The following is a 57671-nucleotide window of genomic DNA, read 5'->3' as shown; positions in this document are numbered from 1 at the left end:
GCCTTGCGGTGGTGGCCCTTGGCGGCGGGCGGCGGCGCGAGGGCGACCGGATCAACCCGGCGGTCGGGCTGGCCGAGATGGCGGCGCTGGGCGACCGGATCGCGCCGGGCGAGCCGCTGGCCATTGTCCACGCGGCCAGCGACAGCGATGCCGACGCGGTCGCGGCGCGGGTGCGGGGGGCCTTCCGCCTGGGCGACACCGCGCCCGAGATCCCGCCGCTGGTGCAGCGGAGGGTTCTGCGATGAGCCGGGCCTTCCTCGTGGTGATGGATTCCGTCGGCTGCGGCGGTGCGCCCGATGCCGACGGGTTCTTCAACGAGGACCGGCCCGATACCGGCGCGAACACACTTGTCCATATCGCACAGGCCTGTGCCGAAGGTCGGGCGGATTCGGGGCGGTGCGGGCCATTGAAATTGCACAATCTCGACAATCTGGGTCTGGGGGCCGCCAGTCGTCTGGCCTCGGGCCAGACCGCGCCCGGGCTTGGGGCCGCGCCGCAGGGGCTGTGGGGCGCCGCGACCGAGGTGTCGCGCGGCAAGGACACGCCCTCTGGGCATTGGGAACTGGCGGGCGTCCCGGTGCCCTGGGACTGGACCTATTTCCCGCGCGAGCTTCCCGCCTTCCCCGAGGATCTTCTTGCCGAGATCCGCCGGATCGCGGGCACCGACGGCACGCTGGGCAATTGCCATGCCTCGGGCACCGAGATCGTCGAGCGGCTCGGCGCCGAACATCTGCGGACCGGCTGGCCGATCCTTTATACCTCGGCCGACAGCGTCTTTCAGATCGCGGCGCATGAAGAGGCCTTTGGGCTCGACCGGCTTTATGCGCTCTGCGCGGGCATCGCGCCGCGGCTTCATGCGATGCGCATCGGGCGGGTCATCGCGCGACCCTTCACCGGCACGGCCGAAACTGGCTTCGTCCGGACGCCGCGCCGGCACGACTATGCCATGACGCCGCCCGCGCCGACGCTGTGCGACTGGGTTCAGGGGGCCGGGCGGCGGGTGCAGGCCATCGGCAAGATCGGCGACATCTTCTCGATGCGCGGCATCGACGAGGTCCGCACCGGCCCCGATGCCGAGCTGATGGCCCATTGGGCCGACCTGATGGACGAGGCGCCCGACGGCAGCCTGACCTTCGCCAATTTCGTCGAGTTCGACAGCCTTTACGGCCATCGCCGCGACGTTGCGGGCTATGCCCGGGCGCTCGAATGGTTCGATGCCGCGTTGCCGCCCGTTCTGTCGCGGATGCGGCCCGGCGATCTGGTGCTGATCACCGCCGATCATGGCAACGATCCGACCTGGACCGGCACCGACCATACCCGCGAACGGGTGCCGGTCATCGGCGCCGGGGTCGGCGCGCGGGCACCCGGTCTTCGCGCCTTTGCCGATATCGGCGCCAGCGTGGCGGCGCATCTCGGCGTTCCCTCCCAAGGCCCCGGACGGAGTTTCCTGTGACCGACCTGCCCAAGATCGAATTGCATCACCATCTGGAAGGCGCCGCGCCTCCGGCCTTGATCCGCGATATGGCCCGGGCACGAAACTTGGACATTTCCCGCATTTTCGATGCCGAAGGCGCTTATTATTACGCGGATTTCTTGCAGTTTCTCGACATATACGAAGCCGCCTGTTCGGCCCTGAAAACGCCCGAGGATTACGCCCGCCTGACCGCGGCCGTGCTGGAAGAGACGGCGGCCGAAGGCGTGATCTACCTAGAAACCTTCCTGTCTCCCGACTTTTGCGGCGGCTGCGATCTGTCGGCCTGGGTCGAGCATCTCGAGGCGATCCGCGAGGCGGCGGAGCGCGCCGAAGGCGATGGCATCCTGCTGCGCGCCACCGTCACCTGCATCCGCCATCTGGGCCCCGACCGGGCGCGCGAGGCCGCGCGCTGTGCGGCCGAGACGGCGGGCGATTTCGTCGTGGGCTTCGGCATGGCGGGGGACGAGCGCCGCGGGCGGCTGCGCGATTTTGCCTATGCCTTCGACATGGCGCGCGAGGCCGGTCTTGGGCTGACGGTCCATGCCGGCGAATGGAGCGGCCCGGCCTCGGTGCGCGAGGCGCTGTCGGATCTTCGGGTCGACCGCATCGGCCATGGCGTGCGCGCCATCGAGGACCCGGGGCTGGTCGAGCATCTGGCCGAGACGGGGACCGTGCTGGAGGTCTGTCCCGGCTCCAACGTCGCGCTGGGTCTTTACCCGTCGCTCGCGGCCCATCCGATCGACCGGCTGAGGCGCGCTGGCGTCAAGCTGACGGTCTCGACCGACGACCCGCCCTTCTTTCATACCACGATGCGGCGCGAATATGCCCGGCTGGCCGAAACCTTCGGCTGGGAGGACAGCGATTTTGCCGCGATGAACTGGGTGGCCCTTGACGCCGCCTTCTGCGATGCGGAAACCCGCGCAAAGCTCAAGACCCGCCTGGAGGCCGCCGATGTATGACCATCTGACCGTCGTCACCCACCCGCTGGTGCAGCACAAGCTGACGCTGATGCGGGACAAGGACACCTCGACCGCCGGGTTCCGGCAGCTGCTGCGCGAGATCAGCCAGCTTTTGGCCTACGAGATCACCCGCGAGCTGGAAATGACCACCCGCCGGATCGAAACCCCGCTCTGCACGATGGACGCGCCGGTGCTGGAGGGCAAGAAGCTGGTGCTGGTTTCGATCCTGCGCGCGGGTAACGGCTTGCTGGACGGCGTGCTGGAGCTGGTGCCCTCGGCCCGGGTCGGCTTTGTCGGGCTTTATCGCGACGAGACCACGCTGGAGCCGGTGCAGTATTATTTCAAGGTGCCGCAGGATCTGAAGGACCGGCTGGTGATCGTGGTCGACCCGATGCTGGCCACCGGAAATTCCTCGGCCGCCGCGGTCGAGCTTTTGAAAAAGGCGGGCGCCAACGACATCCGCTTCATGTGCCTTCTGGCCGCGCCCGAGGGCGTTGCCCGGATGAAGGCGGCGCATCCCGATGTGCCGATCGTTACCGCCTCGATCGACGAGCGGCTGAACGAGCAGGGCTATATCGTGCCCGGGCTGGGTGACGCGGGCGACCGGATGTTCGGCACGCGGTAGCGGTTTTCGTCTTTACACCCTCCGGGTGCGGTGTCACGCTTTTTGCGAAAAGGTGAGGGTGCCATGCCGTATCAGCGATATCGTCTGGCCGTGGCCGCGGTTCTGGCGCTGGGACTCGGGTGTCCCGGTGCCGCGCCGGTCCGGGCCGAGTCCGCCCCCGTTGGCGCGGTGCCGCTTCAGGTGCTGCCGGGCTATCGCGCGGTCTGGGAAGACGACCGGCTCAATCCGCTGCGGGGCCGCAGGACTGACTGGGGCGATGCCCAGATGCGGACGGTCTGGACCGAGCGCGTACCGCAACGCCTGATCGATCCGGCGCTTCGGCCGCCCCAAGCGGTTGCGCCCGTCGCGGTGCCGCCCTCGGCGGGCAGCCGGTACATTCAGGTCGGCGCCTTCACCGAGGCCGATGCGGCGGGCGACGCGGTGGCCGATCTGCGCCGTCTGGGTCTGCCGGCACGGCAAGGCCGGGTGATGGCGGACGGAGACCTGGTCACGGTGATCTTCGCAGGTCCCTTCGCCGACCGCGAAAGCCATGGCCGCGCGCAAAGCGTCTTGAGGCGGGCGGGCTATACGCCCGTGTCCTCCAAGCGCTGAGAGCGCCTTTCGGGGGCGCCCCCTGTCAGCCGCCGCAGATTGCCTGCAGCCTCAGCCAGTCGCCATCGGAGATTGGCGCATCGGTCTCGCGTCCCTGCAACGGGTCATTCTGGATCAGCCCGCGCACGCTCTCGCCGGTCACGTCCCGGGCCAGCGCGTAAGGCGTCGAGGGCAGACCGGCGGCCGCGAAGCGCGCCAGCAGGTCGGCCTCTGGCAGCGGGGCTTCGGGCGCCACCAGCACGTCATGGGCATAGGCCGACAGCGCCCTGTCTGGCAGAGTGCCGGTGGTCAGAAGGCGGAAGGTGGCCAGGGGCCCGGCGGCGCGCAGCAGATCGGCCAGCGGGTCCGAGCGGGCGGCGCGCGCATCCTCGGCCAGGATGAAGCCCGCCACCGCAGCGACGTCCTCGTAATCCTCGACCAGCGCGCGGTTCAGGAGGATCACCCCGCCGGGCAGATGCAGCGCACGCGGCAGGCCGCCGGGCAGGACCCGCACCGTCCGCGCCGTGCCGGGCAGCAGCCGCGCGGCCAGCCGGTCCAGCGCGCGCTGCCCGCCGGGCCGGTCGCAGGGGGTTCCGGCCGCGTCGGCCATCCGGGCCAGCAACGCCTGGCCGATCTCGGCGCGCACCTCGGGCGGCGCGACCGCCACGGTCTGGCGCACCAGTGCCCCGGGCAGCCAGAACACCGCCAGCGCCGCAAGGCCCGCCAGCGTCCCCGCGACGATCCAGATCCGCAGCCGCCCCGGACGCGGCCGCGCCCGGCCGATGGCCCGGCGCACGGTCTCGAGCGCCTCGACCATCAGGTCGTCGTCGATCTCGAGCGTTTCGCCGCTATCGGCGCCCGGCGAGTACAGCGCGGGCGACTGGCCGGGGTTCAGCCGCTCGAGCGCGGCCAGCGACCAGTGCGTCAGCACCCGTTCGGCGCTGTCCGACACCACCAGCGAGGCGTCGCCGAAGGACAGGATCACGTCGCGCCGCTGGGCAGTGGGGCTTTCGCGCCAGAGGCCAGGGCTTTCGAGGCGTTGGAATTTCTTGAGCGCCGTCATGGGCGGCCGGTCTTGCCTGCACGTTCTCTGGGTTTGCGGGCGGACGATAGCCGACCCGGCCGCCGCCCACAATGAGACAACGCCCGCTTGCGGCCTGTGGCCGCCGCGGACCGAATGCGGCGTCACAGCGCCTTGGCGATCTTCCTCAGCTCGAATTTCTGGATCTTGCCGGTCGAGGTCTTGGGCAGGTCCTGAAACACCACCCGCTTGGGCGTCTTGAAGCCCGCGAGCCGTTCGCGGGCGAAGGCGATCAGCGCGTCGCCATCGACCGAATGGCCGTCCTTCAATTCGACGAAGGCACAGGGCACCTCGCCCCATTTTTCATCGGGCTTGGCCACCACCGCGCACAACAGCACGTCGGGATGGTGCATCAGGACACCCTCGACCTCGACCGAACTGACATTCTCGCCGCCCGAGATGATGATGTCCTTGGCGCGGTCGGCGATCTCGAAATAGCCGTCGTCGTATTGATGGGCCAGATCGCCCGAATGGAACCAGCCGCCCTGAAAGCTTTCGCGGGTGGCGCGGGGGTTCTTGAGATAGCCCTTCATCACCCCGTTGCCGCGGAACATGATCTCGCCCTGGTGCTGGCCGTCCATCGGCACCTGCTCCATCGATTTCGGGTCCAGAACGGTCACGTCTTCCATGAAGGGCATCGCCACGCCCTGACGGGCCTTCATCCGGGCACGTTCCTCGGTCGGCAGGTCGTCCCAGGCTTCGGCATTCCAGGTGCATTCGGTGGCGGGGCCGTAGGTTTCGGTCAGCCCGTAGACATGGGTGATGTTGAAGCCCAGCGGCTCGATCGCGGCCAGCGTCGCGGCGGCGGGCGGGGCGCCGGCGGTAAAGACCTCGACGGTGTGCTCGAAGGCGCGCCGGTCCTCGTCCTTCGCGTTGACGATCATGTTCATCACGATGGGGGCGCCGCCGAAATGGGTCACGCCCTCGTCGGCGATGGCGTCGTAGATGGCTTTGGGGGTGATGTCGCGGCAGCAGACGACAGTGCCGCCCAGCGCCGGAACCATCCAGGTGTGGCACCAGCCGTTGCAGTGAAACAGCGGCACGATGGTCAGATAGACCGGATGCATCACCAGACGCCAGCTCACGATCTGGCCCATCGCGTTCAGATATGCGCCGCGATGGTGATAGACCACGCCCTTGGGGCGCCCGGTGGTGCCCGAGGTATAGTTCAGCGCGAGGCTTTCCCATTCGTCTTCGGGCAGGATCCACTCGAAATCGGGATCGGCCTCGGCCAGGATGTCCTCGTATTCCGGGAAGTCGCCGAAGTCGTGCACCCCTTCGGGGTCGTCGCCGACCTCGATGATCAGGGGACGCTCGCCCTCCATATCCTCCAGCGCGTCGGCCGCGAGCGGCAGGAATTGCGGATCGACCAGCAGCACCTTGGCGCCGCCATGGTCGAGAATGTAGCTGACCGTATTGGCGTCGAGCCGGATGTTGATGGTGTTCAGCACCGCCCCGCAGGCGGGCACGGCCCAGGTCGCTTCGGCCTGCGCGGGCACGTTGGGCAGCAGCGTCGCCACCACGTCGCCGGGTTTGACCCCCATCGCCGCCAGCGCCGAGGCCAGCCGGGTCACCCGGTCATGGTACTGCCGGTAGGTGTAGCGGCGCTGGCCGTAAACCAGCGCCACCCGGTCGGGAAAGACCCGCACCGCGCGTTTCAGAAAGGACAGCGGCGTCAGCGGCACGTAGTTCGCCGCGCATTTCTCCAGACCGGTTTCATCGGACAGCCATCCCATGGCCCACCTCCCTCGCTCGATACGATTTCCCGGCCCGATCTTGGCCAGAGCCGCCGCCGGAGGGAAGGGGGCAGCGTCTCGACGGGCGAGTCGATGCGCGTTTTTCTGCGCGCGGACCGGGATCTTCCCGTTCGGCCTTCGTTCGTGTCCGGTCACAAGTCTTGGGCGGAGCAGGAAATTCGCCGCCGGCCCGATGGGATGTGCCGCATTGCCGTCGGGATCGAGCCCAATTGGGGTCGGCATTGCACTTTAGAATAAATCAAATGGCGCTCGCGGATTGGCGCCGCATCGGCGGCGTGACGACGCTGCCCGAACCGTTGGCAACATGGCCGCCCAGAAAGGGGGAGTAACCGCAATGGGATTCAGAATCAACTTTCATGGCAGCCAGCCGGTCCCCGAAGAGGGCGGGCTTGCGGACCCGTCCTCGCAGCCCCTGGCCGGGCTTGCCTGCGGGTTCAGCGCGGGCACGCGGCTTGCGACCCGCGACGGCTGGCGCCCGGTCGAGGCGCTTGTGCCCGGAGACATGGTGCTGACCTTCGACCGCGGCTCGCAGCCGATCCGGTCGGTCGAGCGCGGCTTCCTGTGGCGCGGTCCCACGGCCTGCCCTCTGCCGCTCTGGCCGCTCGAAGTGCCGCAGGGCGTGCTCGACAACACGCAGCCGCTGATGCTTTTGCCCGAACAGACCCTGCTGATCGAGTCCGATCTCGCCGAAGAGATTTACGGCGATCCGTTCGTTCTTCTTCCGGCCAGCATCCTCGACGGCGTGCTGGGCATCCGGCGGACGGCGCCGCTTCTGGGATCGTCGGTGCCGGTCGTCTCGATCGCGTTCGAGTCGCCCGAGATCGTCTATGCCAATGGCGCGGCCCTGGTGCATTGCCCGTCGCGCAAGGTGGGCGAGACGGTGTCCATCGACCGCCTGCACGAACTTCACCTCGAGTCGCTGACCTGCGGCGTCATCCCCACGCTGGACGATGCCCGCCGCATCGTCGCGGCGCTGGAAAGCGCGCATGCCGGGGCGGCCACTCCGCCCCGGCTGCCGATGGTGCAGACCGTTCCTCTGCTCGACGCGCTTCTGATTCACGCCGCCTGAGCGTCGGGCGCGAAGCGCGCATAGAAGCTTTCGCCCGCCTCTGCCATCTCGCGCAGCAGGGCGGGCGGGGCAAAGCGGTCGCCGTGGCGCTGGGCCAGGTCCTCGCAGAGCGTGACCGCTTTTGCGGCCCCGATCATGTCGAGCCAGGACAACGGCCCGCCCGACCAGGGCGCAAAGCCCCAGCCAAGGATCGCGCCGACATCGCCTTCGCGAATGTCCATCAGTACGCCGTCCTGAAGCGCTCGCACCGCCTCCAGCACCTGCGCGAAGAGAAGACGGTGCTGCACCTCGTGCACATCCGGCTGATCCTCCGCGGGCGGGAATTTCGACGATAGCCCGTCCCAAAGCCCGGTCCGCTTGCCCGCCTCGTCATAGGCATAAAAGCCCGCCTTGGCCTTCCGGCCCAGGCGTCCCTCGTCGGCCAGCCAGAAGATCACCTCGTCCACCGCCCCGTCGGGATAGGCCTCGCCCATCGCGGCCTTCGTGGCCTTCGCGATCTTCACGCCCAGATCGATCGAGGTCTCGTCGACCAGTTGCAGCGGCCCCAGCGGCATGCCCACGAGCTTGGCCGCGTTCTCGATCAGCGCGGGCGAGACGCCTTCGGCCACCATGCGGATCCCTTCGTTGAGATAGGGGATGATGCAGCGGTTGGCGTAGAAGAAGCGCGCATCGTTGACCACGATGGGGGTCTTGCGGATCTGCCGCACGAAATCGAGCGCCTTGGCCACGGCCCGGTCGCCCGTGGCCTTGCCCTTGATGATCTCGACCAGCAGCATCTTTTCGACCGGGCTGAAGAAGTGGATGCCGATGAAATCCTCGGGCCGGTCCGCGGCCTTTGCCAGATCGGTGATCGGCAGGGTCGAGGTGTTGGTTGCAATGATGCAATTCTCGCCCACCACGGCCTGCACCTTCTTCGTGACCTCGGCTTTGATGCCCGGGTCCTCGAACACCGCCTCGACGATCAGATCGGCGCCTTTCAGCGCGTCATAATCGGTGGTTGCGGTGATGCGACCGAGGATCTCGGCCTTCTTCTCGGGGGTTGCCTTGCCGCGCTTGATGCCCTTGTCCATGTAGGATTCGGTATAGGCGCGGCCCTTGTCGGCGGCCCCCTGGCTCTGATCGACCAGCACCACCTCGATCCCGGCCTGGGCCGAGACCAGCGCGATGCCTGCGCCCATCATGCCCGCGCCGAGGATGCCGAGCTTCTTCACCGACTGATCGGGCACGCCCGCTGGGCGCACCGCGCCCTTTTCCAGCGCCTCCTTGTTGATGAAGAGCGACCGGATCATCGCCGATGAGGACGGGTTCATCAGCACATGGGTGAACCAGCGCGCCTCGATCTTCAGCGCGGTGTCGAAGGGCACAAGCGCGCCTTCATAGACCGCCGACAACAGGGCCTTGGCGGCCGGATAGACCCCCTTGGTCTTGCCATGCACCATGGCAGAGGCGCCGACGAAGGTCATGAAGCCCGCCGGGTGATAGGGCGCGCCGCCCGGCATCTTGTAGCCCTTCTCGTCCCAGGGCTTGACGATGTTCGGTTCGGAGAAGACCCAGGCGCGGGCAGCCGCGACCGGGTCCTCGCAGACCTCGTCGATCAGGCCTGCGGCTTTCGCCTTTTTCGGGTCCGACAGCTTGCCTTCCAGCAGGAAGGACGAGGCGCCCATCGCGCCCAGCTTGCGCACCAGCCGCGTGGTGCCGCCGCCGCCCGGGAAGATGCCGACCATGATCTCGGGCAGGCCGATCTTGGCCTTGGGATTGTCGGCGGCAAAGATCCGGTGACAGGCCAGCGGCAGTTCCAGCCCGATCCCCAGCGCGGTGCCGGGCAGGGCGGCGGCAATCGGCTTGCCGCCCTTGTTGCGATCATCCATGCCCGCCCGCTCGATCTTTCGAAGCAGGCCGTGCAGCCGCATGGTGCCCTCGAAAAGCCCGCGCGCCGGGTCGTCGCCTGCCTCCTCTTTCATCCGGGCGATGACATTCAGGTCCATCCCGCCCGCGAAATCCTTCTTGGCCGAGGTGATGACCACGCCCGTCACGGCATCGTCCGCAAGCGCGCTGTCGATATGGGCGTTCAGCTCCTCGATCCCGGTCAGGCTGAGGACATTCATGCTTTTGTCTGGCACGTCCCAGGTGATGGTCGCGATGCCATCGGCATCGGTCTTGTAATGAAATTCGGCCATTCTCGCCTCCCTCAGACCCGTTCGATGATGGTTGCAGCACCCATGCCGGAGGCCACGCAAAGCGTCGCCAGCCCGGTGCCCTTGCCGGTCCGCTCGAGCTCGTCGAGCAGCGTGCCGAGGATGATCGACCCGGTCGCGCCCAGCGGGTGACCCAGCGCGATGGCCCCGCCGCAGGGGTTCACCACGCTCGGGTCCACATCGAAGGCCTGCATGAAACGCAGCACGACGGCCGCGAAGGCCTCGTTCACTTCGAACAGGTCGATGTCGGAAATCTGCATGCCCGCATCCTTGAGGATCTTCTGCGTCGCGGGCACGGGGCCGGTCAGCATGATGGTCGGATCGGTGCCGATCTTGCAGGTGGCCCGGATCCGCGCCCGGGGTTTCAGCCCGTGCGCCTGACCGAACTCGGCGCTGCCGATCAGGATGCCCGCCGCCCCGTCGACGATGCCCGAGGAGTTGCCCGCATGATGGACATGGTCGATCCGTTCAAGATGCGGGTATTTCATCAGCGCCAGCTGATCGAAGCCCGGCATCATTTCGCCCATGTCCTTGAACGAGGGTTTCAGCGCACCCAACGTCTGCATGTCGGAGCCCGGGCGCATGTATTCGTCGCGCCCGAGGATGGTCAGCCCGTTCACGTCCTTCACCGGCACGATCGAGCGGGCAAAGCGGTCCTCCTCCCAGGACCGCGCCGCGCGCCTCTGGCTTTCGACGGCCAGCCCGTCGACATCGTCGCGCGAGAATCCATATTCGGTCGCGATGATGTCGGCCGAGATGCCTTGCGGGACGAAATAGGTCTTCATCGCCAGGCTCGGGTCGACGGCGATGGCGGCCCCGTCGCTGCCCATGGCGACCCGGCCCATCATCTCGACCCCGCCCGCGATATAGGCCTGGCCCGCGCCACCCTGCACCTGGTTCGCGGCAAGGTTCACCGCCTCGAGCCCGCTGGCGCAGAAGCGGTTGATCGACAACCCCGGGATCGATTCATCGAGCCCCGAGGCCAGCACCGCGCTGCGCGCAAGGCAGCCGCCCTGTTCGCCGACCTGGGTCGCGTTGCCCCAGATCACGTCTTCGACCGCATGGCCCTCGAGCCCGTTCCGGTCTTTCAGCGCGTCCAGGACCACCGCCGACAGCCGCAGCGAGGTCACTTCGTGCAGGCTGCCGTCCTTGCGGCCTTTGCCCCGCGGGGTGCGGACGGCGTCGTAGATGAAAGCGTCTGTCATATGTCCTCCTCGTCAAACTTTCAGGCCCGGTCGGCAGGCGAGCCGGGCATCATGTCATAGGGGTGTTTCCAGCCGGGAAGGGCCTCGATCCGGCCAAGCCAGGCGTCGATGGCGGGCAGGGCCCGGCGGTCGAAGCCGAAGGGCTCGGGGTAGAAGAGATAGCCGCAGCAGGCGAAATCGGCGGTGGTCGGGCCGTCGCCCACCAGCCAGTCGCGGTCCTGCAAGACCCGCTCGAGCGTCTGCAACGACGCCGTCACCCGGCCGGACAACCAGCGGATCGCCTCTTGCGGGCGTTTCTCCTCGGGCAGGAAGTTCATCATGAAGCGCAGGCTTCCGGCCTGCCCCGACATCTTGTGATTGTCCCAGAACATCCAGCGCAGCACCTCGCGCGCCTCGGCCGCATCGCGCCCGCCGAACCGGCCGGTGGTTTCGGTGACCCAGGTCTGCATCACGCCCGACTGGCTGAGAACCAGATCGCCTGCCACCATGACGGGCACCTCGCCCATCGGGTTCAGGGCCAGAAACTCTGGGCTTCGCGCGCCGCCATTGAAGAAATCGACATAGACAGGTGTCCAGTCGAGCTCGGCGAGGGTCAGGGTCAGGGCAGCCTTGTAGGCATTGCCGCTTTCCCCGAAGCAGTAGAGCTTGATCGTCATTTCTCGCGCGTCCTTCCTGTCTTGCGGGGGCGGGCCGACCGTGCGCCGCGCCTGCTTGTCCTGTCGGGCCATGGGTATTTTTTCCAAGAAGAAGCCCGAAACGCCGTTATGGATAACCCCACGTTAGGGAGGCTTCGGGCAGTCTGGGCGCGCGGTACAGGCTGGGGAGCCGATGACCGCCCAAGGAGAAGGCCCTCCATCCCGCGCCTTCCCCCCGGGACCGCCCGGGGGCGCCGCGGGGATGGGGGGCTGACCCTGCATTTTCTTCTTGGTGAAAATACCCATGACGCATCGCCTGCCACCCGGCAGTCGTCGTCCGGGCAGGGCAGGACGGGAAGGCGCGGGCAAAGACGCGTCTGCATGTCCGTGATCCGATGATCCGTGTCCGATGATGCGGGAGGGGACGGCCCCGAAGGGCCGCACCCCCTAGAAGTTCGCCGCGTCGAGCGCCATGACCGGCTCTGCCCCGCTGCGGATGCGCGCGAGGTGCAGCGCCGTGGCGGGCAGTTGCCGCGCCATGTAATAGCGCCCGGTCGCCAGCTTCGCCTCGTGGAAGGCGCGGGGACCGTCGCCCGCGGCCAGTGCCGCCTGCGAGGCCACGGCCATCTTCGACCACATCAGCCCAAGGCAGACATGGCCGAAGAGATGCATGAAGTCGTAGCTTCCCGCGAGCGCGTTGGCCGGGGATTTCATGCCTTCGGCCATGAAATACATCGCCGCCGCCTGCAGGTCCTTCGAGGCCGTCTTCAGCGGATCGAGGAAGCCCTCTTTCAGCGCCTCGTCGGCTTCGTGCGCCTTGGCGAAGCTCTTGACCATGTCGAAGAAGGCCATCAGCGCCTTGCCGCCATTCTGCCCGATCTTGCGGCCGACCAGATCCAGCGACTGCACCCCGTTGGTGCCTTCGTAGATCATGGTGATCCTGGCATCGCGCACGAACTGTTCGGCGCCCGCGGCGCGGGTGAAACCGGTGCCGCCATAGGTCTGCTGCGCCAGAACCGTCGTCTCGAACCCCTTGTCGGTCAGGAAGCCCTTGATGACAGGGGTCAGCAGCGAGATCATCGCCTCGGCGTCAGGGTCCTGCATCCGGTGGGCGCGGTCGATCATCTGCGCGCCCCAGAAGGTCAGCGCCCGGGCGCCCTCGACGAAGCTTTTCTGATCCATCAGATTGCGCCGCACGTCGGGGTGCACGAGGATCGGGTCGGCCGGGCCTTCGGGGTTCGATGGATCGCCCAGCGCCCGGCCCTGCAGCCGCTCCTGCGCGAAGGCCAGCGCGTTTTGATACGCGACCGCCCCTTGCGCATAGCCCTGCAGGCCCACGCCCAGCCGGGCCTCGTTCATCATGGTGAACATGGCGCGCATGCCCTTGTGTTCCTCGCCGACGAGGAAGCCGGTCGCGCCGTCGTAGTTCATCACGCAGGTGGCGTTGGCATGGATGCCCATCTTGTGTTCCAGCCCGCCGCACATCAGGGCGTTGCGCCGGCCCGGATTGCCGTCCTCGTCGGGCAGGAATTTCGGCACGATGAAGAGCGAGATGCCCTTGATGCCCTCGGGTCCGCCGGGGATGCGCGCCAGCACCAGATGGACGATGTTCTCGGTCAGGTCGTGTTCGCCCGCCGAGATCCAGATCTTGGTGCCGGTGATCGCATAGCTGCCGTCGCCCTGCGGCTCGGCCCTGGTGCGGATCAGGCCCAGATCGGTGCCGCATTGCGGCTCGGTCAGGTTCATCGTGCCCGACCAGGTGCCCGCGACCATCTTGGGCACATAGGTTGCCTTCTGCTGGTCCGACCCATGCGCGAGGATCGCCGACATCGCGCCGTGGCTCAGCCCCTGATACATGTTGAAGGCCATGTTGGCCGAAACGAACAACTCGCCGACCGCCGAATTGATCAGGTAGGGCATGTTCTGGCCGCCGACCTCTTCGGGCATGTCGAGCCCGATCCAGCCGCCCGCGCAGATCTGGTCGTAGGCGTCCTTGAAGCCCTTGGGCGTGCGCACGACGCCATTGTCCCAGTGGCAGCCCTCGGCGTCGCCGGTCGCGTTCAGCGGCGCCAGCACTTCGGCGGCGAGCTTGCCGGCCTCGCCCAGGATCGCCCCGGTGAAATCAGGGTCAAGCTCGGCATAACCGGGGATGTCGGACGCGCTGATCTTCAGCACGTCATGCAGCAGATACTGCATGTCCTCGGTCGGTGGGGTGTAGATCGGCATGCGTTCCTCCCTTGAACGTCATCCCAACCGCATCGGTTACTCGGCGGCGGGTTTCCTCTTGTCGAAATCGGCCAGCTTCCTCTCTCCCCAGGAGATCTGGCCTCTCAGTTCTGCAATGGCGTCGTCCAGTTCCAGACGCTGCCGTTCCATGACCGCCAGCCGTTCCCGGGCCAGCTCGCAGGTGCGGCGGAATTGTGTCTCCTGTCCGTCGTCAAGATCGTAAAGGTCCAGCATCTGCCGGATCTCCTCGAGGCTGAAGCCGAAACGCTTGCCGCGCAGTATCAGCTTGAGCCTGGCCCGGTCGCGCCGGCCGTAAAGCCGCCGCTGGCCCTCGCGCAGGGGGGAGATCAACTCCTTGGACTCGTAGAACCGCAAGGTACGCGCGGTCACTTCGAAAGCATCGCACATCTGGCGAATAGTCATTAACTCGTCGGTCATTGGTCGTCCGGATACGTCACTCAGACCTCAGACCTGCGCCCTTTCGGACGGCAAGACAAGGCCCGCTGACGTTTACGTAAACGTAACGCTGCGTCGCGAAATGTCGAGATGGGAAGACGGGTCAGATCTTGCCGGCGGATGCGGCGTCGCGCAGGGTCCGCAGCTCTTCGATCGAGCTGTCGAGCTGGTCGCGCTGTTCCCTGAGGACTCCGAGCTGGCGGTCGGCCATCTGGACCAGAGCGGCCATCTGCGCCGCGCTGCCTTTCTCGTCATAGATCAGCAGCCATTGCCGGATTTCCTCGAGGCTGAAACCGAAGCGGCGTGCCCGGAGGATCAGAGTCATGCGGGCCACTTCCCGAGGACCATAGAAGCGGGCGCGTCCGTCCTTGGTGGGGCTCAGCAGTTCGATGTATTCGTAGTACCGCAACGTGCGCGGGGTCACATCGAACCGGGCGCACATCTCCTTGAAATTCAGACGTTCGTCCGCCATCGCCTAAAACTACCAGCCACTTCCGTGCTACTAGCTAAGGCAAATCCGGGGGGCGGATCAATTCGGTTATATGCTTCATAAGGCTTGTTTTTTGACGCACCGGCAAAAATGGTGGTTCCGTAGCGGCAGGTCGCTTCCGAAGGTTCCGAAAACCGGAACGAGTGACATCCTGCCGGGCTGCGGATGGGTCTCATCTCTGCCCGAAATAGCGGCAGAAGGACGGCGAAGTCCCAGAAAACGCGGGCAATCCGGGGCGGGCTGTCCACCCTGCGGTCCCCGTGCCGGACGGGTGTCGCCAATTAGCGACAGCCCGCGGATTTTTACACTTGCAGGGCAGGGGGGCAGACCCAATAACCGGGGCGATGACCAGAGGGAGACAGAGGTGAGCGACACCGGCTCGGACGCGGCGCCCGAAGGGGCGCGGGATGCCACCGAAGATATGGCGGCAGGGGCAAAGGCGGATGTGGCGCGGCGGTTCATCGAGCAGATCCCCCATGCCCATGCGCTGTCGATGCGGGTCGATCAGCTGGGCGACGGCCGGGCCGAACTGTCGATGCCCTACGATTCGCGCCTGGTGGGCGACCCGCGCAACGGGGTGATCCACGGCGGCGCGGTTTCGGCGCTTCTGGACACCTGCGGCGGCACTGCCGTTCTCAGCCATCCCGAAGGGCCGGCGCAGACGGCGACGATTTCGCTGCGGATCGACTACATGCGCGCCGCGACCCCGGGTCAGCGGCTGGTGGCGCGGGCGGAATGCTATCATGTGACCCGCTCGGTGGCCTTCGTGCGGGCGACCGCGACCGATGACGACCGCGGCCATCCGGTGGCGACTGCGACCGGCACCTTCACCGCCGATGGAGGCGCCGAATGAGGCGCGCCGCGCCCGAACCCGTTCAGATCGTCAAGCAGCGGCGCGACGCCGCGCTGTCGGCGCTGGTCGACGGGCTGCCCTATGCGCGTTTCCTCGGGATCTCGTTCGACCGGCGCGGCGACGAGCTGACCGGCGTTCTGGGGTTTCATGAGGCCCTGATCGGCAATCCCGAACTGCCAGCGCTCCATGGCGGCGCGACCGCCGCCTTTCTGGAGGTCACGGCCATTGTCGGGCTGTCCTGGGCGATGATCTGGGACGATCTCGAACGCGGGATCCTCGATGCCGCGACGCTGACCCCCGAAACCCTGCCGCGGCTGCCAAAGACCATCGACTTCACCGTCGATTACCTGCGGCCCGGCCTGCCGCGCGACGCCTATGCGAGGGCCCGCGTCAACCGGTCGGGGCGGCGTTATGCCAGCGTCCTTGTCGAGGCCTGGCAGGACAACCGCGCCCGGATTTTTGCGCAGGCGACCGGCCATTTCCTGATGCCGCCGCGCGATGACTGAGGCGGTGCTGCGCCCGGACCGGGACGCGATCGCGGATCTCGGCCATCGCCGGGTGCTGGCCATCGCGCTGCCCATCGTGCTGTCGAACCTGACCGTTCCGATCCTCGGTGCGGTCGATACCGCCGTGGTCGGCCAGATCGGCGCGGCGGCCCCGATCGGCGCGGTCGGCGTGGGCGCGGTGGCGCTGGCCTCGGTCTACTGGGTGTTCGGCTTTCTGCGCATGGGCACGACCGGACTGACTGCCCAGGCGCGGGGCGCGGGCGATGCGGCCGAGGTGGCCGCGATGCTGTCGCGCGCGCTGATGATCGGGCTGGTCGCGGGACTTGCCCTGATGGCCTTGCAGATGCCGCTGATCGCCGCCGCGCTGGGCCTCGCCCCCGCCAGCGCCGAGGTCGAGGACATGGCCCGCCAGTATATGGCGATCCGGATCTGGTCGGCCCCGGCCACCATCGCGCTTTACGGCATCAATGGCTGGCTGATCGGGCAGGAACGCACCCGCGCGGTTCTGGCGATCCAGCTCTGGATGAACGGGCTCAACGTCGGGCTCGACCTGCTTTTCGTGCTGACGCTGGGCTGGGGAGTGCCGGGCGTTGCACTGGCGACTTTCCTGGCCGAATGGTCGGGCTTGGCGCTGGGGCTCTGGTTCTGCCGAGACGCGTTTCGCGGCACCGCCTGGCGGGCCTGGGCGCGGGTGTTCGACCGGGCGCGGCTGCGCCATATCGCCGGGGTGAATAGCGACATCCTGATCCGGTCGCTGCTGCTGCAGGGGATCGTGCTGTCCTTCCTCTTCCTCGGGGCGGGCTTTGGCGACGTGTCGCTGGCGGCCAACCAGGTGCTGCTGCAGTTTCTGAACATCACCTCCTATGCGCTGGACGGGTTCGCCTTTGCCGCCGAGTCGCTGGTCGGCCAGGCGATGGGCGCGGCATCGGTGCTGGCGCTGCGCCGAAGCGCGGTGCTGACCAGCCTCTGGGGCCTGCTGTCGGTCGTGGTTCTGGCCGCGATCTTCGCCGGATGGGGCGGCGCCATCGTCGATCTGATGACCACCGCGCCCGAGGTCCGGGCCGAGGCGCGGGTGTTCCTGCCCTATATGGTGGCCGTCCCCGTCGCAGGCATCGGCGCCTGGATGCTTGACGGCATCTTCATCGGCGCCACCCGGACCGCGGACATGCGCAACATGATGGTGATCTCGGCCGCGATCTATGCCGCCGCCGTAGCCCTGCTGTTGCCGCTTTTTGGCAATCACGGGCTGTGGCTCGCGCTTTTGCTGTCCTATGTCGCGCGCGGCGTCACGCTGGGGCTGCGCTATCCGGCGCTCGAGGCCGCGGCGCGAAGCCGGCAGGCGGCCTGACGGCCCGATGCCGTCGGACTAGAGGATCTCGTCCTCGTCAAACAGCGGCTCGGCCGCGACCTCGCTGGCCCAGGTGCCGATCCGGTCTTCGGCCCGGTCGGCAGCCGCGATCGCGGCCAGGTGAAAGACCGCATTGCCCTCGTTCACCACCGGCAGGATGGCGCGGCCGACGATGATGCCGGGTTCGGCGGCGCGGATCTCGGCCTCGATCTCGCCGAACGGGTCCGAGACCACCGCCAGCAGCTCGCCCGCCTCGACGACGTCGCCTTCGGACCGGTAGGTGCGCAGCAAGCCGCCCTGCGGCGCCCTGAGCCAGCGCGACACCCGGCAGTCCAGCGGCGCGCGCCGCGCCTTCGGCACGCCCTTGGCTGGGATCATGCCCCGGTCGAACATCACCCGCAGCACGCCCGACAGACCGGCCCGGACCGCGACCTCGTCGAAGCGCAGCCCCTCGCCGCCCTCATACAGCAGGATCTGCACGCCCATCCGCGCCGCCGTCTCGCGCAGCGAGCCATGCCGCGCCGCAGAGGTCAGCACCACCGGCGCCGCGAAAACCCGGGCCAGCCGGGTCAGCTCGGGATCGTCCGGCACCACGCGGACCTGCGGCAGGTTCGTGCGATGCACCGCGGCCGAATGCAGGTCGATGCCGATTTCGCAGCGCGCGACCACCTCGTCGACCAGAAGATGCGCCAGCCGCGAGGCCATCGAGCCGCCCGACGACCCGGGAAAGCAGCGGTTGAGGTCGCGCCGGTCGGGCAGGTAGCGCGACAGGTTGAGAAAGCCGAAGGCATTGACGATGGGAATGGCGATCAGCGTGCCGCGCAGCGCCCCGAGCGCGGGCAGGCTCAGAAGCCGCCGGACGATCTCGACCCCGATCACCTCGTCGCCATGCACGCCCGCGGTCACGAACATCGCGGGGCCGGGGCGGCGGCCATGCACGACATGGGCCGACATGGTGACGGGGGTATGGTCCGACAGCACCGACACCGGCAGGTCCACCGTGCGGCGGGTGCCGGGCGGCACGGTCGCATAGCCAAGCGTGAAGCCCTCGCGCGGGGTCATCTGGCGTCTGGGGAAAAGGACCTCATCGTCACGGGATAGCGCCGCGCCGGGGGCGCTGGCAAGGGCCTCGGCGCGCGGCCGCCCCTTGGGCGATGCATTGACAGCGGCGGGCGCGGTCCCCATTGATGAGAGGCGTTCTGGTGCTCCCGCGAGGGAGTGAAAAGGGAAGCCGGTGCAAGTCCGGCGCTGCCCCCGCAACTGTCAGCGGCGAGCCCCCGCCCCGAACCGCCACCGGCCCCGGCATGCGCCCGGCCGGGAAGGCGGGCGGATCGGCCGAGACCCGCAAGCCAGGAGACCTGCCAGCGCGCCGAACCGCCCCCCGGGCGGCGGGTCCGGAGGCCGGGCGCATCTGTCATGCGCCCCTTGCCTGTCGGCCCGCCGATGCCCTCGGGGCCAGTGGCCGCGTTTTGCCTGCGACATGGGGCGCGGCCTTCACCTTGTCCCTGACCGGCCCGGGGCGGGCCCGGCCAGGGGTGCCGACCGGAAGGAGTTGCGCCGTGCAACCCAAGGACCTGACCTCGAACGAGGCCTTCAAGGGCTTCACCAATACCCAATGCCCGTTCCTGCCCTGCCATCCGGGCGTCGAGCGCGAATTCAACTGCCTGTTCTGCTACTGCCCGCTGATCGCCTACGAGTGTCCCGGGCCGTATCAGGTCTACACCGATGCCAACGGGCTGACGCGCAAGGACTGTTCGGCCTGCACGCTGCCCCATGACGGCTACCGGCAGTCCTGGGGTTTCATCCAGCGCTGGCTGGAATATCCGCAGCCCTGGTCGGGCAAGCCGCAGACCGATCCGCCGATGCGCCGCCCGCGTCCCCAGGGCGGCACTGGCGAGGACGCCGGCGACTGACGGGCTGTCGGCCCCCGGGGCCCTGCCGTTTCGCCGGGACCGACTGCCGGGCAGCAGCTGTCCGGGGCCTGCGGATCGTGGCGGGGCCGGTCCTGCGGACCGGGGCGGACGTGGGGCGCACCGACATGCTCCGGGCATGCTCCGGGCACGCTCCGGGCGTCGTTCCGACACTGTTCGGGCGCCGCAGGGACCCGCTTCGGTCGAGGTGTTCAAGAATTCGCCGCATTCAGGACCGTGTCGCGGCATCGGGTTTAACCGGCTGGCAAGGAATGTTGACCAAATCTGCCGCCCGGGGCGCCGGCGGGGGCGGGGGCCTCTTCGCGCAACATTCGGGCCCAAGGGCAAACCATGGCATATTTCCGCTCCGACAAGGACTATCCCTATCTTCTGGCCGAGCTTGCGGCCGAATTCCGCGCTATCGGTCGCTCCTTGCCCGCAGCGCCGGTCCAGCTTGCCGAAACCGGGGCATTCAGCGTGGGCTACGACGGGCCCAACAATTTCCTCGTGATCCCCAACGCCTATTTTCCGGCGTACTTTGCCTGGATGAACGACGGCGATGACACGATCACCGGTGGCTGGGGCGCCGATGTCCTGTTCGGCAATGGCGATCGCGACCGGATCTGCGGCATGGGCGGCGACGACACCCTGGCGGGCGGCGACGACGATGACGTGCTTTATGGCGGCGACGGCAATGACGTGCTGTTCGGCGGCGGGGGCAACGATCTTCTGGTCGGCGGGGCCGGGGCCAACCTGCTGAGCGGCGGCGACGGCGACGACGTGCTCGACACCCGCTACGGATCGCAGCTTGCCCCCGGCCAAAGCGACTGGGCCGCCTTCCGCACGGGCAAGCTTGCCGCGGGCGATGTGCTTTTCGGGGGCGCGGGCAACGACACGCTGGACAGCTCTTATGGCGATGACCGGCTTTACGGCGACGCGGGCAACGACGTGCTGCGCGGCTGGGACGGCGACGACTTGTTGGTGGGCGGCGCGGGTGACGACTGGCTGACCGGCGACAATGGCAACGACCGGCTGGCGGGCGGCGACGGGCGCGACACGCTCAGGGGCAATCTCGGCGACGACACGCTCGAGGGCGGCGCGGGCGAGGACCGGATCGAGGCCGGCAACGGCGATGACGAGATCGATGGTGGCGCCGGCCGCGACGTGATTTATGGCGGCAACGGCAACGATCATATCATGGCCGGGTCCGGCAATGACTGGGTCGATCCGGGCGCAGGCGACGACGTGGTGATGCTGGGCGCGGGCGACGATTTCGTGGCCGCGAGCGACGACTTCGGGCGTGGCGACGACCAGATCTATGGCGGGGCCGGCAATGACTGGATCCATGGCGGGCGAGGCGACGACAAGCTGTCGGGCGGGTCCGGCAACGACCGGCTGAACGGCGGCGCCGGGTGCGATCTGCTGATCGGGGGGCCGGGGGCCGATGTGTTCGAGTTTCGCGGCGCCTCCGGGGTCGACACCATCGCCGATTTCGGCATGTCCGACCGGCTGCACATCCAGCAGGGGATCAACGGGCTCGGCGATTTCGACGCCACCGATCTGGCCGCGCGGATCACCGGCACGCCGGTCGGCAGCTATCTCGATCTGGGCGCGGGCAACGGGATCTTCTTCCTTGGCGTCAGCGCCCACGCCCTCGACCACATGCTCGACACGCAGCTTGAGTTTCTCTGAGATCGGGAACGGTCGCACGATCCACAGGCAAGGCCCGTGGGTCGCGCGCCGCGCGGTCTAGAACTCCAGCGAGTTGCGTTCGCGGTAGCCCTGCAGGAAGCTGGCAAGCCGCTGATCGGCGGGGTTCTGGAAAATCTCGCGCGGGGCGCCGGCGGCGACCAGCTCGCCCCGTTCCATGAACACTACCCGGTCCGCGACATGGGCAGCAAAGCCCATCTCGTGGGTGACGACGACCATGGTCATGCCCTCGGCAGCAAGCTGTTTCATCACCGCCAGCACCTCGCCCACCAGTTCCGGGTCGAGCGCGCTGGTCGGCTCGTCGAACAGCATGATCCGGGGCTGCATGGCGATGGCGCGGGCGATGGCCACGCGCTGCTGCTGGCCGCCCGACAGGCGGCTGGGATGGTTGGCCTCCTTGTCGGCCAGCCCGACCTTGGCCAGCGCCTCGCGCGCGCGCGCGGTCGCCTCGGCGCGCTTCAGCCCGCGCACCCGTTCCAGCCCCTCGGCCACGTTCTGCAAAGCGGTCATGTGCGGCCAGAGGTTGAACTGCTGGAACACCATGCCGATGTCGCGCCGCATCTCGCGCAGCCGCCGCCCGGACATCCGCCGCCCGCCCGGGGTCTCGTAGCCGATCAGCCGGTCGTCGATGCGGACCTCGCCGCTGTCATATTCCTCAAGGAAGTTGATGCAGCGCAGCAGCGTCGACTTGCCCGACCCGGACGGCCCGATCAGGCAGGTCACCTTGCCGGGCGGGATGTCGAGCGTGACGTTCTTCAGCGCCTGGAAGTCGCCATAGAACTTGTCGACATTCCGCAGATGCGCGGAAGCAGGGGCGGTGGGCTCGAGGGACATCGGTCAGCTTTCTTCGAGAAGATAGTGGGTGAAGCGGCGTTCGAGGCGGCGGCCGAACCGCGAAATCACCTCGACGAAGCCCCAGAAGAACAGCGCGAGGATCAGGATCGGCAGGACGAATTCGAAGGTCTCGCTCATCATCGTCTGGGTCTGGAACATGATCTCGGGCACGGTGATCATCGACAGGATGACGGTTTCCTTGGTCAGGATGATCGCGAAATTCACCAGCGCGGGCAGGGCCGAGACCATCATCACCGGCAGCATGATGCGCCAGACGATGGTGCGCCCGGGCAGGCCGATGGCGCGGGCCGCCTCGATCTGCCCCTTCGGGACCGCATCGAAGCCCGCGCGCAGGATCTCGGTGAAATAGGCGGCGCCGTAAAGCGACAGGCCCAGCACGCCCGCGGGCAGCGCGTCGAGCCTCAGTCCGATCAGCGGTCCGCCGTAGTACAGCACGAAAAGCTGGACGAGGAAGGGCGTGCCGCGGATGAATTCGACATAGGCCCGGATCGGCCAGCCGACCCAGAACCGGGGTCCGAAGCGCCGGGCCATTTCCAGCAGGAACCCAAGCACGAGCCCGCCCGCGGTGCCCAGCACCCAGGTCAGAAGCGTCAGCCCGAAGCCGGTCAGCAGGTCGGGGCCGTAGCGGTGCAGCATCTCCAGCATCAGACCGTCAGCCTCCGTTCCAGAAGCCGCCCGGCCGCGGCGATCACCAGGTTGATCGCGAGATAGAGGAAGGCGGCGGCGAGGTAGATTTCGAGGTATCGATAGGTCGAGGAGGCGATCGACTGGCTCATCCGGGTGATCTCGACGATGCCGACGACGGTCACCAGCGAACTGGCCTTCACAAGCAGGATCAGCTCGTTGACGATGGCGGGCAGGCCGATCTTCAGCGCCTGCGGCAGCAAGACCCGGACCCAGAGATCGCGGGGCGTCATTCCGATGGCCAGCGCGGCTTCGGCCTGGCCTTTCGGGATCGCGTTGATGGACCCGCGCAGCACCTCGGAGAGGTAAGCGGCGGCGCACAGCCCGACGGTCAGCACGGCGGCGGCCAGCGGCGGCACGTTGATGCCCACGACCGGCAGCAGGTAATAGGCCACCAGAAGCTGGATCAGCAGCGGCACGCCGCGAAAGAAGCTGACGTAAAGCCCGGCGGCCCGGCGCAGCGCGGTCCGTTTCGACAGCGCCGCCGCGCAAAGCAGCGCGCCGAGGATCAGCCCCTGTGCACAGCCCAGGACCGATATCAGCAGCGTGTAACGCGCGGCGCCCAAAAGCGTCGGCAGGTTCTCGACGATGGTCTGAAAGGAAAACACGGACGGCCCGCTCCCTGGCTTGTGGGCGGGCCGGAAGCGATCCGGCCCGCATCGGTCGCGTCAGACGCGGTGCGCCTCAGAGCTCGGGCATTTCCTGCGGCAGCTCGGTCGCGGCGCCGAACCATTTCTCCTGCAGCGCGGCCATGCGGCCGTCATCCTGGATCTTGATCAGCGCCTCGTTGACCGCGGCGACGAGGCTGTCGCCCTCGCCCTTGCGCGCGACCCAGGCGAAATAGGTGGGCTTGCCGAAGGGCGGCTTGACGACCGAGAACTGTTCCGGACGGGACTTGGCCATATAGTCCAGAAGCGGCGCCGAGCCCGCCACTGCGTCGAGACGGCCGGTCATAAGGTCGGCATAGGCCTCGTCGGGGGTGCCGTATTCCTTGATCTTGATGCCGCCGATCTTTTCGCCATAGGCCTCAAGCTGGGCCTGTTGGGCGGTGCCCTTCTGCACGCCCACGGTCTTGCCCTTGGCGTCTTCGGGCGCGGTCATGTCGCCGCCGGTGCGCTGCACGAAGGCCACGGTCGAATCCGAGATCGGCAGGGTGAAGGCATAGCGTTCGGCGCGCTCGGCGGTCATCGTCACCGGGGCCAGCACGAAATCGAACTTGTTGACCTCGAGGCCCGGCAGGATCGAGGTCCAGGGCAGGTCCTGATATTCGGGGGTGACGCCCAGTTCCTTGGCGATCTCGTCGAAGAGGTCGCGGTCGAAGCCGACATATTCGCCCTTCTCCAGCATGTCGAAGGGGGCATAGTGCATCTCGGTCGCGGCGACGATCTTGCCCGCGGCCTTGATGTCGGACAGCTGGTCGGCCAGCGCGCCCGACGCGGTCAGAGCCAGGGCGCTGAGCCCGAAAAGGGCGGATTTCAGCGAAAGACGAAGCGTCATGATTCTCTCCTGTTGGCGGGGCTGGTCGCGTTGGCCGGCGTCCCGCCCCGAGGGCGCCGGAAAGGTCTGGCCCGGCGCCGGAAAAGCCGGCACCGGGCGGTTCATGGCGTCATGCGCAGGCAGATGGCAAGCATCGGCCCGTCTCCGGCAGTGCCGCCCAGGTCCCGGCCCGGATCGGACATGAGCGCCTCGCCGGGTGCAAGGGCAAAACCGGCGACCGTCACGGCCTTTTGCCGTGCGATCAACGCCCGCGTGTCCGGCGGGGCGGGAACGCCTGCCGAAACGGCAATAACCGCATGCGCGGCCCGGCCGCGCCGGGTCATCACGTTGAAATCGAGGATCGGTCCGGCGCCCAGCCGGGCCGTCACCGGTGCCTCGCCCGGGAAGGACAGCGGGCCCGAGTCTTCGCCCAGCGTCACGCTGCCTCCGCCGAAATCAAGGACCATGCCCTGCCCGGACAGCACCGTCAGGGTGCGGTCGATCCCGGGAAAGGCCGAGAACGGGCCGTCAGAGGCGACCTCGGCCAGGCTCATCCGCCACAGCATGTCCGGAAAGCCCGCGCCTTCGGGGAAGGCGGCCAGTTCCCAGGTCAGCCCGCCCCCGTTCTTCCAGGGCGCGGGCGTCAGATCGCTGCGGCGGATCTGCCTCATTTCAGGATGCCCGGCAGGGTCAGCCCGTGCTCGCGCGCGCAGTCGAGCGCGATCTCGTAGCCCGCATCGGCATGGCGCATGACGCCGGTCGCCGGGTCGTTCCAGAGCACGCGTTCAAGCCTGCGGTCGGCCTCTTCCGTGCCATCGCAGCAGATCACCATGCCCGCGTGCTGGCTGAACCCCATGCCGACCCCACCGCCATGATGCAGCGACACCCAGGTCGCGCCCGAGGCGGTATTGAGCAGCGCGTTCAGGAGCGGCCAGTCGCTGACCGCGTCCGAGCCGTCCTTCATCGCCTCGGTCTCGCGGTTGGGCGAGGCGACCGAGCCGCTGTCCAGATGGTCGCGGCCGATCACGATCGGCGCCTTCAGCTCGCCGTTGCGCACCATCTCGTTGATCGCGAGCCCCGCCCGGTGGCGGTCGCCAAGCCCGATCCACATGATCCGCGCGGGCAGGCCCTGGAAGGCGATCCGCTCGCGCGCCATGTCGAGCCAGCGATGCAGCCCGGCATTTTCCGGGAACAACTCCTTCATCTTGGCGTCGGTCTTGTAGATGTCCTCGGGATCGCCCGACAGCGCCGCCCAGCGGAACGGCCCCACGCCGCGGCAGAAGAGCGGGCGGATATAGGCCGGCACGAAGCCCGGGAAGGCGAAGGCATCCTCGAGCCCTTCTTCCAGCGCCATCTGGCGGATGTTGTTGCCGTAATCGAGGGTCGGGATGCCCGCGTTCCAGAATCCCACCATCGCGGCGACATGCTCCTTCATGCTGGCCCGCGCGGCCTTGGCGACTCCCTTCGGGTCGCTCTCCTGCCTGGCGCGCCACTCTGCCACGGTCCAGCCCTTGGGCAGATAGCCGTGGAACGGGTCATGGGCCGAGGTCTGGTCGGTGACGATGTCGGGTCGGCCGTTCGGCAGCGCCTCGCCCGCCTGCATCCGGCGCAGGATCTCGGGGAAGACATCGGCGGCATTGCCGATCAGTGCGACCGACTTGGCCTCGCCCGCTTCGGTCCAGCGCCCGATCATCGCCAGCGCCTCGTCAAGGCTATGGGTCTTCTCGTCGCAATAGCGGGTGCGGATGCGGAAATCGGCATGATCCTCGTCGCATTCGACCGCCAGACAGCAGGCCCCCGCCATCACCGCGGCCAGAGGCTGCGCGCCGCCCATGCCGCCAAGACCGCCGGTCAGGATCCATTTGCCCCTGAGATTGCCGTCATAATGCTGGCGCCCGGCCTCGGCGAAGGTCTCGTAGGTGCCCTGCACGATGCCCTGCGCGCCGATATAGATCCAGGACCCGGCCGTCATCTGGCCGTACATCGCCAGCCCCTTGCGGTCGAGCTCGTTGAAATGCTCCCAGGTGGCCCAGTGCGGCACGAGGTTCGAGTTGGCGATCAGCACGCGCGGGGCGTCGCGATGGGTGCGGAAGACGCCCACGGGCTTGCCCGACTGCACCAGCAGGGTCTGGTCGTCCTCGAGCGATTTCAGGGTCTCGACCATCAGGTCGAAATCCTGCCAGGTGCGCGCGGCGCGGCCGATGCCGCCATAGACCACCAGCTCATGCGGGTTCTCGGCCACGTCGGGATGCAGGTTGTTCATCAACATCCGCATCGGGGCCTCGGTCTGCCAGCTCTTCGCGGTGATCTCGGGCCCCGTCGGCGGGAAGATGTCGCGGGTATTGTGGCGCGGATTGGTCATGGATCGGGTCCTTTCGGAAGCTCAGGCCAGAAGACGGCCGGCAATGATGTTGCGCTGAATTTCGGACGAGCCCTCGTAGATGCGCATGATGCGCAGGTCGCGGGCATGACGTTCGAGCGGGAAATCGTGGGTGAAGCCATAGCCGCCATGGATCTGGAGCGCGGTATCGGCGATCCGGCCGGCGGCCTCGGAGGCGTAGAGCTTGGCCTTCGAGGCGGCGGTGGTGAAGCGCAGCCCCGCCTGCCGCTGCCGCGCTGCCTCATGGCCCAGAAGCTCGGCCGCCGACAGCTCGGTCGCCATGTCGGCCAGCATCCACTGGATGCCCTGCCGGCTGGCGAGCGGCTCGCCGCCGATGATGCGGGTCTTCGCCCAGTCGCGGGCCTCGGCGAGGGCCGCGCGGGCGATGCCGACGGCCATGGCCGCGACCTCGGTCCGGCCGTTGTCGAGCACCTTCATCGCGGTCTTGAAGCCCGAGCCCTCGGGGCCGACGCGGTTGGCATCGGGCACGGTCACGTCGAGATCGAGTTCCCAGACATGGCCGCCCTTCAGCCCCATGGTCTGCTCGACCCGGCCGGGCACCAGTCCGGGCGTGCCCTTCTCGACCACGAAGGCCGAGATGCCGCGATGGCCTGCCTCGGGGTCGGTCACGCAGAAGACGACGACGAAATCGGCAACGCCGCCATTCGAGATGAAGCACTTCCGGCCCTTGATATGCCAGCTCTCGCCGTCCCGCGTGGCGCGGGTGCGCATGTCGGCCGGGTCCGAGCCGGCATTGGGTTCGGTCAGCCCGAAGGCGCCCAGCATCCGGCCCTCGGCCGCCGCCGGAAGGAAGCGCGCGCGGATCGCGTCATCGCCGCCCAGCAGCAGGCTGTCGGTCGCGAGGTAATGCGCGGTCAGCGCCGAGACCGTCGAGCCGCAGCCGCCCGCGACCGCCGCGACCGCCTCGAACAGGGCATGGGCCGAGATGTCGGCGCCGCCCCAGCGCTCGGGCAGGTTCGCGCCCATCATTCCGGTCTCGGCCAGCGTCGCCAGCTGGGCATGGACGAAGGTGCCCGTGCGGTCGGTCTCGCCCGCCTGCGGGGTCAGCACCTCGGCGGCAAACCTTTCCAGCATGTCGAGGAACTGGCATTCCTCGGCGCTCAGCAGATGGTCGAACTCACGCATCCTCATACTCCCTGACAATTCCGGCGGCCACGAGCCCCGCGATCTGGTCCCGATCGAGCCCGAGCCCTTCCAGCACCGCGCGGGTGCCGCTGCCCAGTGCGGGCGCGCCGGTCCCGGCCAGCGGCGCCTGCCCGTCGAAGCGGACCGGCTGGCCCACCACCGGGGCCTTGCCCAGCCGGGGATGGGGCAGCTCGCTCACCAGCCCGCGCGCCGCGGCATGATCCGAGCCGAGCTGATCGGCCAGCGTCAGGATCGGCGCGGCAGGCACCTTGGCGGCCGACAGCGCCGCGACAGCTTCGGCGGCGGGGCGGGGGCCGGTCCAGGCCTCGATCATGGCGCGGATCTCGGGCTCATGCGCGGTGCGCAGTTCGTCGGTGGCAAAGCGCGAATCCTCGGCCGCTTCGGGCCGGCCGATCGCGGCACAGAGCCCCGCGAACTGGCGCGGGCTCAGCACGGCGATGACGACATGGCCGTCGGCGGTACGGAAGGCGCCGAAGGGGGTCGAGAACGGATGGCGGTTGCCGACGCGGGGCACCGGGGCATTGGCGTAAAGATGCAGCGCGTGGCTCGTCGGCAGCATCGCCACCAGACAATCGAGCATCGCGACATCGAGCGTCGCGCCCTTGCCGCTGCGGCCCCGGCCGACCAGCGCCGCGAGGATCGCGATGACGGCGTAAAGCCCGGCCGCGACATCGCCCAGCGCCTCGCCCACCTTCAGGGGCGCGCCGCCTTCCTCGCCGGTCGCGGCCATCCATCCCGACATCGCCTGCACGACGATGTCATAGGCGGGCAGATCCGCCGCGGGCCCCGATTGCCCGAAACCCGAAATCGCACAATGGACGAGGCCGGGATTGTCGCGGCGCAGATCATCGGCGCCGAGGCCCAGCCTTGCGGCGACGCCGGGGCGGAAATTCTCGACCACCACGTCGCAACCGGCGGCGAGCCGGCGCGCCAAGGCCTGCCCCTCGGGCGCCTTGAGGTCCAGAACGACCGAGTGCTTGCCGCGATTGCTCAGCGAGAACAGCGCGGATTCGCCGTCGCGGAAGGGGCCGATATGGCGGTATTCGTCCCCCCGGGGCGGCTCGATCTTGATCACCTCGGCGCCCAGATCGGCAAGGATCGCGGTCGCGAAGGGGCCTGCAAGGACCCGGGTCAGATCGAGGATGCGGAGGCCTTCCAGCGGCTTCACAGGGCCAACTCCGGCGCCAGCGCCTCGATCCGGGCAAGGATCCCGGCCAGATGCGGGCGCAGCCGCGCCGCCTTGTCGGGGTCGAGCGCGAAGGGCGCGGCCTCGGCGGTCAGATGGGTCGATTGCGCCAGTTCCATCTGGATCGCGTGCACCCCGGCCTCTGGCTGCCCGTAATGGCGCGTGGTCCAGCCGCCCTTGAAGCGGCCGTTCTGCACATGGGTATAGCCCTCGGCCGCAGCGCAGACGCCTGCGGCGGCTTCGGCGATCTCGGGCGCGCAGGTCGTGCCATTGGCGGTGCCGATGTTGAAATCGGGCAGGGTGCCCTCGAAGAGATAGGGAATGACCGAGCGGATCGAGTGGCAGTCATAGAGGATCGCGACGCCATGGCGGGCGCGGACGCGGTCGATCTCTGCCGCAAGGGCGGCGTGGTAGGGGGCGTGGAACTCGACCAGCCGCCGGGCGGTCTCGGCCGCGTCGGGGGCGGTTTCCCAGATCGGTTCGCCGTCGAAATCGGTCAGCGGCACCAGACCGGTGGTGTTCTGCCCGGGATAGAGGCTTTCATCTTCGGGCGGGCGGTTGGCGTCGATCACGTAGCGGTGGAAGGTGGCGCGCACCGTTGTCGCCCCGGGCAGGAGCCCGTCGTAAAGCTCATGCACATGCCAGTCGGTATCGGTCAGCTCACGGCCCCGGTCATTCAGCCGGGCAAGGATATCCGAAGGTACATGGGTGCCGGTATGGGGCAGTCCGAGGATGACAGGGCTGTCGCCCCGGGTCACGTCGACGGGGCTCATGCGGGCATCTCCAGTCCTGCGGCGGCGACGAGGCTGCCGGTTTCGATCAGCGCCTGCGCCCGGGCAAGGTCGGGGGCGAGGTAGCGGTCCGCCCCCATCGTCGCGACCTCGGCACGGATCGCGGCCAGCGCGCGTTTCAGCGGCCCGGAGGTTGCCAGCGGCGCGCGGAACTCGATGCCCTGGCCCGCGCAAAGCGCCTCGACGCCCAGGATCACGGCAAGGTTGCGGGTCATGCCGCCCAGACGGCGCGCAGCATGGGCGGCCATGCTGACATGGTCTTCCTGATTGGCGCTGGTGGGCGTGCTGTCGACCGAGCAGGGCGCGGCCAGATGCTTGTTCTCGCTCATCAGCGCGGCGGTGGTGACCTCGGCGATCATCAGCCCGCTGTTCAGCCCGGGTTCGGGCGTCAGGAAGGGCGGCAGGCCGAAGCTGAGCGCGGGGTCGACCATCAGCGCGACGCGGCGCTGGGCGATGGCGCCGATCTCGGCCACGGCAAGCGCGATCTGGTCGGCGGCGAAGGCCACCGGTTCGGCATGGAAGTTGCCGCCCGAGACGATCGAGCCGTCCGACAGCACCAGCGGGTTGTCGGTCACCGCATTGGCCTCGGTCTCGAGCGTCTGCCCGGCAAAGCGCAGCAGATCGAGCGCCGCGCCCGTCACCTGCGGCTGGCAGCGGATGCAGTAGGGGTCCTGCACCCGGGCATCGTCCTCGCGGTGGCTTTCGCGGATCTCGCTGCCCTTCAGCAGCCCCCGCATCGCGGCGGCGACGTCGATCTGGCCGCGATGGCCGCGCAGGGTGTGGATCTCGGCGCGGGTCGGCGCGGTAGAGCCCATGATCGCGTCGGTCGACATCGCGCCGGTGACGATGGCGGCGCGCAGGCACGCCATGGCGCGGAACCAGCCGGTCAGCGCGAGCGCGGTCGAGACCTGGGTGCCGTTGATGAGCGCGAGCCCCTCCTTGGCGCCCAGCGTGACGGGGGTCAGCCCCGCACGGGCCAGGGCCTCGGCCCCGGGCAGGGTCTCGCCCTGATAGATGGCCTCGCCCGCGCCGATCATGACGGCGGCCATATGCGCCAGCGGCGCCAGATCGCCCGAGGCCCCGACCGAGCCCTGTTCCGGGATCGCGGGGGTCACGCCCGCCTCGAGCATCGCCTCGATCAGCGCGACGATCTCGGGGCGGACGCCCGAGGCGCCGCGGCCGAGGCTCAGGAGTTTCAGCGCCATCACCAGCCGCGCGGTCGCGATGTCGAGAGGCGCGCCGACGCCGCAGCAATGCGACAGGATCAGGTTGCGCTGCAGCGTGGCAGTGTCCTCGGGTGGAATGCGGACCGAGGCAAGCTTGCCGAAGCCGGTATTGACCCCGTAGACCGCCTGATCGCCTTGGGCGGCGGCGGCGATGCGCGCGGCCGAGGCGGCGATGGCGGGGCCGGTGGTTTCGGCCAGCCGCGCGGGCGTTCCCTCGCGCCAGAGCGTTTCCAGTTGGGCGAGCGTGGCCTCGCCCGGCGTCAGCGTCAGCATTTGCGTCCCTCAAAATAACGGGCGTGAAGCGGGTTGAAGCCGATCCGGTAGGTCAGTTCGGCGGGTTCGGCGATGTCCCAGACGGCAAGATCGGCGCGCATCCCGGGCTCAAGCCGACCGCAATCGGCAAGCCCCAGCGCCTGGGCGCCGTTCGCCGTGACCCCGCGCAGGCATTCGTCGGGGGTCAGCCGGAACAGCGTCGCGGCCATGTTCATGGTCAGCAGAAGCGAGGTCAGCGGCGAGGTGCCGGGGTTGCAGTCGGTCGCCAGCGCCATCGCGGTGCCCGCCTCGCGGAAGGCGGCGACGGGAGGCATCTGCGTCTCGCGGAGCGTATAGAAGGCGCCGGGCAGCAGCACTGCGGCCGCGCCCGCGCGCGCGAGCGCCGCGGCATCGGCGGCATCGGCATGCTCGACATGATCGGCCGAGAGCCCTCCGCGTTCGGCCACCAACTGGCTGCCTCCCAGATGCGACAGCTGCTCGGCATGCAGCTTGACCGGCAGGCCCAGCTCGGCCGCGACATCGAAGATCCGCGCCATTTGTGCGGGCGAGAAGGCGATGCCCTCGCAGAAGCCGTCGACCGCGTCGACCAGCCCCTCGGCATGGGCGGCGCGCAGCCCGGCAATGGCGATCTCGTCGATATAGGCCTCGGCGCGGCCCGTGTATTCGGGCGGCAGGGCATGGGCCGCGAGCCAGCTGGTGACGATACGCACCGGGCGCTCGCGGCCCAGCCGCCGTGCCGCGCGCAGCATCTTCAGCTCGTCCTCGACGGTCAGCCCGTAGCCCGACTTGACCTCGACCGTGCCCGCGCCCTCGGCCAGCAGGCAATCCAGCCGGGGCAGGGCCGAGGCCACCAGATCGTCCTCGGAGGCGGCGCGTGTCGCGGTGACGGTCGCGAGAATCCCGCCGCCCGCCCGGGCGATCTCTTCATAGCTGGCCCCTTCCAGCCGCATCTCGAATTCGCGGGCGCGGCTGCCGCCATAGACCAGATGGGTGTGGCAATCGACCAGCGCCGGCGTGACCAGGCGGCCGCCCAGATCCTCGACCGGGCCGCCCTCGGGGGCGGGGCCGTCGCCAAGCGCCGCGATGCGGTCGCCCTCGATCCTGAGCCAGCCGCGTTCGATCCGCCTCGGCGCATCTTCGCCGAGTGGCAGGATGGTCGCATTGGCAAGGGTGAGATCTGTCATGGTGTCGCCTCCTCCTTGATTGAAGGGTATATGTCTGCACATAATAATCAAGTCAAACTCGGAGGGTCAGGCGATGCAGAAGGTCTGGGCGCAGCATGCGCTTGTGATGAATTCCTGGGCGGAAAACGTGGAAATTGCCGTCGAAAGTGGCGGAAAGATCGCGGAATTGCGTGAAAACGTGGCCTGTCCGCCCGGCGCGATCGTTGTCGAGACGCTTCTGCCTGCCCCCGCGAACCTGCACAGCCACGCCTTTCAGCGGGCGATGGCGGGGCTAACCGAATCCCGCGGCCCCGATCCGCGCGACAGTTTCTGGACCTGGCGGCGGCTGATGTACCGCTTTCTCGACCGGATCGGTCCCGAGGATGTCGAGGCCATCGCCGCCTTCGTGCAGATGGAGATGCTGGAGGCGGGCTATGCCGCCAATGTCGAGTTCCATTACCTGCATCATGGCCCGGGCGGCGCGCCCTATGCCGATCCGGCCGAGATGTCGGGCCGGATCGCGGCGGCGGCGGCTGTCTCGGGCATCGGGCTGACCCTGCTGCCGGTGCTTTACACCTATGGCGGGCTCGACCGCCGAGCGCTGGTCGCGGGGCAGGACCGCTTCGGCAACGCTCCCGACCGCTTTGCGCGGTTGCATGAGGCGGCGGCGGCCCATGTCGCGGCCCTGCCCCCCGATTGCGGGATGGGCGTTGCGCCGCACTCCCTGCGCGCGGTCGATGCGGCGGGGCTGGCGGCGGCCGAGGCGCTGGCGCCCGACGGACCGATCCATATCCATATCGCCGAGCAGCAGGCGGAGGTCGACGAGGTGCTGGCCGCGACCGGCCTGCGTCCGGTCGAATGGCTGCTGGAGAATGCGCCTGTCGATGCCCGCTGGTGCCCGATCCACGCGACCCAGATGGAGCCTGCCGAGACGCTGGCGCTGGCTGCGACCGGTGCTGTCGCGGGGCTTTGCCCGATCACCGAATCGAGCCTTGGCGACGGCATCTTCGACGGGGTGCGCTGGGTGCAGGCGGGCGGGCGCTTTGGCGTCGGCTCGGACAGCAATATCCGGATCTCGCTGAGCGAGGAACTGCGCACGCTCGACTATTCGCAGCGGCTGCGCGACCGCACCCGCGCGGCGCTGGCCTCCGAAGACCGCTCGACCGGGCGGGTGCTGTTCCAGGGCGCTGCCGAGGGCGGGGCGCAGGCGGCGGGGCGGGCCAGCGGCGGGCTGGCGGTCGGCAATTGGGCCGATCTGCTGGCGCTGGGCGACTTGGGGCCCGACGGGATCGGGCGGCAGGGCGATCTGCTGCTCGATACCTGGATCTTCGCGGGCGACGACCGCGCGGTCAGCGATGTCTGGGCCGCCGGGCGCCATGTGGTGCAGGGCGGGCGGCATGTCCGGCGCGACGAGATCGTGGCAGGCTACGGCGCCGCGATGCGCCGTCTTCGCGACGGTCTGTAGCCATGGCCGGGGACCGGACGATGACATGGCAGTCGATCCGCGACACGATCATGCTGCGGATCCGCGACCGGACATATCCGCCGGGCGAGCTGATCCCGAACGAGGCCGATATCGCGGCCGAATTCGGCTGTGCCCGGGCGACGGTGAACCGGGCGCTGCGCGATCTGGCCGAGGAGGGCTTCCTCGACCGCCGCCGCAAGGCCGGAACCCGGGTGATCGAGGCGCCGCAGCGCAAGGCGACGCTGGACATTCCGCAGATCCGCCGCGAGGTCGAGGCGCGCGGGCAGGCCTATGGCTACCGGCTTCTCGCCCGCGAGACCGGGTCCGCGCCCGCCGAGCTGCGCGCCCGGCTGAAGCTGCCCGAGGCGGAAGCGACGCTTTATCTGGAAAGCCTGCATCTCGCGGATGGCGCCCCCCACATGTTCGAACGGCGCTGGGTGGTGTTGCGGACGGTGCCTGCCATTGCTGCGGCGGATCTTGCGGCGGTCAACCCGAATGAATGGCTGGTGCGCGAGGCGCCCTATACCCATGGCGGGATGGAGTTTCACGCCGAACCCGCGGGCGCCGCCGCCGCCGCGCTGGGCTGTGCCGCGACCGATCCGGTCCTGGTGATGGAGCGGCAGACCTGGCTGCACGAGGCGCCGATCACCTATGCGCGCGAGCATTTCGCGCAAAGCTACCGGCTGTGCCTCGGGCTCTGAGCGCTGCGGCTCAGACCACCAGAACCGGGCAGTCCGCGAGCCCCGTGACCTTGTGCGAGACGCTGCCCAGCAGGTAGTTCTCGACCGAGCCGAGCCCGCGGCTGCCGATCACGATCAGGTCGTTCTCGTGCTCGCGGGCAAAGCGGATGATGGTGCGGGCGGGCGGCCCGGCCTTGATGAAGGCGCGCGCCCCCTCGGCCCCGGCCTCGCGCGCGAGCCGCTTGGCGTATTCCGCCACCTCGCGAGCATAGCCGCGCATCGCGTCGTCAACGGGGCCCGGCTCGTCCTTCCGGACCATCGAGAGCGAGGCCTCCAGCATCGAATGATGCCGGAACACGGTCAGCACCGACAGCTGGGCGTCGCACAGCCTGGCCAGCCCGACCGCTTGGCGCAGCGCGCGCTCGGCGCCGGCCGAGCCGTCATAGGGAACGAGGATCGACTTGAACAAACCGGTCTCCTTTCGGCCCTCACCCGGCCTCGCCGGGGAAGGCGAGATCGCGGAAGAACAGCGCGATCTGGGGGAAGAAGATCAGCGCCACCGAGACGCCGAGCAGGATCAGGATGAAGGGCGGCGTGCCCCGGATGACCTCCATGTAGGGGCGCTTGAAGACGGCGATGGCGGTGAAGATATCGCAGCCGAAGGGCGGCGTGGCCGAGCCGATGGCAACCTGCAGCGTGATCAGCGTGCCGACCAGCACCGGGTCGAGCCCGACATCGGCGACGACCGGCGCGAAGATCGGCACCAGGATCAGGATCACCACGATCGGGTCGACGAACATGCAGCCGATGAAGAAGGCGATCGAGATCGCGAAGAGCACGCCGATCTGGCCCATCTGGTCGATGCCCGCGCCCGACAGGATGGCCTGCGGGATCTGGGCGAAGGAGATCACCCAGGAAAAGGCCGCGCCTGCCGCCACCAGGATGAACACGACCCCGGTGATCAGCCCGGTCGACTTGGCGGTGCGGTAGATGTCGCGCAGGCCCATCTCGCGGAAGACGAGGGTTTCGAGGATCAGCGCATAGAGCACGCAGGCCGCGGCCGCCTCGGTCGGGCTGAAGATCCCGCCATAGATGCCGCCGATGATGATCACCGGAAAGCCCAGCGGCCAGAGCGCGGCCCGGACCGCCCGCAGACGCTCGCCCCAGCTCGCGCGGGGTTCGGTCGGGACCCCGTTCCGAACCGCATAGGCCCAGGAATAGACCGCGAACAGCACGAGGATCAGCAGCCCCGGCCCGATACCCGCGATGAACAGCTCGGCAATCGAGGTGTTCGAGACCACGCCATAGATGATCATCCCGATCGAGGGCGGGATCAGGAAGGCGATGTCCGAGGCATTGACGATGAGTGCCAGGATGAAGCTGTCGCCATAGCCTGCCTTCTGCATCCGGGGGCGCAGCGGGCCGCCGATGGCCACCACGGTGGCTTGGGTCGAGCCCGAGACCGCGCCGAACATCGTGCAGGCGGCGGCGGTCGAGATCGCGAGCCCACCCTTCAGATGCCCGACAAAGGCCATCACCATGTCGATAAGCCGTCCCGCCGATTGCCCGCGGGTCATGATGTCGGCGGCGAAGATGAACATCGGCACCGCGATCAGCGAGGCGGGACGGATGCCCGCCATCATCTGCTGGATCATGGTCTCGAGCTGGCCGAGACCGCCGAACAGCGTCACGAACCCTACCAGCGCCCCCGCGATCAGCGGGACCATCATCGGAAAGCCCAGCAAAAGCAGCACGATCATGATCGAGAAGATTGCAGCCGCCATCTCTCAGACCTCCGTCTCTTCGTCGTCATAGCCTTCCAGCACGACCGTCGAGAGATAGACATCGCGCGAGATCGCGTTCTTCACCGCGGTCAGCAGGTATTGCATGCCGGTCATGAAAAGGCCGATGGGCACGATCACCAGCGTCGTCCAGACCGGGATCTGCAACGCCGGCAGCACCCGGCCGCGCCCCGCCTGGGTCAGCAGATACGCGACCGCGAACCAGCACAGGCCGAACATCAGCGCCGCCGTGATCAGCGCGATGGCGATCATCAGGATCTTGCGTGCCCTCGGCGGCAGCGCATCGTAGATCGCCGACATCCGGATATGGCGGCCCTGGCGCGCGGCATAGCTGATGCCCGCGAAGGTGATCACCACGATCAGGATGCGGTTCAGTTCCTCGGTGAAGAAGAGGCTGGACTGGAAGAGGTAGCGGCCGACCACATTGGCGACCGTGTTCAGCGCCATCAGCAGGACGCCCGCCGCCAGCAGCGCGGATTCGGCCCGGGCGATGGCCGCGTCGATCGTCCCCAGAACCCCGGGGAGGCTCGAGACATAGGCCACCTCGTCGGGATCGTCGGCGGCGGTGGTGTCGGTCTGGGACTGGGCCTGCGTGGGGCCCTGAGCAGGGCTGGCCTGGGCGCGAAGCGATTGGTCCGAGGACAAGGGCAGCTTCCTTCCGTTCCTCCCTGCGGGCGGGTGCCGGGTGCGGGGCGGGCAAGGGGCGGGGAAATGGCCGGAGCGCGCGGGATGCGGCCCGCGCGCTTCGGTGACCGTGGGATCAGCTCTGGGTGGCGTCCTCGGCGGTCTTCAGGTCCTCTTTCATCTGATCGAGGATCTCCTTGCCGCTGTCGCCGGTCATTTCGAGGAACTTGGCCTCGACCTCGCCGGCCGCGTCCTTGAAGGGCTGGCGTTCTTCCTCGGACAGCGTGGTGAAGGTCATCGAAGGCTTGGCCTCCTTGATCTTCTCGACCGAGGCTTCGGTCAGGCCTTTCTGATAGTCGATGATATGGGCGAAGGCGGCGTCGGCCGCGTCGCGGATCGCCTGCCGGTCCTCATCCGAAAGGTCCTCGAAGAAGTCCTTGTTGGCCATCACCGCGGTCGTGAAGTTGTTATGCCCGATCCGGGTCACGTAATCGGTGACCTCGTACATCTTCGTCGACTCGATGAAGAACATCGGGTTTTCCTGACCCTGGATGATGTTCGTCTGCAACGCGCCATAGACCTCGCCCCAGGGCAGCGGCGTCGGCGTCGCACCGAAGGCCTTGTAGCTTTCCACCAGAAGCGGGTTGGTCATCGTGCGGATCTTGACCTCGTCCAGATCCTCGGGCGTCTTGAACGGCTCCTTGGTGGTGATCGCCACCTCGCCCTCGGGGAACATGGTCAGAAGTTCCAGACCCTGATCCGCGTAAAGCGTGGGGAACATCTCGTTGATGGCCTTCGAGTTCCGGAAGAAGCTGGCCAGCGTCTCGGTGTCCTGCGGCAGCAGGTAGGGCACGAAGAAGACCTGCGCCTCGGGGATCAGCGAACCGGTGAAGCCCGGCGACTGGTCGACGAATTGCAGGATGCCGTCCTGCGCCTGTTCCATGATGTCGGCGGATTCGCCGAGCGTGCCATAGGGGAAAAGCTGGATCTCGTGATCGGTATTGGCCTCGATCTCTTCTTTGAACTTCTGGGCATAGATGCCCTGCACCTCGTCCAGCGCCTCCTCGAAGGCATAGCGCCATGTATCGGCCTGGGCCATGCCTGCGCCAAGGGCAAAGGCGGCGACGGACAGGGTCAGCACGCGGGTCTTGAAACTCATGGACGGTCTCCTCTGGTTGCTTGCGCACGGGCCGCAACGGCCCGAACCTTCGGGGCTGTCGGTGATCCGGGAGAGATACGGCGCCAGGGTGGCACCTTCGCGCGGCCGAAGCGGCCGCAGCCCCCGGAAACGCACCATCCCGGGGCCGGTCCTGGACCCGCGCCCCGGGCAAGCCGGGAAAACGCAGGCCTGCGGGGGTCTCCTCGCGATCCCCCGCAGGCCGGTCTCCGCCCACGGCGCGCCACCTGTGGTTGGTAAACGCAGCCGGGGGCGCCCGGTTCCGAAAAAAGTGAAAAAAGATGACCTTGCCCGGGGGAACCCGGGTGTGGCCGATGTATCGGACCTGTCGGGCGTCGGCCGATGGCGCATCGGCCCCGCCCGGCGGACCGGACGGGGCCTTGCCGCGTCAGGCGGGCGCCCGGACGGGGGATGGCCGGATGGGGTCCAGACGCCGGGCGCTGGACCGCAGGCGCTAGACGGCGGGCCGGCAGAGCCCGCGCAGCACGTCGTCCTTGCCGATCTGGCCGATCAGGCGGCCGTCCTCGACCACGCCCAGCGGGACGGTCGCGCCGATCAGCCGGTCCATGCCGTCGCGGATCAGCGCGTCGGCCTCGATGGTGACCTCGGGGCTGCCGGTCGCGGGCTGCATCAGATCGCGCGCGCGCAGCACGCCCAGCGGGTTCATGTGCTGCACGAAATCGGCGACATAGTCGTTCTTCGGGTCGCGGAAGATCTCGGGCGGGGCGCCGGTCTGGACGATCCGGCCGCCCTCCATGATCGAGATGTGGTTGCCCAGCTTGAACGCCTCGTCGAGATCGTGGCTGACGAAAAGGATCGTGCGCTTCAGCCGCTGCTGCAGCTCCAGCAACTCGTCCTGCAGCTTGGCCCGGATCAGCGGGTCGAGCGCCGAGAACGGTTCGTCCATCAGCAGGATCGGCGCCTGGGTGACGAAGGCACGGGCAAGCCCCACGCGCTGTTGCATGCCGCCCGACAGCTCGCCCACGCGGCGGTCGCCCCAGTCGGCCAGCCCGACCAGCGACAGCTGCTCGTCGATCCGCTCGCGCGCCTCGCGGCGCCCGACCCCCGACAGTTCGAGCCCGAGCCCCACATTCTCGCGCACCGTGCGCCAGGGCAGCAGCCCGAATTGCTGAAACACCATCGCGACGTGATGCATGCGGATGCGGCGCAGGGTGGCGGCATCGGCATGAGTCACGTCGACCATGCCGGTGCCGTCATTGACCTCGACCTTGCCACGCACGACGGGGTTCAGCCCGTTCACCGCGCGCAGAAGCGTCGACTTGCCGGACCCCGAAAGCCCCATCAGCACCAGGATCTCGCCGGTCTCGACGGTCAGGCTGCAATCGTGCACCCCCAGCACCTGGCCGGTCGCGGCCTGCACCTCGGCCCGGGTCTTGCCCTGGTCCATCAGCGGCAGGGCGCGGTCGGGATGGGACCCGAAGACGATCGAGACGTTGTCGATACGAAGCGCGGTCGCGGTCATTTGCGCGCCCTCACATGCAGGATGCGGTCAAGCATGATCGCCACCACGACGATCACGAAGCCGGATTCGAAGCCAAGTGCTGTGTTGACCTGATTGAGCGCGCGCACCACCGGCACGCCCAGCCCGTCGGCGCCGACCAGGGCTGCGACCACCACCATCGACAGCGACAGCATGATGGTCTGGTTGAGCCCCGCCATGATCTGCGGAAAGGCATAGGGCAGCTCGACCTTGAACAGCGTCTGCCCCCGCGTCGCACCAAAGGCGGTCGCGGCTTCCAGCAGGGCCTTGGGCGTCGAGGACACCCCCAGATAGGTCAGCCGGATCGGCGCGGGCAGCACGAAGATCACCGTGGCGATCAGGCCCGGCACCATGCCGATACCGAAGAAGACGATGGCCGGGATCAGATAGACGAAGGTCGGCAGGGTCTGCATCAGATCGAGGATCGGCCGCAGATAGGTGTAAAGCTTCGGCCGGTGCGCCGCGCCGATGCCGATGGGTACCCCGATCGCCATGCAGACCACGCAGGCCGACAGCACCAGCGTCAGGCTTTCGGTGGTCTCTTCCCAATAGCCCTGGTTGAGGATGAAGAGAAAGCCCAGCGCCACCGCAAGGCAGGTCCTCCAGCTGCGCTGCAGCGCATAGGTCAGCGCGACGAAGCCCAGCGTGACCACTGCCGGATGCGGCGTCTGCAGCACCCAGAGGATCGCGTCGATCATCGCCTCCATCACCGCGGCGATGGCGTCCAGCACGACCTCGGCATTGTCCCTGAGCCAGTCGAAGATCGTGCTGGCGACATGGCCCACGGGAATCTTGTGATCGGTCAGCCACTCCACGGCGGCACTCCCTCCTGCATTGACGGTCTGGAACGGGGCAGGGCGGCGGGACCGCCGCCGGGGACCGCCCGCGCCGGGCGGGCGGTCCGGCCGGGACTAGAGCCCGAGGCTTTGCCTGACCGCGGCCAGGCCGTCGCCGCCGTCCCTGGTTGTCACGCCCGCAAGCCAAGTGTCGAGAACCTGCGGGTTCTCCTTCAGCCAGGCTTCGGTCGCCTCGGCCGGATCGGCGCCGTCGTCGAGGATCTGGCCCATGATCTTGTTTTCCATATCGAGGCTGAAATCCATGTTGGCGAAAAGCTTGCCGAGGTTCGGGCATTCCGCCGAATAGCCCTTGCGGGTCACCGTATGCACGACGCCCTCGCCGCCAAAGAAATCCTCGCCGCCGGGCAGGTATTTCAGATCGAAATTGGCGTTCATCGGATGCGGTTCCCAGCCGAGGAACACCACCGGTTCCTGCTTGCGGTAGAACCGCGCGACCTGGGCCAGCATGCCCTGTTCCGAGCTTTCGACGATCTTGAAGCCGCCCAGCCCGAACTTGTCTTCCTCGGTCAGGCCGACGAGATAGGCGTTGCCCTCGTTGCCGGGCTCGATCCCGTAGATCTTGTGGTCCAGCTCATCGGCGAACTTGGCGATGTCGGCATAGCTTTTCAGCCCGGCCTCCCAGGCATAGGTGGGCGTGGCCAGCGTGTATTTGGTGCCTTCGAGGTTGACGTTGATATCCTCGATCTCGCCGCTTTCGAGATAGGGGCCGATGGCACCCGCCTGCGCCGGCATCCAGTTGCCGAGGAACACGTCCACATCATCGCTGTCGAGCGAGGCGAAGGTCACCGGCACCGACAGAACCTTGACGTCGACCTTGTAGCCCAGCCCTTCCAGCACATGGCGGGCGGTGGCGGTGGTGGTGGTGATGTCGGTCCAGCCGACATCGGACATCACGACGGTATCGCAATCGGCGAATGCCGCGCCCGCGGCCAGAATCGCAAGGGCAGAGACGGCAGAAGTCAGTTTCATGGCAATTCCCTGATGGACTTGGGTGGATTTTTTATTGATTGACCAGTCAAACAGTGCCTGATTATCTGCGGTTTGCAACCACTTTTTCGGGAAACGCCCCAGATGACCGCCCAACCCGAGCGCAAGGCGCAGCTGATCGACGCAACGATCCACGAGCTTGGCGCGACGGGCTCGCTCAGCGTGACAGTGGGCCAGATCGCCAAGCGGGCCGGGGTCTCGTCGGCTCTGGCGTTCCACTATTTCGGCGACAAGGACCGCCTGTTCCTGGCCGCGATGCGCCACATCCTCGCCGTCTACGGCGCCGAGGTCCGGGCGGCGCTGAAAGAGGCCGACTCACCCCGTGAGCGACTTGACGGCACGATCCGCGCCAGTTTCAGCAAGACGAGCTTCCGCCATGACGTGATCGCCGCCTGGCTGAACTTCTATGTGCTGGCGCACCGGTCGGACGAGGCGCGGCGGCTTTTGGGCGTCTATCACCGGCGGCTGCACGCGAACCTCGTTCACGACCTGCGGCCGCTGGCCGGGGACCGCGCCCCCGAGATCGCGCGGAGGCTCGCGGCGCTGATCGACGGGCTTTACCTGCGATTCGTGCATTTCCCTCGCGACGAGGCCGAAGACAGCGCCTCGGCCCATGTCCTTGCGGCGCTCGATGCCGAACTGAAGGCCCTGCCATGACACAGCCCAATCTTCTGATCCTGATGGTCGACCAGCTGAACGGGACGCTCTTTCCCGACGGCCCGGCCGACTGGCTGCACGCGCCGAACCTGAAACGGCTGGCCGCCCGGTCGGCGCGGTTTTCCACCTGCTACACCGCCTCGCCGCTTTGCGCGCCGGGCCGGGCCAGCTTCATGTCGGGGCAGTTGCCCTCGGTCACCGGCGTCTATGACAACGCGGCCGAGTTTCCCTCGGACCTGCCGACCTTCGCCCATCACCTGCGCCGGGCGGGCTATCACACCTGCCTCACCGGCAAGATGCATTTCGTGGGCCCCGATCAGCTTCATGGCTTCGAGGAGCGGCTGACCACCGATATCTACCCCGCCGATTTCGGCTGGACGCCCGATTACCGCAAGCCCGGCGAGCGGATCGACTGGTGGTATCACAACATGGGCTCAGTCACCGGCGCGGGCGTGGCCGAGATCACCAACCAGATGGAATATGACGACGAGGTTGCCCATTGCGCCGCGCAGAAGCTCTACGATCTGGCGCGCCGCAAGGATGACCGGCCCTGGTGCCTGACCGTCAGCTTTACCCATCCCCACGATCCCTACGTGGCCCGCAAAAAGTTCTGGGACCTCTACGAGGACTGCGACCACCTGCTGCCCGAAGTTCCGGCGATCCCCTACGCCGATCAGGACCCGCATTCGAAACGGATCTTCGACGCCAACGACTGGCGCAGCTTCGACATCACCGAGGACGACATCCGGCGGTCGCGCCGGGCCTATTTCGCCAATATCTCCTATCTCGACGAGAAGATCGGCGCCTTCCTCGACATTCTCGAGGCGACCGGTCAGGAGGCCGCGATCCTCTTCGTGTCGGACCATGGCGACATGCTGGGCGAGCGCGGGCTGTGGTTCAAGATGACCTTCTACGAGGGATCGTCGCGGGTGCCGCTGATGATCGCGGCGCCGGGCGTCGCGCCGGGGCGGATCGACACGCCGGTCTCGACCCTCGATGTCTGCCCGACGCTTTGCGATCTGGCCGGGATCTCGATGGACGAGGTCGCCCCCTGGACCGAAGGCCGGTCGCTGCTGCCGGTCGCAAGCGGTGCGCCGCGCGGCCCGGTGCCGATGGAATACGCGGCCGAGGCGTCCTATGCGCCGCTGGTGGCGCTGCGCGACGGGCGCTACAAGCTGACCCGCTGCGCGCTCGACCCCGATCAGCTTTTCGATCTAGAGGCCGACCCGCAGGAGCTGACCGATCTTGTCGCCGACCCGGCTTGCGCCGAACCCCTTGCCCGGTTGCGGGCCGAGGCGGAGGCGCGCTGGGATCTGGACCGCTTCGATGCCGAGGTGCGCAAAAGCCAGGCCCGGCGCTGGGTGGTCTACGAGGCGCTGCGGAACGGCGCCTATTTCCCCTGGGATTACCAGCCCCTGCAGCGCGCCAGCGACCGCTTCATGCGCAACCACATGGACCTGAACGAGGTCGAAGGCCGAGCGCGCTACCCGCGCGGCGAATGACCGGAGAATGACAATGACCCAAGACACCCAACCCGTCGCCAGCCACTATGTGGACGGCGCCTATCTCGAAGATACCGACGGCACCCCGATCCCGGTGATCTATGCCGCGACCGGTGCGCGGATCGCGACCGTCCACGCGGCGACCCCCGCCGTGATCGACAAGGCGCTGGCCGCCGCCGCGCGCGCCCAGTCCGATTGGGCCCGCCTTCCGGGGCGCGAGCGGGGCCGGGTGCTGATCCGCGCGGCGCAGATCCTGCGCGAGCGGAACCGCGAGATGTCGGTTCTGGAAACCTTCGACACCGGCAAACCCTTGCAGGAGACGCTGGTGGCCGATGCCGCCTCTGCCGCCGACGCGCTGGAATATTTCGGCGGGCTCGCGGGCAGCCTGACGGGCGAGCATATCCCCCTGGGCGGCGACTGGGCCTATACGATGCGCGAGCCGCTGGGCGTCTGCGTCGGCATCGGCGCCTGGAACTACCCGACCCAGATCGCGGCCTGGAAGGCGGCGCCCGCGCTCGCCTGCGGCAATGCGATGGTCTTCAAGCCCTCCGAGGTGACGCCGCTTTGCGCGCTGAAACTGGCCGAGATCCTGACCGAGGCGGGTGCGCCCGCCGGGCTTTTCAACGTCGTGCAGGGCGCGGGCGAGGCCGGACAGGCGCTGATTTCCGATCCGCGCGTGGCCAAGGTGTCGTTGACGGGATCGGTGCCCACGGGGCGACGCGTCTATGCGATGGCGGCCGAGGGCATGAAGCATGTGACGATGGAACTGGGCGGCAAGTCGCCCCTGCTGATCTTCGAGGATGCCGATCTCGACAACGCCGTCGGCGGCGCGATCCTCGCGAATTTCTATTCTTCGGGCCAGATCTGTTCCAACGGCACCCGCGTCTTCGTGCAGAAAGGTCTCAAGGAGGCGTTCCTTTCCCGTCTGACCGAACGTCTGAAGGGCGTGGTGATGGGCGACCCGCTGGACGAGGCCACCAATTTCGGTCCGATGGTCAGCGAAGCCCAGATGCGGATCGTCGAGGGCTATATTGCCAAGGGCCTCGCGGAGGGCGCCCGGCTTGTCACCGGCGGCAGGCGCGCGGATCGCGAGGGCTTCTTCCTCGAGCCCACGGTCTTTGCCGATGTCACCGACGACATGACCATCGCCCGCGAAGAGATCTTCGGCCCGGTGATGGCGGTCCTCGATTTCGAGGACGAGGACGAGGCCGTCGCGCGCGGCAATGCCACCGAGTTCGGTCTTGCGGCCGGGGTCTTCACCCGCGACATCTCGCGGGCGCACCGGGTGATCGGCGCGCTGAAGGCGGGCACCTGCTTCATCAATTCCTACAATGACGCGCCGGTCGAGATGCCATTTGGCGGCGTCAGGATGTCGGGGGTCGGCCGCGAGAACGCCAAGGCCGCGATCGAGCATTACAGTCAGTTCAAATCCGTCTATGTGCGCATGGGCGACGTGGAGGCCCCCTACTGATGCAGGCCGATTACGTCATCGTCGGCGCGGGCAGCGCCGGTTGCGCCATCGCCTACCGTCTGGCCGAGGCCGGCAAGTCGGTTCTGGTGATCGAACATGGCGGCTCCGATGCCGGGCCGCTGATCCGGATGCCGGGCGCGCTCAGCTATCCGATGAACATGCCCCGCTATGACTGGGGCTTCCGGACGGAACCGGAACCGCATCTGGGCGGGCGGCGTCTTGCGACCCCGCGCGGCAAGGTGATCGGGGGGTCCTCCTCGATCAACGGCATGGTTTATGTGCGCGGCCACGCCCGCGACTACGACCACTGGCGCGATCAGGGGGCGGAGGGCTGGGGCTATGCGGATGTGCTGCCCTATTTCCGGCGGATGGAGGACTGGCATCCGGGCGGGCATGGCGGCGATCCGGCCTGGCGCGGGCAGGGCGGGCCGCTGCACGTCACCCGCGGGCGGCGCGACAACCCTCTGGTGCAGGCCTTTGTCGAGGCCGGGCGTCAGGCGGGCTATCCGGTGACCGGGGACTATAACGGCCATCAGCAGGAGGGCTTCGGCCCCTATGACATGACCGTATGGAAGGGCGAGCGCTGGTCCGCCGCGCGCGCCTATCTGCGGCCCGCGCTGAAGCGGCCGAATTGCGATCTGGTCCGGGGGCTTGCCCGCCGCGTCGTCATCGAGAACGGCCGCGCCACGGGCGTCGAGATCGACCGCGACGGCTTTACGGAAGTCGTCCGCGCCGGGGCCGAGGTGATCCTGGCGGCGTCCTCGATCAACTCGCCGAAGCTTCTGATGCTGTCCGGGATCGGCCCCGCCGCGCATCTGGCGGACCATGGCATCGGCGTCGTGGCCGACCGTCCGGGCGTGGGGCAGAACCTGCAGGACCATCTGGAACTCTACCTGCAGATGGCGGCGAGCCAGCCGATCAGCCTCTTCAAGTACTGGAACCTTCTGGGCAAGGCCCGGGTGGGGCTGCAATGGCTCTTGACGAGGGACGGCCCCGGCGCCTCGAACCAGTTCGAAAGCGCGGCCTTCCTTCGGTCGGGTGCAGGGGTCGACTATCCCGACATCCAGTATCATTTCCTGCCCATCGCGGTGCGCTATGACGGGCAGGCGGCGGCCGAGGGGCATGGCTTTCAGGCCCATGTGGGTCCGATGCGCAGCCCGTCGCGCGGCGCGGTCACGCTGGGCTCGGCCAATCCGAACGAGCCGCCGAAGATCCTGTTCAACTACATGAGCCACGAGAAGGACTGGGCCGATTTCCGGACCTGCATCCGGCTCACGCGCGAGATCTTCGCGCAAGAGGCCTTCGCGCCCTTCGTCAGCCACGAGATCCAGCCCGGCGCCGCGGTTCAATCCGACGACGAACTGAACGGGTTCATCCGCGAGCATGTGGAAAGCGCCTATCATCCCTGCGGCACCGCCCGGATGGGGGCTGCGGACGATCTGATGGCGGTGGTCGATCCCGATCTGAGGGTGATCGGGGTCGAGGGGCTCAGGCTTGCCGACAGCTCGGTCTTTCCGCGCATCCCGAACGGCAATCTCAACGCGCCCTCGATCATGGTGGGCGAGAAGGCAGCCGATCACATCCTCGGCCGCCGCCTGCCCGCCGACACGCGCGGCCCCTGGATCAACCCGGACTGGCGGCAGGCGCAGCGCTAAGCGCTGCACGGGTCAACACGCCCTCGGCCCAGCGGTCGGCCGAGGCGCCGAAACAGTCGTGGATCGAGTCGACCGCGATCACGCTGCCCAGCGCGGCCCGGCCCAGCAGCGCCAGCCCCGCCTGGACCCGCCCGTCGGCCCCGATCAGCTGGCCGTCGGGGCGGATGCGCGCCCCCTGACCCTTGGCCACCGGCACGATCCGGCCTTCGTCCCTCAGTGCGGCGATGACCGGCGCCTCGATGCCCTGAAGGGCGGGCGAGGGCAGCACCGCGTCGACCATAACCTCGGCCCGGGCGCCCTCGTCGCCCTCGACCAGTTGCCAGCCGTTGTCGGTCAGCAGGATGTCGGGGTCGTCCACAATGCGCAGATCGACGATCCCGGTCTCGATCAGGATCGACAGTTCCTCGGCGGCGGCGGCGGGGGGGCCGTAGGAATAGCGTTTCAGCCCCTCGTCGAAGCCGATCAGCGCCTCGGCCGTTCCCGGAGCGGCCGAGCCCGGGTTCACGCCCCGGCGCAGCGCATTCTGCCAGTGCCGCCAGATCTGCCCGATGGCATAGCCTGGCGAGGGCGGGCGGACGCCCCGCGCCATGGCCAGCCCGTCCCGCAGGGGGGCGGTCGGGTTCGGGTCCTCCTGCGCGGCCGGGGTCTCGCGTTCTGCGCTCAGCCACTCTTCGACGCCACCGGGCCCTGCGCCGGTGGCCGCCAGCACCCGCCGGGCGGCCCGCGCGAGCGGGGTGCAAAGGGTGACCAGCGCGGCCTCGGGCGGCTGGGTCAGGGCCCGGCTCAAGGCCGCCTCAAAGGCGCGGGTCTCGGCGGGCAGGGGGGCCAGGCGCGCGTCGATGGCTTCGCTCGCCGGTTTCGGCCAGGGCGGCAAGCCGTTCAGCGAAAAGGGCAGGAGGCGCGCGGGTTCGCGCCCCGAGGCAATGTAAAGACCGTCCTCGAACCGGCCGCCGAGGCCCAGCGTCAGAAGCCGCACCGCATCCAGCGTCGACAGCCCGAGCCCGCGGATCGCCACCGCCTTGCCGGCCCAGCCCTCGGCCGCCTCCAGCAGGCGGTCGGCGGGATAGGCGGGCAAAAGCTCGGCACCGCAGCGCCGGGCATGGTCCTGCCAGCGTGCCAGTTGCGGGTCGGGCCGGGTGGCGGGCTGGCCCGGCGCCAGCAGCACCTCGTCATAGGGGCCGAAACGCGCCCCCGCGCCGTCAAGCCGCCAGCCCGCCTCGCTGGCCTCGATCCGGCGGATGGCGGTTTCATGGCGGCTCAGCACGGTGCCCTCGGGCAGGCTCGCGGTCAGCGCCCGGAAACGTGCCGCCATATAGGCGCCAAGCTCGGCCCGCGCCGGAAACCGCTCGCCATCGGGCGGCGACATCAGCCAGGCGGCGAAAGACGCGATCCGGCGCGGCGCTGGCGCGGGCGGGTCGATGTCGATGGCCCGGATCGGGATGTTCAGAAGCATCAAGGGGCTCTGGGCGGGATCGAAATTCGGCCCGGCACCGGGCCAGGGGCCGGGTTCGAAGATGTCGATGGAAACCGGCCTGCCGGTGTCGGCCAGCCGGGCGACAAGCGCTTCCAGCGCCCCCAGACCGCGCGGTCCGAGACCGATGATGGCAAGGCGAAGCGGCGGGCTTTGGTGGGGCATGGCGGGGCGATGTGCGGTGTGGGCGATCTGAGGGTCCATTGCGGGACAAGCCCGAAGGCCCCTTCCGGGTTCCCGAAAGCCGCGCCGCGACAGTCGGCGGGCCGCCGATCCGGTCCGCGCAAGCGCGTTCGGAACCCGAATGGCGCGCCTGCGTTGAGCGGATGCCACCCGCCGGGTTCCGGCGGGTTCGCTGAAAGGAGACCCGCCCTTGTCCCGCCCCCGCCTGTCCCTCTCCCGCCCGCGCCGCTCCCGCCTTCTGATCGGTCTTGGCGCTGTCGCTGTCGCGCTGGTTCTGGGGGCCGCCGCGGCGCTCAAGGCCGGGCTGGTTCCGGTCTCGGCCCGCCCGCCCCATGCCGCCGCTACCGCCGCCGTGCTGCACGAAACCTTTCGCGCCTCGGTCGAACGAAGCGCCCGCCAGCTGACCGAGGCGGGCCTGGAGGTGCCCGATCTGGACGATCCCGGGCTGATCGCGCTGGGCGCGCAGCACTACGACCAGGTCTGTTCCTCCTGCCATGGCGGCCCGGGGCTTGGGCAAAGCCCGGTCGCGCTGTCGATGCGGCCCCGCCCGCAAAGCCTGCCCGCCGTGGTGGGCGAATTTTCCGAGACAGAGCTTTACGTGATCCTGCGCGACGGGGTCCGCTTCACCGCGATGCCAAGCTGGCCCGCCGATGGTAATTTCGGCGAGATCTGGGCAGTGGTCGCCTTTCTGCGCCAGTTGCCCGACATGACGCCCGACGCCTATCGCGACGCCACCGAGGCGTCGCGGGGGGCCGCAGAGGCCGCGCTGCCCGCGATGGCCTGGGACCGCCGGGGCGCGGCGATGGAACTCAAGCTGCATGCCCGCGCCGACCCGCTCGAGGACTATCTCTATTCCGCGCCCTCGACCGGCTGGCGCCCGATCGGTCTTGGCGATACGCCCTTGCGCTATTGCGTGGCCTGCCACGGGACCGACGGTACCGGCGCGCCAACCGGCGGACAGGCGCCCAACCTGGCCATTCTCGATGCCGACACCATTGCGGCGCGGTTGCGCGACTATGCCAGCGGTGCCCGTCAAAGCGGGATCATGGCGACCGTGGCCACCAGCCTGTCGGGGCCGCAGATCGACGCGCTGGCCGAGCATTTCGCGGGGCTTCCCGACCGGACCCTTCGCGTGCCGCCCTCGGCCGACACAGAGGCAGATACCGAACGCGGGGCGGCGCTTGTGCGGCATGGCGACTTTGCCCAGGCGCTGCCCGCCTGCGGACTTTGCCACGGAACCGGTGCTGAAAAGGCGGGGCTGGGCGTGCCGCCGCTTGCCGGGCAGGGCGCCGCCTTCCTGAAACGGCGTCTCGACGGCTTCGCGTCGGGGCAGGGGCCGGACCGCGACGGCTGGAACCCGATGCCCGCCATCGCCCGCGCGCTGAGCCCCGGCGACCGCAGCGCCGTCGCGGCCTATCTGGCCGCTCTGCCGGCCGGCGATCCGCTGTCGCCCGATGCCGCTGCGGCCCCGGGGCTTGAGCAGGCGACGGAAAAGGCGATCGCGCTGGCCCAAAGCTGCACCGCCTGCCACGATCCCGGGCCTGCGCTGGGCGCCGACCGGGATCTGTCGCCCAACCTGACGCTGCAATCGCCCGCCTATATCGCCCATCAGATGGCGCTGTTCGATTCCGGGCGGCGGCCGGTTACGACCATGCAACAGGCCGCCCACGAACTGACCGAGACCGAGATCGGGGCGCTGGCCGCAGTCTTCGGGACCGCCCATGCCAGCCTCTCGGGGCCCGATGCCGAGCGCCGCCCTGCGCCCGGTTTTCAGCTGGACGAGGCGGGAGCGCTGGCGCGCGACGGCGATCCGGGCCGAGGGGTCCCCGCCTGCCTGAGCTGTCACGGCGCGGCGCCGACCGGGGCGATCGGGCTCATCCCGCGGCTCGACGGGCAGCGCGCCGGGTATCTGCAGGATCGTCTGGACTATTTCGCCGAAGAGAAGGCGCCCGAGGTGCTGGCGCCGATGACCGCCATCGCGGCGCGTCTGACCGACAGCGAGCGCGCGGCGCTGGCCGACTGGTTCGCGGCGCGCCCGCCGCTGGAAAAGTAGCGCCTCCGGTGTCGGGGCTGGCCACGCCCCGCCAGACCGGCAGGGACCGGCCGCAGGGGGCCAGACCGTACCGGGCTGCCTTGCCGGTTGGCGACTGCGCCCTATCCCTTTGACATCGTCCGTCCCGAAAGCCGCTCCGTGCCCGACCCAGTTCCCGTCCGCCCCTCGTCGCTTGCGCCGTTCCGCAAGGCGACTTTCCGCAATCTCTGGCTGGCCTCCAACGTGTCGAATTTCGGGGGGCTGGTGCAGACGGTCGGCGCGGGCTGGATGATGACCGAGCTGACCCATTCGCCGGTCATGGTGGCGATGGTCCAGGCCTCGAACACCCTGCCGATCATGCTGGTCTCGCTGATCGCCGGAGCCCTGGCCGACAATTACAACCGCCGCCGCATCATGCTGGGCGCGCAGACCTTCATGCTGGTCGTCTCGGCGGCCCTGGCGGCGGCGGCCTTCGCCGGGATGCTGACGCCCTGGCTGCTTTTGGCGTTCACCTTCCTGATCGGCTTCGGGATGGCGCTTTACAACCCGTCCTGGCAGGCCTCGGTCGGCGATATCGTGGCGCGCTCGGATCTTCCGGCGGCGGTCGCGCTGAACAGCATGGGGTTCAACCTGATGCGCAGCGTGGGCCCGGCCGTCGGCGGGCTGATCGTCGCCGCGGGCGGGGCGGCGGCGGCCTTCGCGGTCAATGCCGCAAGCTACCTGCCGCTTTCGCTGTCGCTTTATCTCTGGCGTCCGGCCCTGCCCGAGCGGCGGCTGCCGCGCGAGGCGCTGGGACCGGCGGTGGCGGCGGGGCTGCGCTATGTCTCGATGTCGCCGGTGCTCTTGCGTGTGCTCTTTCGCGGCTTTTTGTTCGGGGTGGCCGCGGTCGGGCTGCTTGCGCTTTTGCCCATCGTCGCGCGCGACATGCTGGGCGGGGGCGCCTTCGCCTATGGCCTGCTGCTGGGCTGTTTCGGCGCGGGCGCCATCGGCGGCGCGGTCTCGGGGGCGCGGCTGCGCGACCGCTTTGCCAATGAAACCATCGTCCGCGCGGGCTTTCTGGGCTTCGGGGCGGCGCTGGTGGGGCTGTCTCTGTCGCGCGACCTCTGGATCTCGGGTCTGTTGCTGCTGCCTGCGGGCGCCTCCTGGGTGCTGTCGCTGTCGCTGTTCAACGTGTCGGTGCAGCTATCGACCCCGCGCTGGGTGGTCGGACGGGCGCTGTCGCTTTACCAGACCTGCACCTTCGGCGGCATGGCGACGGGCAGTTTCCTCTGGGGGCATGTGGCAGGCCGGGCGGGGCTGGCCGAGGCGCTTTGGGCGGCGGCGGCGGTGCTGGTTCTGGGCGCGCTGGTGGGGCTGCGCCTGCCGCTGCCGAATTTCGGCACGGACGATCTGGCGCCGCTGGGCCGCTTTGTCGAGCCCCGGCTGGGCGTCGATCTGCGCGCCCGCTCGGGGCCGATCGTCATCACCGTCGAATACGATATCGCGCCCGAGGACGTGACCGCGTTTCTGGCCGCGATGACCGAACGGCGCCGGATCCGCATTCGCGACGGCGCCCGGCAATGGGTGCTGCTGAGGGATCTCGAACGCCCGACGGTCTGGGCCGAAAGCTATCACGTCGCGACCTGGGCCGAATACCTGCGCCATCACGAACGCCGCACCATGGCCGATGCCGAGGTCTCCGACCGTCTGCTGGCGCTGCATCGGGGGGCGGCCAAGCCGCGGGTCCGCCGGATGATCGAGCGGCAGACCGTGCCGCGGAGGGACGACCTGCCGCTGAAGCCCGACGACATGGTCTGAGGGCGGGCCGCGACCGGCCGCAAGGTGATCCCTTGCCCCCGGCCACACGCCATGCGACACCACCCCGAAAGGCGACATGCGGTCGGTGCCGCCCGTGCCTGTGGGCCCCTTGCGCCCACCCGTCCGGGCCAGCGGCGGCCGCGCGAAGGTGATCCCATGACCGACCGACCGATCTTCCCCCGAATTCCGAGACGTCCCGCCCGGGCGGGCGCTGTCCTGCTGGCGGCGGGGCTGAGCCTTGCGCTGCCGCCCGGCGCCCGACCGGCCCTGGCCGATGGCGGGTTCGCGGCCTTCTGGCAAGGGCTTTTCGGCGGCGACGACACGCAGGGGATCGCCAGTTCGAATGGCCGGATCGAGGCGCAAAGCGTCGAGGTCGCGACCAAATATGCAGGCCGGATCGCCGAGGTTCTGGTCGAGGAGGGCAGCACGGTCGAGGCGGGGCAGGTGATCGCCCGGATCGACGACCGCGACGCCCAGGCCCAGCTTTTGGGGGCGAAGGCGGCGGTGCTGCGCGCAGAGGCCGCAAGGGAAGTGGCAAAGGCCGCCGTCATGCAGGCGCAAAGCGCGCTCGATGTCGCGCGGACCAATCGCGACCGGGTGGCGCGGCTGCATGAGGACGGCCATGCCAGCGACAGCAGCTTCGACGATGCGCGCAACGCCCTGACCTCGGCCGAGGCGACGCTGGCCTCGGCCCGGGCGCAGGTCAGCGATGCCGAGGCACTGATCGCCTCGAGCAATGCCGAGGTCGAACGGCTGCAGATCGGGCTGGACGACCTGACCATCCTGGCCCCGATCCGCGGCCGGGTGCTGTATCGCCTGCACGAGCCGGGCGAGGTGGTGGCCGCGGGCACGCCGGTCGTCACCCTGCTGGACCTGACCGATGTCTACATGAACATCTACCTGCCCGCGCCGGTCGTCGGGCTCGTTTCGGCCAATGACGAGGCGCGGCTGATCCTCGACCCGATCCCCGACTACATCGTGCCGGCGCGGGTCACCTTCATCTCGCCCGAAAGCCAGTTCACGCCGAAAAGCGTGGAAACCCTGTCCGAGCGCGAGGATCTGGTGTTCCGGGTCAAGCTGACCATCCCGCGCGATCTGCTGGTGAAGTTCGAGGACAAGGTCAAGACCGGCGTCCGCGGGCAGGGATTCGTGCGCACGGATCCGGACCGGCCCTGGCCCGAAAACCTTCAGGTCAACGTGCCGGACTAGGCCATGGCGCCGGTTTCCCTGAACCCGCCCGGCCCCACCCGGGCGGCCGCCGAGATCGCCGGGCTGACCCACCGCTATGGCGGCAAGGCGGCGCTCGATGGTATCGAGCTGACCGTGCCCCCGGGCTGCATGGCCGGGCTGATCGGCCCCGACGGGGTCGGCAAGTCGACGCTTCTGGGGCTGATCGCCGGGGTCCGGCGCCTGCAGGAGGGGCGGGTTTCGACCCTTGGCCGGGACATGGCCGACCCCGCCGCCCGGCGCGAGATCGCGCCCCGGCTGGCCTACATGCCGCAGGGGCTGGGGCGGAACCTCTACCCCACGCTGTCGGTCCGCGAGAACCTCGATTTCTTCGGCCGTCTCTTCGGGCAGGGTGCGGCCGACCGCGACCGCCGGATCGACATGCTGCTGGAGGCGACCGGGCTTGCGCCCTTTCCCGACCGTCCGGCGGGCAAGTTGTCGGGCGGGATGAAGCAAAAGCTGAGCCTCTGTTCGGCGCTGATCCACGACCCCGAATTGCTGATCCTCGACGAGCCCACGACCGGCGTCGATCCGCTGTCGCGACGCCAGTTCTGGGATCTGATCGACCGGGTGCGCGAGGGCACCCCTGGCATGAGCGTGCTGGTCGCGACCGCCTATATGGAAGAGGCCGACCGGTTCGACTGGCTCGCGGCGATGGATGCGGGCCGGGTGATCGCCTCGGGCAGCCCGGCCGAACTGAAGGCCCGGGCCGGGGCCGCGACGCTTGAAGACGCCTTCGTGCGGTTGCTGCCCGACCGTCCGGCCGCCCCGCCGCTGGACATCCGGCCGCTGGACGCAGGCCGGGGCCGGACCGCCATCAAGGCCAGCCACCTGACCCGGCGCTTCGGCGATTTCACCGCCGTCGATGACGTGAGTTTCACCATCCCCGAAGGCGAGATCTTCGGCTTTCTCGGCTCGAACGGCTGCGGCAAGTCCACAACGATGAAAATGCTGACCGGGCTTCTCGACCCGAGCGAGGGCGAGGCCGAACTTTTCGGCCAGCCGCTGCGCGCCTCGGATATCGAAAGCCGGATGCGCATCGGCTACATGTCCCAGGGCTTTTCGCTGTATTCCGAACTGACGGTCCGGCAGAACCTCGCGCTGCATGCCGACCTTTACCACCTGCCGCGCGACCGCCGTCAGGCGCGGGTCGACGAGGTGCTGGACGATTTCGACCTGGCGCCGCTGGCCGACCGCATGCCCTGGGACCTGCCCCTGGGCCAGCGCCAGCGGCTGCAGCTGGCCGTGGCGGTGCTGCATGACCCGCAGGTGCTGATCCTCGACGAGCCGACCTCGGGGGTCGATCCGGTGGCCCGCGACGGGTTCTGGCACACGCTTCTGTCACTGTCGCGCGACAAGGGCGTGACGATCTTCGTCTCGACCCATTTCATGAACGAGGCCGAACGCTGCGACCGGATCTCGCTGATGCATGCGGGCCGGGTGCTGGAGGTAGGGGCGCCGGCCGAGATCGTGGCCCGGCACGGCGCCGACAGCCTCGAGGCGGCTTTCATCTCGTGCCTCGAGGCCGAGCTGCCGCCCGACCCGGCCCCGGCCGCCGCGCCCGCAGCCCTGCCCGTGGCGGGGGCGTCCGGGACAGCGCCGCGGCTGGCCGGGCTGACCCGGCTCTGGGCCCAATGCTGGCGCGAGATGCTGGAGCTGACGCGCGATCCGATCCGGGTCTTCTTCGCCCTCGCGGGGCCGGTGATCCTGCTGCTGACCATGGGCTACGGCATCTCCTTCGATGTCGACCGGCTGAGCTTTGCCGTCCACGATCAGGACCGCACCCCCGAAAGCCGCGCGCTGGCCGAACAGTTCACCGCGATCCGGCAATTCGCGGAAACCCCGCCGCTGACCGGCATCGCGGATCTGCGCGCCCGGATGGGGAGGGGCGATCTGGCGGTGGCGCTGGAGATCCCCGACGGCTTCGGCCGCGACCTCACCCGGGGCGACCGGCCCGAGATTTCGGTCTGGATCGACGGGGCGATGCCGTTCCGGGCCGAGACCGCGCGCAGCTATGCGCTGGGCGTGCTGTCGGATTACGCCGCCGCGTCGGGTGCGGGGCAAGCCGGCGTCAACATCGAGACCCGCTTTCTCTTCAACCAGTCCTTCAAGAGCGCCCATGCCATGGTGCCCTCGATGATGATGGTGATCCTGATGCTGATCCCGTCGATCATGTCGGCGATCAGCGTGGTGCGCGAGAAGGAAACCGGCACCATTGCCAATTTTCGCGCGACCCCGGTCTCGCGGGCAGAATTCCTGCTGGGCAAGCAGCTGCCCTACCTGGCCATCGCCTGGGTCAGTTTCTGGATGCTGTTCGCGGTCGGGCGCGCCGTCTTCGGGGTTCCCTTCACCGGCAGTCTCGGGGCGCTGGCGGCGGTGTCCTTCCTCTATGTCTTCGCCACCACGGGCTTCGGCCAGTTGATTTCATCCTTCACCCGAAGCCAGGTGGCGGCGGTCTTTGCCACCTCGGTGCTGGCGATCATACCGACGGTCAATTTCTCGGGCCTGATCCTGCCGGTTTCCTCGCTCGATCCGGCGGGGCGCGCCGTGGGGCAGGGCTTTCCCTCGGCCTGGTATCAACAGGTGACCTCAGGGACCTTCCTCAAGGGCTTCGGCTGGGCCGAGGTCGCGCCCGCGGCGGCGGTACTGGCGGCGTTCTGTCTGGCCTATCTGGGGCTCGCGATCCTCGGATTGCGCAAGCAGGAGGCGTGATCTCATGCGGAGCCTTCTGAACACCCTGCGCCTGACCCTGAAAGAACTGAGCGCGATCCGTCGCGACCGGGTCATGGTGGCGCTGATCATCTATGTCTTCACCGCGGCGACCTGGCTGGTGTCGAACGCGGCCTCGACCGAGATCCGCGATCTGGCGGTGGCCGTGGTCGACGAGGATCGCAGCCCGCTGTCGCACCGGCTGACCGACGCGATCCGGCCGCCGCTTTTCGCCGAACCGGAAGTGCTGAGCCCCGCCGAGGCGGCGCGCGCCCAGGACGAGGGCCGCTATGTGCTGGTGCTGTCGATCCCGCCCGGGTTCGAGCGCGATCTGCGTGCGGGGCAGGCGCCCGCGCTGATGGTGCTGGTCGATGCCACCGCCATGGCCCAGGCGGGCAACGGTGCGGCCTTCCTGCAGCGGCTTCTGGCCGACGAACTGCAGCGCTATGCCGATCCCGGTGGCGGCGCCTCGGACCCGGTCGATGTGGTGTTCCGCAACCGCTTCAACCCGAACCTGACCGCAACCTGGTTCACCTCGGTCATGCAACTGATGAACAACGTGACGATCCTGACCCTGATCCTCTCGGGCGCCGCGATGATCCGCGAGCGCGAGCAGGGCACCATCGAGCATGTGCTGGTGATGCCGGTCCGCCCGCACGAAATCGTGCTGTCTAAGATCCTGGCCACCGGTCTGGTCATCCTGCTGGCCTCGATTTCCAGCCTCGTGGCGGTGATCCATTGGGGGCTTGGGGTGCCGGTGACGGACTCGCTGGGGCTCTATGCGCTGGGCGCTGCGGTCTATGTGATTTCGGTGGGCAGTATCGGGCTGTTGCTGGCCACTTTCACGCGCAACATGGGCCAGTTCGGGTTGCTGGTCATTCCGGTCATCATCGTCATGCTGCTGTTGTCGGGCGGCATGACGCCGATGGAATCGATGCCGGACTGGATGCAGGTTGCCGTCGGCATCGTCAGCCCGGCGCCGCATTTCGTGGCCTTCGCGCAATCGGTCCTTTACCGCGATGCGGGCCTTGCGCTGGTCGCGGGCGAGCTTTTGCGGATGGCGGCGATGGCGGCGGTGGCACTGGCCGTGGTGCTGGTCCGGTTCCGCAAGGTGCTGGCGGGCTGAAACCGGTCCCTGTCCGCGAGCCGGGTGAAATCCGGCGCCCGGTTCGTTCGTCCCGGCCTGCCTTGCCCGTCGACGGGCCGGGAAAGCCATTGCCAGATCCCGCGGCGGGCTCTGAGATCCGAACTGCGGCGCGGATCGCCCGCGATCCCAATCCCAGGATCGTCGAGCTTGTCGTCTGCGCCGTGCGGCAAATGCCGTCCCTCAAGCTTGCCACATTTCCGGCCGCCCCCGGCTCCGGTCTTCGAAGGACGCGGTGGCGCCCGGTCGCAAGCGTTGCATCTGCCCCCCTGATTGCCCTCTCAACTTGATCGCTTCTCGTCCGCCAGTCTGTATCCGAACTGCGATCGGAGGCGATTATGGCGGAACGCGAAGTCTGGGGGCAAGATCCGGACTGAACCGCCCCGGGTTTACCGGAGAGTGAAACACTCAAAGGATGAGCCCTATGACGACAAGACGATTCACCCCCGCCTGTCCGGCT

Annotated in this window: 50 protein-coding genes and 1 riboswitch (1 of these 51 running past the window's edge); of the genes, 22 read left to right on the top strand and 28 right to left on the bottom strand. The window is 68.5% G+C overall.

The window, feature by feature from the left end:
• The 5 genes from BYZ73_RS17065 to BYZ73_RS17045 all read left to right on the top strand — a co-directional run.
• Positions 1 to 245, top strand: the 3' portion of a protein-coding gene (locus tag BYZ73_RS17065; protein WP_112316875.1) for a thymidine phosphorylase. It extends 1066 nt beyond the left edge of the window; only the last 245 of its 1311 coding nucleotides appear in the window; the start codon falls outside the window, past its left edge; it ends in the stop codon at positions 243 to 245.
• Positions 242 to 1453, top strand: a complete 1212-nt coding sequence (locus BYZ73_RS17060; RefSeq protein ID WP_112316874.1) for a phosphopentomutase — start codon at positions 242 to 244, stop codon at positions 1451 to 1453. Before BYZ73_RS17065 ends, BYZ73_RS17060 begins: the two co-directional genes overlap by 4 nt.
• On the top strand, positions 1450 to 2433 hold the full coding sequence (locus tag BYZ73_RS17055) for an adenosine deaminase (protein WP_112316873.1): 984 nt from the start codon (positions 1450 to 1452) through the stop codon (positions 2431 to 2433). Before BYZ73_RS17060 ends, BYZ73_RS17055 begins: the two co-directional genes overlap by 4 nt.
• Positions 2426 to 3058 carry a uracil phosphoribosyltransferase gene (upp, locus tag BYZ73_RS17050; RefSeq protein WP_112316872.1) on the top strand — a complete coding sequence of 211 codons (633 nt, stop codon included), beginning with the start codon at positions 2426 to 2428 and terminating at the stop codon, positions 3056 to 3058. Before BYZ73_RS17055 ends, upp begins: the two co-directional genes overlap by 8 nt.
• A 63-nt stretch (positions 3059 to 3121) precedes the next feature.
• Positions 3122 to 3649, top strand: a complete 528-nt coding sequence (locus tag BYZ73_RS17045; RefSeq protein WP_112316871.1) for an SPOR domain-containing protein — start codon at positions 3122 to 3124, stop codon at positions 3647 to 3649.
• Positions 3650 to 3674: 25 nt separating this feature from the next.
• Here the strand turns inward: BYZ73_RS17045 and BYZ73_RS17040 are convergent, their stop codons facing one another.
• Both BYZ73_RS17040 and BYZ73_RS17035 read right to left on the bottom strand, forming a co-directional pair.
• Entirely contained in the window at positions 3675 to 4691 is a 1017-nt protein-coding gene (locus BYZ73_RS17040) for a hypothetical protein (protein WP_112316870.1), read from the bottom strand.
• Between the two features lie 122 nt (positions 4692 to 4813).
• Positions 4814 to 6445, bottom strand: coding sequence for an AMP-binding protein (locus BYZ73_RS17035; protein WP_112316869.1), 1632 nt, complete (start codon positions 6443 to 6445; stop codon positions 4814 to 4816).
• A 355-nt stretch (positions 6446 to 6800) separates the two neighbouring features.
• Here BYZ73_RS17035 and BYZ73_RS17030 point away from each other — a divergent pair, with 355 nt between their 5' ends.
• The gene (locus BYZ73_RS17030) at positions 6801 to 7535 is read left to right on the top strand and encodes a Hint domain-containing protein (RefSeq protein WP_108027159.1); all 735 of its coding nucleotides are present in this window, start codon (positions 6801 to 6803) and stop codon (positions 7533 to 7535) included.
• On the opposite strand, the gene BYZ73_RS17025 is transcribed toward BYZ73_RS17030, so the two are convergent.
• The 6 genes from BYZ73_RS17025 to BYZ73_RS17000 form a co-directional block, all read right to left on the bottom strand.
• Positions 7523 to 9712, bottom strand: coding sequence for a 3-hydroxyacyl-CoA dehydrogenase NAD-binding domain-containing protein (locus BYZ73_RS17025; protein ID WP_112316867.1), 2190 nt, complete (start codon positions 9710 to 9712; stop codon positions 7523 to 7525). The two genes, BYZ73_RS17030 and BYZ73_RS17025, sit on opposite strands and share 13 nt — an antisense overlap.
• 11 nt (positions 9713 to 9723) lie before the next feature.
• Positions 9724 to 10935 carry an acetyl-CoA C-acetyltransferase gene (locus BYZ73_RS17020; protein ID WP_112316866.1) on the bottom strand — a complete coding sequence of 404 codons (1212 nt, stop codon included), beginning with the start codon at positions 10933 to 10935 and terminating at the stop codon, positions 9724 to 9726.
• 20 nt (positions 10936 to 10955) lie between these two features.
• Positions 10956 to 11591: a glutathione S-transferase family protein gene (locus BYZ73_RS17015; protein ID WP_112316865.1), complete on the bottom strand. Its 636-nt coding sequence runs from the start codon at positions 11589 to 11591 to the stop codon at positions 10956 to 10958.
• 426 nt (positions 11592 to 12017) lie between these two features.
• Positions 12018 to 13796 carry an acyl-CoA dehydrogenase C-terminal domain-containing protein gene (locus BYZ73_RS17010; protein ID WP_112316864.1) on the bottom strand — a complete coding sequence of 593 codons (1779 nt, stop codon included), beginning with the start codon at positions 13794 to 13796 and terminating at the stop codon, positions 12018 to 12020.
• A 36-nt stretch (positions 13797 to 13832) separates the two neighbouring features.
• The gene (locus tag BYZ73_RS17005) at positions 13833 to 14234 is read right to left on the bottom strand and encodes a MerR family transcriptional regulator (protein WP_112316863.1); all 402 of its coding nucleotides are present in this window, start codon (positions 14232 to 14234) and stop codon (positions 13833 to 13835) included.
• Positions 14235 to 14355: 121 nt separating this feature from the next.
• Positions 14356 to 14724 carry a MerR family transcriptional regulator gene (locus tag BYZ73_RS17000; RefSeq protein WP_108027147.1) on the bottom strand — a complete coding sequence of 123 codons (369 nt, stop codon included), beginning with the start codon at positions 14722 to 14724 and terminating at the stop codon, positions 14356 to 14358.
• 439 nt (positions 14725 to 15163) lie between these two features.
• Here BYZ73_RS17000 and BYZ73_RS16995 point away from each other — a divergent pair, with 439 nt between their 5' ends.
• The 3 genes from BYZ73_RS16995 to BYZ73_RS16985 are packed head-to-tail and all read left to right on the top strand — an operon-like array spanning position 15164 to position 17449.
• Positions 15164 to 15595, top strand: coding sequence for a PaaI family thioesterase (locus tag BYZ73_RS16995; RefSeq protein WP_108027318.1), 432 nt, complete (start codon positions 15164 to 15166; stop codon positions 15593 to 15595).
• Positions 15592 to 16101: a PaaI family thioesterase gene (locus BYZ73_RS16990; protein ID WP_112316862.1), complete on the top strand. Its 510-nt coding sequence runs from the start codon at positions 15592 to 15594 to the stop codon at positions 16099 to 16101. The genes BYZ73_RS16995 and BYZ73_RS16990 overlap by 4 nt, the downstream gene beginning before the upstream one ends.
• Entirely contained in the window at positions 16094 to 17449 is a 1356-nt protein-coding gene (locus BYZ73_RS16985) for an MATE family efflux transporter (RefSeq protein WP_112316861.1), read from the top strand. Before BYZ73_RS16990 ends, BYZ73_RS16985 begins: the two co-directional genes overlap by 8 nt.
• A gap of 18 nt (positions 17450 to 17467) precedes the next feature.
• Here BYZ73_RS16985 and BYZ73_RS16980 read toward each other — a convergent pair whose 3' ends face one another.
• A complete protein-coding gene (locus BYZ73_RS16980) occupies positions 17468 to 18511 on the bottom strand; it encodes a succinylglutamate desuccinylase/aspartoacylase family protein (protein ID WP_112316885.1) in 1044 nt (347 codons plus the stop codon).
• 121 nt (positions 18512 to 18632) lie between these two features.
• Positions 18633 to 18829, top strand: a riboswitch (cobalamin riboswitch).
• 179 nt (positions 18830 to 19008) lie between these two features.
• On the opposite strand from BYZ73_RS16980, the gene BYZ73_RS16975 reads away from it, so the two are divergent.
• Positions 19009 to 19362, top strand: a complete 354-nt coding sequence (locus tag BYZ73_RS16975) for a cysteine-rich small domain-containing protein (RefSeq protein WP_112316860.1) — start codon at positions 19009 to 19011, stop codon at positions 19360 to 19362.
• Between the two features lie 348 nt (positions 19363 to 19710).
• Positions 19711 to 21051, top strand: coding sequence for a calcium-binding protein (locus BYZ73_RS24025; protein WP_112316859.1), 1341 nt, complete (start codon positions 19711 to 19713; stop codon positions 21049 to 21051).
• Positions 21052 to 21108: 57 nt separating this feature from the next.
• Here BYZ73_RS24025 and BYZ73_RS16965 read toward each other — a convergent pair whose 3' ends face one another.
• The 11 genes from BYZ73_RS16965 to hutI all read right to left on the bottom strand — a co-directional run bounded on the left by BYZ73_RS16965 (position 21109) and on the right by hutI (position 32291).
• On the bottom strand, positions 21109 to 21903 hold the full coding sequence (locus tag BYZ73_RS16965) for an amino acid ABC transporter ATP-binding protein (RefSeq protein WP_112316858.1): 795 nt from the start codon (positions 21901 to 21903) through the stop codon (positions 21109 to 21111).
• Positions 21904 to 21906: 3 nt separating this feature from the next.
• Entirely contained in the window at positions 21907 to 22569 is a 663-nt protein-coding gene (locus BYZ73_RS16960; RefSeq protein WP_245943204.1) for an amino acid ABC transporter permease, read from the bottom strand.
• On the bottom strand, positions 22569 to 23216 hold the full coding sequence (locus BYZ73_RS16955; protein ID WP_108027134.1) for an amino acid ABC transporter permease: 648 nt from the start codon (positions 23214 to 23216) through the stop codon (positions 22569 to 22571). The genes BYZ73_RS16960 and BYZ73_RS16955 overlap by 1 nt, the downstream gene beginning before the upstream one ends.
• Before the next feature lie 76 nt (positions 23217 to 23292).
• Positions 23293 to 24105, bottom strand: a complete 813-nt coding sequence (locus BYZ73_RS16950) for a transporter substrate-binding domain-containing protein (RefSeq protein ID WP_108027132.1) — start codon at positions 24103 to 24105, stop codon at positions 23293 to 23295.
• 101 nt (positions 24106 to 24206) lie between these two features.
• Positions 24207 to 24755 (bottom strand): HutD/Ves family protein, encoded by a 549-nt coding sequence (locus BYZ73_RS16945; protein ID WP_108027130.1) that lies wholly within the window; start codon positions 24753 to 24755, stop codon positions 24207 to 24209.
• On the bottom strand, positions 24752 to 26446 hold the full coding sequence (gene hutU / locus BYZ73_RS16940) for a urocanate hydratase (protein ID WP_112316857.1): 1695 nt from the start codon (positions 26444 to 26446) through the stop codon (positions 24752 to 24754). The genes BYZ73_RS16945 and hutU overlap by 4 nt, the downstream gene beginning before the upstream one ends.
• A gap of 21 nt (positions 26447 to 26467) precedes the next feature.
• Positions 26468 to 27610 (bottom strand): acyl-CoA dehydrogenase family protein, encoded by a 1143-nt coding sequence (locus BYZ73_RS16935; RefSeq protein WP_112316856.1) that lies wholly within the window; start codon positions 27608 to 27610, stop codon positions 26468 to 26470.
• Positions 27603 to 28799, bottom strand: a complete 1197-nt coding sequence (locus BYZ73_RS16930) for a CaiB/BaiF CoA transferase family protein (RefSeq protein ID WP_112316855.1) — start codon at positions 28797 to 28799, stop codon at positions 27603 to 27605. The genes BYZ73_RS16935 and BYZ73_RS16930 overlap by 8 nt, the downstream gene beginning before the upstream one ends.
• A complete protein-coding gene (gene hutG, locus BYZ73_RS16925) occupies positions 28796 to 29590 on the bottom strand; it encodes an N-formylglutamate deformylase (protein WP_112316854.1) in 795 nt (264 codons plus the stop codon). The genes BYZ73_RS16930 and hutG overlap by 4 nt, the downstream gene beginning before the upstream one ends.
• Entirely contained in the window at positions 29587 to 31107 is a 1521-nt protein-coding gene (gene hutH / locus BYZ73_RS16920) for a histidine ammonia-lyase (RefSeq protein ID WP_112316853.1), read from the bottom strand. The genes hutG and hutH overlap by 4 nt, the downstream gene beginning before the upstream one ends.
• Positions 31101 to 32291, bottom strand: coding sequence for an imidazolonepropionase (gene hutI, locus BYZ73_RS16915; protein WP_112316852.1), 1191 nt, complete (start codon positions 32289 to 32291; stop codon positions 31101 to 31103). Before hutI ends, hutH begins: the two co-directional genes overlap by 7 nt.
• Positions 32292 to 32364: 73 nt before the next feature.
• Between hutI and BYZ73_RS16910 the strand changes: the two genes are divergently transcribed.
• Entirely contained in the window at positions 32365 to 33735 is a 1371-nt protein-coding gene (locus BYZ73_RS16910) for a formimidoylglutamate deiminase (protein ID WP_112316851.1), read from the top strand.
• A 20-nt stretch (positions 33736 to 33755) separates the two neighbouring features.
• On the top strand, positions 33756 to 34436 hold the full coding sequence (locus BYZ73_RS16905) for a histidine utilization transcriptional repressor HutC (RefSeq protein WP_220086857.1): 681 nt from the start codon (positions 33756 to 33758) through the stop codon (positions 34434 to 34436).
• A gap of 10 nt (positions 34437 to 34446) precedes the next feature.
• Here BYZ73_RS16905 and BYZ73_RS16900 read toward each other — a convergent pair whose 3' ends face one another.
• The 7 genes from BYZ73_RS16900 to choX form a co-directional block, all read right to left on the bottom strand.
• Positions 34447 to 34884, bottom strand: coding sequence for a universal stress protein (locus BYZ73_RS16900; protein ID WP_112316849.1), 438 nt, complete (start codon positions 34882 to 34884; stop codon positions 34447 to 34449).
• 19 nt (positions 34885 to 34903) lie between these two features.
• A complete protein-coding gene (locus BYZ73_RS16895) occupies positions 34904 to 36199 on the bottom strand; it encodes a TRAP transporter large permease (protein ID WP_108027104.1) in 1296 nt (431 codons plus the stop codon).
• A gap of 3 nt (positions 36200 to 36202) precedes the next feature.
• Positions 36203 to 36760, bottom strand: a complete 558-nt coding sequence (locus tag BYZ73_RS16890; RefSeq protein ID WP_215731129.1) for a TRAP transporter small permease — start codon at positions 36758 to 36760, stop codon at positions 36203 to 36205.
• Between the two features lie 217 nt (positions 36761 to 36977).
• Positions 36978 to 38000, bottom strand: coding sequence for a TRAP transporter substrate-binding protein (locus tag BYZ73_RS16885; RefSeq protein ID WP_112316848.1), 1023 nt, complete (start codon positions 37998 to 38000; stop codon positions 36978 to 36980).
• 472 nt (positions 38001 to 38472) lie between these two features.
• Entirely contained in the window at positions 38473 to 39501 is a 1029-nt protein-coding gene (choV, locus tag BYZ73_RS16880) for a choline ABC transporter ATP-binding protein (RefSeq protein ID WP_112316847.1), read from the bottom strand.
• Positions 39498 to 40334: a choline ABC transporter permease subunit gene (choW, locus tag BYZ73_RS16875; RefSeq protein ID WP_112316846.1), complete on the bottom strand. Its 837-nt coding sequence runs from the start codon at positions 40332 to 40334 to the stop codon at positions 39498 to 39500. Before choW ends, choV begins: the two co-directional genes overlap by 4 nt.
• Before the next feature lie 96 nt (positions 40335 to 40430).
• Positions 40431 to 41345, bottom strand: coding sequence for a choline ABC transporter substrate-binding protein (gene choX / locus BYZ73_RS16870; protein WP_112316845.1), 915 nt, complete (start codon positions 41343 to 41345; stop codon positions 40431 to 40433).
• A gap of 102 nt (positions 41346 to 41447) precedes the next feature.
• Between choX and betI the strand changes: the two genes are divergently transcribed.
• From betI to betA, 4 genes are read left to right on the top strand one after another with little or no spacing between them, the layout of a single operon-like run.
• A complete protein-coding gene (gene betI, locus BYZ73_RS16865; protein ID WP_112316844.1) occupies positions 41448 to 42020 on the top strand; it encodes a transcriptional regulator BetI in 573 nt (190 codons plus the stop codon).
• Complete coding sequence (gene betC / locus BYZ73_RS16860; protein ID WP_112316843.1) at positions 42017 to 43522, top strand: choline-sulfatase; 1506 nt, start codon at positions 42017 to 42019, stop codon at positions 43520 to 43522. Before betI ends, betC begins: the two co-directional genes overlap by 4 nt.
• A gap of 13 nt (positions 43523 to 43535) precedes the next feature.
• Entirely contained in the window at positions 43536 to 44993 is a 1458-nt protein-coding gene (gene betB, locus BYZ73_RS16855; protein WP_112316842.1) for a betaine-aldehyde dehydrogenase, read from the top strand.
• Positions 44993 to 46648 carry a choline dehydrogenase gene (gene betA, locus BYZ73_RS16850; RefSeq protein WP_112316841.1) on the top strand — a complete coding sequence of 552 codons (1656 nt, stop codon included), beginning with the start codon at positions 44993 to 44995 and terminating at the stop codon, positions 46646 to 46648. Before betB ends, betA begins: the two co-directional genes overlap by 1 nt.
• Here betA and BYZ73_RS16845 read toward each other — a convergent pair.
• Positions 46617 to 48284, bottom strand: coding sequence for an FAD/NAD(P)-binding protein (locus tag BYZ73_RS16845; protein WP_181498092.1), 1668 nt, complete (start codon positions 48282 to 48284; stop codon positions 46617 to 46619). The genes betA and BYZ73_RS16845 overlap by 32 nt on opposite strands.
• 208 nt (positions 48285 to 48492) lie before the next feature.
• Here BYZ73_RS16845 and BYZ73_RS16840 point away from each other — a divergent pair, with 208 nt between their 5' ends.
• The 5 genes from BYZ73_RS16840 (at position 48493) to BYZ73_RS16820 (ending at position 57193) form a co-directional block, all read left to right on the top strand.
• Positions 48493 to 50355: a c-type cytochrome gene (locus BYZ73_RS16840; protein WP_112316839.1), complete on the top strand. Its 1863-nt coding sequence runs from the start codon at positions 48493 to 48495 to the stop codon at positions 50353 to 50355.
• 138 nt (positions 50356 to 50493) lie between these two features.
• Positions 50494 to 52131, top strand: coding sequence for an MFS transporter (locus BYZ73_RS16835; RefSeq protein WP_112316883.1), 1638 nt, complete (start codon positions 50494 to 50496; stop codon positions 52129 to 52131).
• A gap of 156 nt (positions 52132 to 52287) precedes the next feature.
• The gene (locus BYZ73_RS16830; protein ID WP_112316838.1) at positions 52288 to 53340 is read left to right on the top strand and encodes an HlyD family secretion protein; all 1053 of its coding nucleotides are present in this window, start codon (positions 52288 to 52290) and stop codon (positions 53338 to 53340) included.
• 3 nt (positions 53341 to 53343) lie between these two features.
• The gene (gene rbbA, locus BYZ73_RS16825; RefSeq protein WP_112316837.1) at positions 53344 to 56070 is read left to right on the top strand and encodes a ribosome-associated ATPase/putative transporter RbbA; all 2727 of its coding nucleotides are present in this window, start codon (positions 53344 to 53346) and stop codon (positions 56068 to 56070) included.
• Positions 56071 to 56074: 4 nt separating this feature from the next.
• On the top strand, positions 56075 to 57193 hold the full coding sequence (locus BYZ73_RS16820; RefSeq protein ID WP_112316836.1) for an ABC transporter permease: 1119 nt from the start codon (positions 56075 to 56077) through the stop codon (positions 57191 to 57193).
• Positions 57194 to 57671 lie beyond the last annotated feature (478 nt).

The sequence above is a fragment of the Rhodovulum viride genome, assembly GCF_003265965.1.
GTDB classification, from domain to species: Bacteria; Pseudomonadota; Alphaproteobacteria; order Rhodobacterales; family Rhodobacteraceae; genus Rhodovulum; species Rhodovulum kholense.
This window is presented reverse-complemented; position numbering and strand designations above follow the sequence as displayed.

Coding starts and splice junctions, on each gene's coding strand:
- BYZ73_RS17060 (WP_112316874.1), top strand. CDS start 242: ATGAGCCGGGCCTTCCTCGTGGTGATGGATTCCGTCGGCTGCGGCGGT.
- upp (WP_112316872.1), top strand. CDS start 2,426: ATGTATGACCATCTGACCGTCGTCACCCACCCGCTGGTGCAGCACAAG.
- BYZ73_RS17045 (WP_112316871.1), top strand. CDS start 3,122: ATGCCGTATCAGCGATATCGTCTGGCCGTGGCCGCGGTTCTGGCGCTG.
- BYZ73_RS17040 (WP_112316870.1), bottom strand. CDS start 4,691: ATGACGGCGCTCAAGAAATTCCAACGCCTCGAAAGCCCTGGCCTCTGG.
- BYZ73_RS17035 (WP_112316869.1), bottom strand. CDS start 6,445: ATGGGATGGCTGTCCGATGAAACCGGTCTGGAGAAATGCGCGGCGAAC.
- BYZ73_RS17030 (WP_108027159.1), top strand. CDS start 6,801: ATGGGATTCAGAATCAACTTTCATGGCAGCCAGCCGGTCCCCGAAGAG.
- BYZ73_RS17025 (WP_112316867.1), bottom strand. CDS start 9,712: ATGGCCGAATTTCATTACAAGACCGATGCCGATGGCATCGCGACCATC.
- BYZ73_RS17020 (WP_112316866.1), bottom strand. CDS start 10,935: ATGACAGACGCTTTCATCTACGACGCCGTCCGCACCCCGCGGGGCAAA.
- BYZ73_RS17015 (WP_112316865.1), bottom strand. CDS start 11,591: ATGACGATCAAGCTCTACTGCTTCGGGGAAAGCGGCAATGCCTACAAG.
- BYZ73_RS17010 (WP_112316864.1), bottom strand. CDS start 13,796: ATGCCGATCTACACCCCACCGACCGAGGACATGCAGTATCTGCTGCAT.
- BYZ73_RS17005 (WP_112316863.1), bottom strand. CDS start 14,234: ATGACCGACGAGTTAATGACTATTCGCCAGATGTGCGATGCTTTCGAA.
- BYZ73_RS17000 (WP_108027147.1), bottom strand. CDS start 14,724: ATGGCGGACGAACGTCTGAATTTCAAGGAGATGTGCGCCCGGTTCGAT.
- BYZ73_RS16995 (WP_108027318.1), top strand. CDS start 15,164: ATGGCGGCAGGGGCAAAGGCGGATGTGGCGCGGCGGTTCATCGAGCAG.
- BYZ73_RS16990 (WP_112316862.1), top strand. CDS start 15,592: ATGAGGCGCGCCGCGCCCGAACCCGTTCAGATCGTCAAGCAGCGGCGC.
- BYZ73_RS16985 (WP_112316861.1), top strand. CDS start 16,094: ATGACTGAGGCGGTGCTGCGCCCGGACCGGGACGCGATCGCGGATCTC.
- BYZ73_RS16980 (WP_112316885.1), bottom strand. CDS start 18,511: ATGACCCCGCGCGAGGGCTTCACGCTTGGCTATGCGACCGTGCCGCCC.
- BYZ73_RS24025 (WP_112316859.1), top strand. CDS start 19,711: ATGGCATATTTCCGCTCCGACAAGGACTATCCCTATCTTCTGGCCGAG.
- BYZ73_RS16965 (WP_112316858.1), bottom strand. CDS start 21,903: ATGTCCCTCGAGCCCACCGCCCCTGCTTCCGCGCATCTGCGGAATGTC.
- BYZ73_RS16960 (WP_245943204.1), bottom strand. CDS start 22,569: ATGCTGGAGATGCTGCACCGCTACGGCCCCGACCTGCTGACCGGCTTC.
- BYZ73_RS16950 (WP_108027132.1), bottom strand. CDS start 24,105: ATGACGCTTCGTCTTTCGCTGAAATCCGCCCTTTTCGGGCTCAGCGCC.
- BYZ73_RS16945 (WP_108027130.1), bottom strand. CDS start 24,755: ATGAGGCAGATCCGCCGCAGCGATCTGACGCCCGCGCCCTGGAAGAAC.
- hutU (WP_112316857.1), bottom strand. CDS start 26,446: ATGACCAATCCGCGCCACAATACCCGCGACATCTTCCCGCCGACGGGG.
- BYZ73_RS16935 (WP_112316856.1), bottom strand. CDS start 27,610: ATGCGTGAGTTCGACCATCTGCTGAGCGCCGAGGAATGCCAGTTCCTC.
- hutG (WP_112316854.1), bottom strand. CDS start 29,590: ATGAGCCCCGTCGACGTGACCCGGGGCGACAGCCCTGTCATCCTCGGA.
- hutH (WP_112316853.1), bottom strand. CDS start 31,107: ATGCTGACGCTGACGCCGGGCGAGGCCACGCTCGCCCAACTGGAAACG.
- hutI (WP_112316852.1), bottom strand. CDS start 32,291: ATGACAGATCTCACCCTTGCCAATGCGACCATCCTGCCACTCGGCGAA.
- BYZ73_RS16910 (WP_112316851.1), top strand. CDS start 32,365: ATGCAGAAGGTCTGGGCGCAGCATGCGCTTGTGATGAATTCCTGGGCG.
- BYZ73_RS16905 (WP_220086857.1), top strand. CDS start 33,756: ATGACATGGCAGTCGATCCGCGACACGATCATGCTGCGGATCCGCGAC.
- BYZ73_RS16895 (WP_108027104.1), bottom strand. CDS start 36,199: ATGGCGGCTGCAATCTTCTCGATCATGATCGTGCTGCTTTTGCTGGGC.
- BYZ73_RS16885 (WP_112316848.1), bottom strand. CDS start 38,000: ATGAGTTTCAAGACCCGCGTGCTGACCCTGTCCGTCGCCGCCTTTGCC.
- choV (WP_112316847.1), bottom strand. CDS start 39,501: ATGACCGCGACCGCGCTTCGTATCGACAACGTCTCGATCGTCTTCGGG.
- choX (WP_112316845.1), bottom strand. CDS start 41,345: ATGAAACTGACTTCTGCCGTCTCTGCCCTTGCGATTCTGGCCGCGGGC.
- betI (WP_112316844.1), top strand. CDS start 41,448: ATGACCGCCCAACCCGAGCGCAAGGCGCAGCTGATCGACGCAACGATC.
- betC (WP_112316843.1), top strand. CDS start 42,017: ATGACACAGCCCAATCTTCTGATCCTGATGGTCGACCAGCTGAACGGG.
- betB (WP_112316842.1), top strand. CDS start 43,536: ATGACCCAAGACACCCAACCCGTCGCCAGCCACTATGTGGACGGCGCC.
- betA (WP_112316841.1), top strand. CDS start 44,993: ATGCAGGCCGATTACGTCATCGTCGGCGCGGGCAGCGCCGGTTGCGCC.
- BYZ73_RS16845 (WP_181498092.1), bottom strand. CDS start 48,284: ATGCCCCACCAAAGCCCGCCGCTTCGCCTTGCCATCATCGGTCTCGGA.
- BYZ73_RS16830 (WP_112316838.1), top strand. CDS start 52,288: ATGACCGACCGACCGATCTTCCCCCGAATTCCGAGACGTCCCGCCCGG.
- rbbA (WP_112316837.1), top strand. CDS start 53,344: ATGGCGCCGGTTTCCCTGAACCCGCCCGGCCCCACCCGGGCGGCCGCC.
- BYZ73_RS16820 (WP_112316836.1), top strand. CDS start 56,075: ATGCGGAGCCTTCTGAACACCCTGCGCCTGACCCTGAAAGAACTGAGC.